Consider the following 57,671-nt stretch of genomic DNA (forward strand, 5'->3'; position numbering starts at 1 on the left):
ATGCCCGACGTGGAAAGTTTTTGGCATAGCCTTGAAGAAGCCTATCAAGCGATTTTGTCGGCGCCAAGTTTTGATGCTTGGATTAAAACCACACGCCCTTTGAAATTAGACAACAATCAATTGTGGCTAGAAGTCCCTTCTGCAGTTCATCGTGATTACTGGGAAAAAAATCTTTCGGCAAAAATTGTCGAAACTGGATTTAAATTGACCGGTGCAGAAGTGATGCCCCATTTTGTTGTTGCCGATGAAAAAGACGCAGCACTGGCACAAGAACTCGAAGAACCTGCCGAAGAAGAAGTTGTTTTTAGTGAACAAAGTAAAAAAGCGATGCTTAATCCTAAGTACACTTTCGACACCTTCGTTATTGGTAAAGGAAACCAAATGGCGCACGCTGCAGCGCTTGTTGTTGCCGAGGATCCAGGTTCGATTTACAATCCCCTTTTCTTCTATGGTGGTGTAGGGTTAGGGAAAACCCATTTGATGCATGCTATTGGTCATCAAATGTTAGTGAATCAACCAGATGCCAAAGTCAAATATGTTAGTAGCGAAACGTTTACGAATGAATTTATCAACTCAATTCAAACAAAGACATCCGAACAATTTCGGAAAGAATATCGCAATGTTGACTTATTATTAGTCGATGATATTCAATTTTTGGCGGAAAAAGAAGCAACATTGGAAGAATTTTTCCATACCTTCAACGATCTTTACAATGAAAATAAACAAATTGTTTTAACAAGTGATCGCCCGCCGAATGATATTCCAAAATTACCTGAACGATTAGTTTCTCGCTTTGCTTGGGGTTTGTCTGTCGATATCACCCCGCCTGATTTAGAAACACGGATTGCAATTTTGCGCAAAAAAGCAGATGCCGAGCGTTTAGAAATTCCGGATGATACACTAAGTTATATCGCTGGTCAAATTGATTCCAACATCCGTGAATTAGAGGGTGCTTTGGTCCGTGTTCAAGCCTTTGCAACTATTAATGGAGAAGATATTACCACTAGTTTAGCGGCGGACGCCTTGAAATCTCTAAAATCAGTTGGTAGTAAAAATCAATTGTCCATTTTACAAATTCAAGAAGAAGTATCCAAATATTATCATGTGCCTCTTAAAGATTTAAAAGGGAAAAAACGGGTGAAAACAATTGTGGTTCCTCGTCAAATCTCAATGTATCTTGCTAGAGAAATGACCGACAATTCCTTGCCAAAAATTGGTGCCGAATTTGGCGGCAAAGATCATACAACGGTGATTCATGCGCACGAAAAGATTCAGCAATTATTGGAAAAAGATCCAGCGATTCAAAAAGAAGTCAGTGAAATTAAAAATTTATTGAACTCTTAGGATGTGGAAAACTAAACAAAAAAGAACAAAGTTATCCACAACTTATACACAAGTGGATAACTTAGTAAAATCAATGCTCTTTTGACTTTTCCACAGAATCAACATGCCCTATTACTTTTATTATTTATTTATATATAATATACAAAACAGTGGCGTACAAAATTAGAACGTATTGAAAATACTTAAAAAGGAGTTTACATTATGAAATTAACGGTCAAACGAAGTGTCTTTTTACAAGAATTACAAACTGTTCAACGAGCAATTTCTTCTAAAACAACGATTCCAATCTTAACAGGTGTTAAAATTGTGTTATCAGAAGATGGCTTATCACTTACTGGGAGTAACGCGGATATTTCAATTGAAAGTTTTTTAAGTAAAGACGATGAAAAAGCTCAAATGACCATTGAACGCACAGGTAGCATCGTTTTACAATCTCGTTTCTTTGGCGAAATTATTCGTAAATTACCAGAAGATATGTTCACAATGGAAGTTCTAGATAACAATCAAGTTGCAATTACTTCAGGAAAAGCTGATTTTACGGTTAATGGATTAGATGCGGATAATTATCCGCACTTACCAGTAATTGATACTCAAAACCAAATGAAATTACCTGTTCATTTATTGACAAAAATTATTAGTGAAACAGGTTTTGCTGTATCGATGCACGAAAGTCGTCCAATTTTAACTGGGGTTCACTTTATTTTAGAAAATCAAAAATTACTTGCCGTTGCGACAGATTCACATCGTTTAAGTCAACGTGTGATCCCGACAGAACAAGCAGTAGAAGACTTTAACATTGTAATTCCAGGAAAAAGTTTAACTGAACTTTCTCGTTCATTAACCAATGAAGAAGAAATGGTTGAAATCAGCATTATGGAAAACCAAGTGCTATTTAAAACAGAAACAATGTACTTCTATTCTCGTTTGTTAGAAGGAAATTATCCTGATACCAACCGTTTAATTCCAACTAGCCATAACACGCAAATTGAATTTTATGTACCAGAATTGCTTTCAGCAATCGAACGTGCCTCTTTACTTTCTCATGAAGGACGTAACAATATTGTTCGCCTTTCAATTTCACCAGATTCTGTTGTTTTATATGGAAATTCACCTGAAATTGGAAAAGTCGAAGAAGCTTTAAACTATGAAAATGTTTCTGGTGAAGCGTTGGATATTTCTTTCAACCCAGATTATATGAAAGATGCGTTGCGAGCGTTTGGCGATATGAATATTACCGTGAAATTCCTTTCTCCAATTCGTCCGTTTACATTGGAGCCAACCGAAACAGAACTAGATTTCATTCAACTAATTACACCGGTTCGTACAAATTAATCATGTTTAAAAAAGACCTTCGGAAAATCAATATGATCGCCGAAGGTTCTTTTTTGTCGTCTGTTTAAAGCCGATAAACGCTGCTAGATAAGCTTTTTATAACTAGAATAGCTTTTACGCTAATATGATTGTGAATATTTGAACTATCGTTTGACGAATAAATTCTGCCTTTTTTTTCGTGGATAAAGAAAAAAGCCCTTTAATTTTTCGTTTAAGGGCTGTTCATTTTTTTATGAACATTTCCTAGTGAAAGAAGTTTACGTTGCTTAAAACGACGCTCAGACCTCTACAAGCTACTTTTCTTCATTGCGCGCCCTCTTCGTTTGTCTTTGAGTTACCCCTAATTGTTTTTTAGTTAAACGCTACTCGTCATTTCTGCCAAATCAGGTCCCTTTTTTCTCAAGAAAATATCAATTTCCGTTTTAAAATGCTTTTTAAGAGTTTTTTTATCCTAATAATATTTTCGGTCATTTAGAATTAAAATTGCTTAGAATGAAAATTAGACAGATAAATTTGTTTTCTCTTATGAAAAAGGGTATAATATATATGAGAACGTATTAGAAAAAAGAGGGATGCACATTGAAAAAAACGTTTGTTTTAGCAACTGAGTATATAACGCTTGGTCAGTTTCTTAAAGAAATCAACGTCATTGGTAGTGGCGGCCAAGCCAAATGGTATTTGGCAGATAATAGCGTGTTTGTTGATGGCGAGTTGGAAAATCGTCGCGGACGGAAACTTTATGCGGGCATGATGATTGAGATACCTGAAGAAGGTACTTTTTTTATGGTGAAAAACGGAAACGAGTCCGACGATGCGGCTGAATGAGCTGACACTTCAGCATTATCGTAATTATGAAACAGTCAGCTTAGATTTTCCAAAAACGTTAAATCTTTTTTTAGGCGAAAACGCCCAAGGAAAAACCAACTTGTTAGAAAGCATTTATGTTCTAGCAATGACACGAAGTCATCGAACCAGCAATGAAAAAGAATTAATTGGCTGGGAACAAGCAGCAGCTAAAATTAGCGGTGTGGTTGAAAAAAAGACAGGCACCGTGCCGTTGGAAATTTTAATTTCCAACAAAGGACGTAAAACCAAGGTTAACCACATTGAGCAAAAAAGGCTCAGTGCGTACATTGGGCAACTGAATGTTATTTTATTTGCCCCAGAAGATTTATCTTTGGTGAAAGGCTCACCGCAAGTCCGCCGGAAATTTATTGACATGGAACTCGGACAAGTGAGTCCTATTTATCTTTATGATCTTGTCCAATATCAGTCTGTTTTAAAGCAACGGAACCAATACCTAAAACAACTAGCTGAAAAGAAACAAACAGATACTGTTTATCTCGATATTTTGACAGAGCAGCTAGCTGAATTTGGCGGGAAAGTTCTATACGCTCGGTTAGGTTTTCTTAAAAAATTAGAACACTGGGCAAACTTACTCCATCAAAAAATTAGTCATGGACGCGAAACGCTCACCATTGACTACGCATCAAGCATCCCAATTGACAACACGGATCTTTCCTTAGAAGCACTTCAAAATCAATTGCTCCAACAATTAATGAACAATCGTAAGCGTGAATTGTTTAAAGCGAATACTTTTTTAGGCCCTCATCGTGACGATTTGCTATTTATTGTCAATGGTCAAAATGTTCAAACGTATGGCTCACAAGGTCAACAGCGAACGACAGCTTTAAGTATTAAATTGGCAGAGATTGATTTGATGCATTCAGAAACAGGAGAATATCCTGTGTTATTACTAGATGATGTCATGAGTGAATTAGATAATGAACGTCAAATTCACTTGTTAGAAACGATTGAAGGCAAAGTTCAAACGTTCTTAACGACAACTAGTTTAGATCACATAAAAGACAAGCTAACAGTTGAACCAGATATTTTTTATGTTCAACAAGGCAAGATAGAAAGGAATTCAGCGACATGACAGAAGAAGAAAAAAACATGAGAGAACGTGCGCAAGAATATGACGCTAGTCAGATTCAAGTTTTGGAGGGCTTAGAAGCTGTCCGGAAACGTCCTGGTATGTACATAGGTTCTACTAGTGGCGAAGGGTTACACCACTTAGTATGGGAAATCGTTGACAACTCTATCGACGAAGCCTTAGCAGGATTTGCTAAATCAATTCAAGTAATTATCGAACCAGACGATAGTATTACTGTTATCGATGATGGTCGTGGAATTCCAGTCGGGATTCAAGCTAAAACAGGTCGCCCAGCTGTGGAAACAGTGTTTACAGTGCTACATGCCGGCGGGAAATTTGGCGGTGGCGGCTATAAAGTATCAGGTGGCTTGCACGGTGTTGGTTCCTCTGTTGTTAATGCTTTATCGACCAGTTTAGATGTTCGTGTTTATAAAGATGGCAAAGTGTACTACCAAGAATATCGTCGTGGTGCGGTTGTTGATGACCTAAAAGTTATCGAAGAAACGGATCGTCACGGAACTACTGTTCACTTTATTCCAGATCCTGAAATTTTTACAGAAACAACCGTTTATGATTTTGATAAATTAGCAACACGGGTTCGTGAATTAGCCTTTTTAAATCGAGGCTTACACATTTCAATTGAAGACCGTCGTGAAGGACAAGAAGATAAAAAAGAGTATCACTATGAAGGCGGGATTAAGAGTTATGTTGAGCATTTAAATGCCAATAAAGACGTTATTTTCCCAGAGCCAATCTTCATTGAAGGAGAGCAACAAGATATTACAGTGGAAGTGTCAATGCAGTATACAGATGGCTACCACTCAAATATTTTAAGTTTTGCCAACAATATTCATACTTATGAAGGCGGAACGCATGAATCTGGTTTTAAAACTTCTTTAACACGTGTGATTAATGACTATGCACGTAAACAAAAATTGATGAAAGAAAACGATGAAAAATTAACTGGGGAAGATGTTCGTGAAGGTTTAACCGCAGTGGTTTCCATCAAACATCCAGATCCTCAATTTGAAGGACAAACGAAAACGAAATTAGGGAACTCAGAAGTACGGACCGTTACGGATCGTTTATTCTCAGAATACTTTACAAAATTCTTAATGGAAAATCCAACAGTCGGCAAACAAATTGTCGAAAAAGGTATGTTGGCCTCAAAAGCTCGTTTAGCCGCTAAAAGAGCCCGTGAAGTCACCCGTCGTAAAGGCGCGTTAGAAATTAGCAACTTGCCAGGGAAGCTGGCTGATTGCTCAAGTAAAGATCCGGAAAAATGCGAATTATTTATCGTCGAAGGAGACTCGGCCGGCGGTTCAGCAAAACAAGGCCGTAGCCGTGAATTCCAAGCCATTTTACCAATTCGTGGGAAAATCTTGAATGTCGAGAAAGCCAGCATGGATAAAATTTTAGCCAATGAAGAAATTCGGTCATTATTTACAGCTATGGGAACAGGCTTCGGCGAAGATTTCGATGTTTCTAAAGCACGTTATCACAAACTAGTGATTATGACCGATGCCGATGTCGATGGTGCGCATATTCGAACGTTGTTATTAACCTTGTTCTATCGCTTCATGCGTCCAATTGTTGAAGCTGGTTATGTGTATATTGCCCAACCACCACTATATGGTGTGAAACAAGGGAAAAACATCACCTACGTTCAACCGGGCAAACATGCTGAAGAGGAACTAGCAAAAGTGTTAGAAGAATTACCTGCTTCACCAAAACCAAGTGTTCAACGTTACAAAGGGTTGGGTGAAATGGATGATCACCAACTTTGGGAAACAACAATGGACCCAGAAAAACGATTAATGGCGCGAGTGAGTGTCGATGATGCCATTGAAGCTGACCAAATTTTTGAAATGCTAATGGGCGATCGTGTGGAACCACGTCGTGCGTTTATCGAAGAAAATGCCCATTACGTGAAAAACTTGGATATTTAATGTGTCGCAACGTTGTAAGAGACGCTAGAACATATATTTAGAGGGGAAAAAATTCATGAGTGAAGAAATTAAAGAAAACATTCAAGACGTCAATCTGACCAGCGAAATGAAAGAATCTTTCATTGACTACGCAATGAGTGTTATCGTAGCCCGCGCGTTACCTGACGTTCGTGACGGTTTAAAACCTGTTCATCGCCGAATCTTATATGGAATGAACGAATTAGGGGTAACCCCTGATAAACCACACAAAAAATCAGCCCGGATTGTTGGGGATGTTATGGGTAAATATCACCCCCATGGGGACAGTGCGATTTACGAATCAATGGTGCGGATGGCACAACCTTTTAGTTATCGGGCTATGTTAGTTGACGGCCACGGAAACTTCGGTTCTGTCGATGGTGACGGCGCTGCCGCTATGCGTTATACCGAAGCACGTATGAGTAAAATTGCTTTAGAAATGCTACGAGATATTAACAAAAATACAGTCGATTTCCAAGGAAACTATGATGATTCAGAACAAGAACCAGTAGTTTTACCTGCTCGTTTTCCAAACTTACTAGTTAACGGAACAACGGGGATTGCGGTGGGGATGGCAACAAATATTCCACCACATAATTTAAGTGAAGTGATTGATGCAACAAGTTTATTGATGGACAATCCTGATGTAACGACGAATGAATTGATGGAAGTGTTACCTGGACCAGATTTTCCAACAGGCGGTTTAGTGATGGGGAAATCAGGGATTCGCCGAGCATATGAAACAGGGAAAGGTTCGATTACTGTTCGTGCAAAAGTTGAATTGACTGAAATGCCGAATGGAAAAGAACGTATTTTAGTAACTGAATTGCCTTATATGGTGAATAAAGCCAAATTAATCGAACGAATTTCTGAATTACACAGAGATAAACGAATTGAAGGAATTACTGATTTGCGGGATGAATCTTCTCGTGAAGGCATGCGGATCGTCATCGATGTTCGTCGAGATGTGAGTGCCTCTGTTGTGTTAAACAACTTGTACAAAATGACTGCCTTACAAACATCTTTTGGTTTTAACATGTTAGCCATCGAAAAAGGCGTACCAAAAATTTTAAGCTTGAAACGTATTTTAGAAAACTACGTCGAGCACCAAAAAGAAGTCATTACTCGCCGGACGATTTTTGACAAAAACAAAGCAGAAGCACGGGCGCATATTTTAGAAGGTCTACGAATTGCCTTAGATCATATCGATGAAATCATTGCCATTATCCGTGGATCACAATCAGATGACGAAGCAAAAGCAACGTTAATTGAACGCTTTGAATTTTCAGATCGTCAAGCGCAAGCGATTTTAGATATGCGTTTACGCCGTTTAACAGGCTTAGAACGCGACAAAATTGAAAATGAATATCAAGAGCTATTGAAATTCATTGCGGACTTAGAGGACATTTTAGCCCGCCCAGAACGCGTCATTGAAATCATTAAAACAGAGTTAAATGACGTTCGCACAAAATTTGGTGATGCACGACGCACAGAATTATTAGTAGGTGAAGTCTTAAGTCTTGAAGATGAAGATTTAATCGAAGAAGAAGAAGTCGTGATTACATTAACCAATAACGGCTACATTAAGCGGATGGCAAACTCTGAATTCCGGGCGCAACGCCGTGGCGGACGTGGTGTCCAAGGCATGGGCGTTCATGATGATGATTTCGTGAAAAACCTAGTTTCTTGTTCAACACACGACACGTTATTATTCTTTACGAACACTGGGAAAGTTTACCGAGCAAAAGGTTACGAAATCCCTGAATACGGTAGAACAGCAAAAGGAATTCCAGTGATTAACTTACTGGGAATTGATTCTGCAGAAAAAATTCAAGCGATTATTTCTGTTGAGGGCAAAGCGGAAGCAGGTAAATACTTGTTCTTCACAACCTTAAAAGGAACCGTCAAACGGACAGCCGTAACAGCCTTTTCTAATATCCGTAGTAATGGATTAATCGCCATTAGCTTAAAAGAAGATGATGAGTTAGTTAACGTGGTAACGACTAATGGCAATCAGAAGATGATTATCGGAACACATGCAGGATACTCTGTCACATTTGATGAAAATACTGTACGTGATATGGGCCGGACAGCATCAGGTGTTCGGGGAATCCGTCTCCGCGAAAATGATTATGTGGTCGGTGCAGCGATTCTGGATGAAAACAAAGAAGTCCTAGTTATTACTGAAAATGGTTACGGTAAGCGTACAAAAGCTTCTGAATATCCAGTTAAAGGACGTGGCGGTAAAGGGATTAAGACAGCAAATATCACTGAGAAAAATGGTCCATTAGCTGGTTTAACCACGGTCAATGGTGATGAAGATATCTTATTGATTACGAACAAAGGCGTCATTATCCGCTTTAACGTTGATTCTGTTTCTCAAACAGGACGCGCAACATTAGGGGTTCGTTTAATGAGAATGGAAGATGGTGCCAAAGTGGTAACAATGGCTGTTGTAGAACCAGAAGAAGTGGAAGAAGAAATCGTTGAAGTTGTAGAAACAACAGAAAACGAAACAACATCAGAAACAGAAGAATAACATAAAAAAGTTTCGCCAGTTGGCGAAACTTTTTTATTGGGGCTTTTCAAAACTATTTCTTGCTTTTGTCCATCAATTAGCATATAATTAGAGATTGTGAACTACCTTTTTAGGTATGTTCTCCTTGCTCTTAGCCAACTAAGAGCCTTGAAGTCCATAGGGAGGTGAAAATCAATGAGTCAAGATACGAAGTACGAAATCATGTACATTATTCGTCCGAACATTGATGAAGAAGCAAAAACTGCTTTAGTAGAACGTTTCGACACAATCTTAAAAGATAACGGAGCAGAAGTTATCGAATCTAAAGATTGGGAAAAACGCCGCTTAGCATATGAAATGAACGGATTCCGTGAAGGCATCTATCATATCGTTAATGTTACTTCTCCATCAACAGCTGGCGCAATCAACGAGTTTGATCGTTTAGCAAAAATCAATGACGATATTATCCGTCATATGATCGTGAAGGTAGAAGCATAATTTGTTTCACATGAAACATTTATTGACGAAAGGAGATGTTTTGAATGATTAATAACGTTGTATTAGTCGGAAGATTGACAAAAGATCCTGACTTACGTTACACCGCTAGTGGTTCAGCTGTTGCGACCTTTACACTTGCTGTAAACCGTAACTTTACGAATCAAAATGGTGACCGTGAAGCAGACTTTATCAACTGTGTGATTTGGCGTAAACCCGCAGAAACAATGGCTAATTATGCCCGTAAAGGTACATTATTAGGTGTTGTCGGAAGAATTCAAACTCGTAACTACGAGAACCAACAAGGTCAACGTGTCTACGTAACTGAAGTGGTTTGTGAAAACTTCCAATTGTTAGAATCTCGTTCTGCTTCAGAACAAAGAGGAACTGGCGGCGGTAGCTTTAATAACAACGAAAATGGTTATCAATCACAAAATCGTAGCTTTGGTAATAACAATGCCGGTTCTGGATTTAATAACAACAACAATAGTTTCAATCCATCATCTTCTCAGTCGCAAAACAATAACGGTATGCCTGATTTCGATAAAGATTCTGATCCATTTGGTGGCTCAGGTTCATCTATCGACATTTCAGATGATGATTTACCATTCTAAACGAATTTGATAGGAGGGAACAAGAATGGCACAACAAAGAAGAGGCGGACGTAAACGTCGGAAAGTCGACTACATCGCAGCAAACCACATCGAATACATCGACTATAAAGATACTGAATTGTTAAAACGATTCATTTCAGAACGTGGCAAAATTTTACCACGTCGTGTTACAGGTACTGGCGCTAAAAACCAACGTAAATTAACGATTGCTATTAAACGCGCACGTATCATGGGATTATTACCATTCGTTAGTGACGAACAATAATTTTATGACAATTTCCAGAACCAAAGAGCTTGCTCTTTGGTTCTTTTTTATCTTGACTAGTGTTTCACGTGAAACATAACAAGGTTCGCAGAATGAAGTGTTTTGTGATAAAATAAGGGATGAAATAACTAGTGAATCACCAGAGCAATATGCTCGTTGGAACAAGTCGCCTCAAAGGTCTGCAGAAAGATTGGAGGCAAAAAAATGCAAAAGAAGAGAATTCAAAAAAACGGTTTCTTAATTGTTGTGGGTCTTCTCTTAGTAGAATTTCTCCTCTATTTCTTACTAACAAATAAATGGCTGCTATTGGCGGTAATTATCGCATTAGATATCTTTCTCTTAGTGGTTATTCGGCTGTTGATTAGAGATGTAGAAATTACGAACGTAGAAAAGATTCAAGAAGCAAGTTCCATTGCTGAACAATCGTTGGATTATGTTGTAAATGAAGTACCTGTGGGAATTATTACGTATAACGGGGAAACACGCGCGGTAGAATGGCTTAATCCTTATGCTGCTTCTATTTTTAATAAAGACAATCAGCTAACGTTAACCGCTAGCCAAGTGACGTCTTATTTAGAATTAGCAGAACGAAACCAAGATATTTTTACGATTGACGAAAATACCTATCGCTTTAGCGTCAATAAAGAACAACATACAATTACTTTTGAAGATATCACTAAAGAAAGTAATTTGTATCAAGAAAAAGTCGAAATGCAAACGGCTATTGGCATTGTGTCTGTCGATAATTATGATGATGTCACCGATACAATGGACGAGAAAGAAATTTCTTATTTGAATAGTTTCATTACGACGATGGTTTCTGATTGGATGGACCAATACAAAGTTTTTTATAAGCGAATCAACGCAGAACGTTATTTTTTCATTGCCCAATGGGAAGATATTCAAAAAATGATGGACGAAAAATTTTCTATTTTGGATACGATCCGTAAGGAATCAGCTAACCATGAAGTAGCCATTACGTTAAGTATGGGGATTGCTTATGGGGGGCCAACCTTAGATCAAACCGGGACCACGGCTCAAACAAACCTAGATACAGCTTTAGTACGTGGCGGCGATCAAGTGGTTGTAAAAGAAGCCAAAGATGAAGCGAAGCCGTTATTTTTTGGTGGAAAAACGGCAGTAACGACGAAACGTTCCCAAGTACGTTCTCGCGCAATGAGCATGGCAATTAAGGGAATTATTGCGGAATCAGCTGACATCTATATTATGGGCCATCGTTATCCAGATATGGATGCGTTAGGTTCAGCATTTGGTGTTGCTCGTTTAGCCTCGTTTAATAATCGAAAAGCGTGGATTGTTTTAGATGAAAATGAAATCATTCCCGATGTCAAAAGAGTGTTAGAGGCGATTAAAGAGTACCCAGAATTAGAAGAGCGCATTATTAGTCCTAAAGAGGCCATGAAGCGCAAGAAAGAAAGTAGCTTATTAGTTATGGTAGATTACCATAAACCGTCTCTATCGATCTCACAAGAGCTCTATGAGCGTTTTGATAAAGTGGTAATCATTGATCACCATCGACGAGGAGACGAATTTCCAGCAAAACCCTTGCTTTCTTATATTGAATCTTCTGCCTCTTCTGCTTCAGAATTAGTCACAGAATTGATCGAATACCAAAGTAATAGCGCAAATAAACTGCAGGCCTTTGAAGCAACCATGATGTTGGCGGGAATTGTGGTTGATACGAAAAGTTTCAATACACGAACGACGGCGCGAACATTTGATGTGGCTAGTTATTTACGAACTTGTGGAGCAGACTCATCTTTAGTACAATATCTATTAAGTTCTGATCTTACAAGCTATCTGGAAATGAACAACTTAATCTCTAAAAGCGAATATGTCACAAAAGATACCGTCGTTGTTGCAGGGAGTGAAGACAAAGAATATGATAGTGTCACAGCTGCCAAAACAGCGGACACATTACTTTCTATGGCAGGGATTAATGCAGCATTTGTCATTACCAAGCGGACGGATCAACAGATTGGCATTAGTGCTCGGAGTAATGGTTCAATTAATGTCCAAATTATTATGGAAAATTTAGGTGGTGGCGGTCACTTTACTAATGCGGCAGTACAATTATCAAACGTAACAGTAGCAGAAGTAAAAGAGCAACTACTTGATGTAATTCGTCAAAATATTAATGAAATGTATGAACAGGAGTGAAGAAAATGAAAGTCATTTTTTTACAAGACGTTAAAGGAAAAGGAAAAAAAGGGGACGTAAAAGAAGTGCCAACTGGTTACGCCCAAAACTTTTTAATTAAAAATGGTTATGCGAAAGAAGCCAATAAAGGGAGCATGAGTGCGTTAGCGGGTCAAAAGAAAGCCCAAGAAAAACATGAAGCAGAAGTTTTAGCACAAGCAAAAGAAATGCAAGCCTTTTTAGAAGATGAAAAGACTGTTGTAGAGATCAAGGCAAAAGCTGGAGAAGACAGCCGTTTATTTGGCTCAATTCCTTCAAAACAAATTGCAGAAGCCTTAAACAAACAATACAATGTAAAATTGGATAAACGCAAAATCGAATTAGCCAACCCAATTCGTTCTCTAGGCTACACTAACGTACCAGTCAAACTACATCATGAAGTTACAGCGAAAATTAAGGTTCATGTCGTAGCGGAATAATACAATCGATAAAAAAGAAGCCGATTTCTCCGGCTTCTTTTTTATACCAAATAAATTACTCGAATTATTTTTATAATATTTAAAAATCAAATATACAACACTTTAAATTAACGAAAGCATTATATTTTTATTATTTGTATATTTTTTGAAATTGAAAAGTGAACTAAAAATAGAGAAATCAGCAGAGAAAAAATGTACTTTTTTTAATGAAATTGTGTTAAAATGGATAGACTAAATGAACCAGAAAGTAAGACATCGTGGGAGAGAACAAAATGAATGAATTATTGCAAGATAGGGTACCGCCACAAAATATTGAAGCGGAACAAGCCGTTTTAGGTTCTATTTTCTTAGATGCAGATGTGCTAATAGAAGCGATGGAATATGTGGAACCTAAAGATTTCTATCGTCGTAGTCATCAGTTGATTTTCCAAACGATGATGACCTTAAGCGACCGAAATGAAGCGATTGATGTGGTAACAATCAAAGATCGCCTAGAACAAGAGAATTTGTTAGAAGATGTTGGCGGACTAAGTTATCTGTCAGATTTAGCTTTAGCTGTACCGACAGCTGCCAATGTCATTTATTATGCAAAAATTGTTGAACAAAAATCGTTGCTGCGCAACTTAATCCAAACCGCTACAGAGATTGTAACTAAAGGCTTTGAGCAAGGTGAAGATGTTGAATCTATTTTGGATGATGCAGAACGAAGCATTTTAGAAGTCTCCGAAAAGCGGAATCGCAGTGGCTTTTTATCAATTTCAGATGTTCTAAATACAACTATTGCGAATATTGACCAATTATACCAAAATGATGAAGAGATTACTGGTTTACCTACAGGCTATCAAGCATTGGATAAAATGACTGCTGGCTTGCAAGCGGAAGAGCTAATTATTCTAGCGGCCCGTCCAGCGGTAGGGAAAACCGCTTTTGCATTAAATATTGCCCAAAATGTCGGCACCAAAACAGATAAAGCTGTCGCTATTTTTAGTTTAGAAATGGGGGCAGAATCATTAGTGAACCGGATGCTTTGTGCAGAAGGATCCATTGAGGCTAGCCATTTAAGAACAGGGCAATTATCTGAAGAAGAATGGCAAAACTTAATTATTGCGATGGGTAGTTTGTCCCGTGCGAATATCTATATTGATGACACACCAGGGATTAAAATTACCGAAATTCGTGCGAAATGTCGTAAATTAGCACAAGAAAAAGGCAACTTAGGTCTAATTTTGATCGACTACCTACAATTGATTGAAGGAACTGGAAAAGAGAACCGCCAACAGGAGGTTTCTGATATTTCACGTCAATTAAAAAAATTAGCGAAAGAGTTAAAAGTCCCAGTTATCGCTTTGTCACAGCTTTCTCGTGGCGTGGAACAACGTCAAGATAAACGTCCTGTGTTAAGTGATATTCGTGAATCAGGTTCCATTGAGCAAGATGCCGATATCGTTGCCTTTCTTTATCGTGATGATTACTACGATCGTGGTGAAGGAGAAGACGGCGATCATGAGCCACCAGAAGTGGACAATGTTGTAGAAGTTATCATTGAGAAAAACCGTAGTGGTGCGCGTGGAACGGTCGAATTACTTTTCATTAAAGAATATAATAAATTTTCTTCGCTTTCGCCGAGGACAGAATTCTAAAAAAACGAACTCATTTTTTGAGTTCGTTTTTTTGCTTATTAAGGGATTAAAATCAGAGAGTAAAACACGAACAATATTCGTATATTTTATTATTTTACAAAAACATAACTAAAAATGTTCGTATTTTTGACAGAAACGCTTTTGATTGTGAAAGAATATTCGATTTTTACCCTTGAAAGGGACTGGTTTTACTGGTACAATGATTCAGGACAAAAAAATTATGAACGAGGTGTTCGAATGTCATCAGTAGTAGTTGTTGGAACGCAATGGGGCGACGAAGGTAAAGGAAAAATTACAGACTTTCTAAGTGAAAACGCAGAAGTGATCGCTCGTTACCAAGGCGGAGATAACGCCGGACATACCATTAAATTCGACGGCGTAACGTATAAATTACATTTAATTCCTTCAGGGATTTTCTATAAAGAAAAAATTAGTGTAATTGGTAACGGCGTAGTTGTGAATCCAAAATCTTTAGTAAAAGAATTAGCTTATTTAAAAGAAAATAATGTTGCCACTGATAATTTACGTATTTCAGATCGTGCCCATGTCATCTTGCCGTATCATATTAAATTGGATCAATTGCAAGAAGATGCGAAAGGTGAAAACAAGATTGGGACAACGATTAAAGGAATTGGCCCAGCCTACATGGATAAAGCAGCACGGGTGGGAATCCGTATCGCTGATTTATTGGATAAAGAAATTTTTGCGGAACGTTTGCAAATTAACTTAGAAGAAAAAAATCGTCAATTCGTTAAAATGTTTGATAGCGAAGCCATTGAATTTGATGATATTTTTGAAGAATACTATGAATACGGACAACAAATTAAACAATATGTTACAGATACTTCGGTTATTTTAAACGATGCATTAGATGCTGGAAAACGGGTTTTATTTGAAGGGGCACAAGGTGTCATGTTGGATATCGATCAAGGAACCTATCCATTTGTTACTTCCTCTAATCCAGTAGCTGGTGGCGTAACTATCGGTAGTGGCGTTGGTCCATCAAAAATTAATAAAGTGGTTGGTGTCTGCAAAGCGTACACTTCACGTGTCGGTGACGGCCCATTCCCAACAGAATTATTTGATGAAACAGGAGAAACCATTCGTCGTGTCGGTAAAGAATACGGAACAACAACAGGACGTCCGCGTCGTGTCGGCTGGTTTGATTCAGTAGTTATGCGTCATTCAAAACGTGTATCAGGGATTACAAACTTGTCATTAAACTCGATTGACGTGTTAAGTGGTTTAGAAACGGTGAAAATTTGTACAGCTTATGAACTTGATGGTGAATTAATTTATCATTATCCAGCAAGCTTGAAAGAATTAAGCCGCTGTAAACCAGTTTATGAAGAATTACCAGGTTGGTCTGAAGATATCACTGGTTGCAAAACTTTAGCTGATTTACCAGCTAATGCTCGTAACTATGTGCATCGGATTTCAGAATTAGTTGGTGTGCGCATTTCAACATTCTCTGTAGGTCCAGACCGTAACCAAACGAACGTTTTAGAAAGCGTTTGGGCACAAATTTAAGCAGATTTTTAAGGGAACGTAAAGGATGGCTTATGCCAGTTCAGCCTTTACGTTCTTTTTTAATTTTATATAAAAATGAAAAACTATGGTAAAATAAAAGAAAACATGAAGGGGGCAATTGTCCGTGAATTATCAATTAGTGACAGATTCTTGTTGTGACTTGCCGTATACATACTTAAAAGAAAACCAAGTACCTTTTATTAGCATGAATATTCAAATTGACGGGAAAGAATATCGCGATGATTTAGGTGAAACGTTTGATTATCAGAACTTCTTAACGGCTATTAAAAATGGAAGTATGCCCACTACCTCTCAAGTTAATGTAGGACGCTACAATGAATTTTTCCGTCCTTTTGTGGAGCAAGGGTTACCGGTGATTTATTTAGCTTTTTCATCTGGGTTAAGTGGCTCTTATCAAAGTGCGTTGCAATCAGTAGAGATGTTAAAAGAAGAGTACGATAATGTAGAAATTCATATTATTGATACAAAAGCAGCTAGCTTAGGTCAAGGGATGTTAGTCCGAGAAGCCATTCGATTACAAACAGATGGTCATTCATTAGGAGAAGTTGTTGCCTATCTTGAAGAGCAAAAAATGAAACTTCACTCGTGGGTAACGGTAGATGATTTAAAACATTTAGAACGTGGCGGACGGATTTCTAAAACAGCGGCAGCACTTGGTGGCTTAATGAACATTAAACCAATTATTCGCGTGGATGCGGCAGGCAAACTAGCATCCGTTGGTAAAACTCGTGGACGAAACAAGTCCTTGCAAAAGATTGCGCAAGAAACGATTCAAGGCATTGTAGAGCCAATGAAACAAACACTGTTGATTGCATATGCGGGAACGAAAGATGACGCGGAAAAAGTCAAAGAATTAATTGAAAAAGAAATAGAGGTTAATGAGATACTGATTTATCCTCTAGGACCCACCATTACTAGTCATACCGGAATAGGTTGTATTGCTGTGTTTTCTTTTGGTGAAAAAAGAAAATAAAAAATGAGCCTGGGACAAAAATCACTTTGGATTTTTGTCCCAGGCTTAAAAATTGATAAACGGCGGGAACAGAAGCAACACTACGCGTTGCTCCGATCTCAACAACTTCTAAGAGCTAAAGCTCTAAGAGTTGAAGGTCCTTCGGAAATAAGCCGAAATTGTTGAGAATCACGAAGAACGTAGTGATTCGATGATGAACAATACCTACTTGGTCTCCAAAAATTATAGAACAATTTTCGGAAATTCTTTCTTATTTCTCGGAGTTAAACGCTTCTGTCCCGACCTCATTTTTTTAATAATCTGAACTGAATAAAACGTCCATTTGTTTTTGAATTTCTGGGTTTTCCAAGAATTCATCATAGGTTGTTTCTGCCCGATCAATGACACCTTTATCAGAAACAGCAATAATTCGGTTCGCTAATGTTTGGATAAATTGGTGGTCATGTGAAGCAAAAAGAATTGAACCAGTGAAAGCCATCAACCCATCATTTAATGCAGTGATTGATTCTAAGTCTAAGTGGTTCGTTGGATCATCTAAAACCAAGACATTGGCTTTGGAAAGCATTAATTTTGAAAGCATGACACGCACTTTTTCGCCTCCGGAAAGAACATTGACTGGTTTTAGTACCTCTTCACCAGAGAATAACATCCGACCTAAGAAACTACGTAAGAACGTATTGTCATCTTCTTCTTTACCAGCAAATTGACGTAACCAATCTAAAATGGTTAATGGCTCTTCAAAGTCTTTGCTGTTGTCTTTTGGTAAATAAGCTTGGCTAGTTGTAACGCCCCAACGAACAGAACCTGTATCGGGAGTAATTTCGCCCATAATCACTTTGAATAACGTAGTCGTTGTAATATCTGAGTCAGCGATGAATGCCACTTTATCATCTTTTGTTAAGTTGAACGAGATATTATCTAAGATTTTTTTGCCATCAATCGTTACAGAGACATTTTCAACTTGTAATAAGTCATTGCCGATTTCACGTTCTGGTGTAAAACCAACGAATGGATAACGACGAGAGGAAGGTTGAATGTCATCTAAGGTAATTTTATCTAACATTTTTTTACGAGACGTTGCTTGTTTTGATTTTGAGGCATTGGCGCTAAAACGAGCGATAAAGTCTTGTAATTCTTTGATTTGTTCTTCTTTTTTGGCATTAGATTGTGCTTGCAATTTTGTCGCTAGTTGGCTTGATTCCAACCAGAAATCATAGTTACCCACGTAAAGTTTGATTTTACTAAAGTCTAAATCTGCCATGTGAGTGCAGACTTTGTTTAGGAAATGACGGTCATGGGAAACCACGATAACGGTATTTTCAAAGTTGATTAAAAATTCTTCTAACCAATTGATTGAGCGGGTGTCTAAACCATTTGTCGGCTCGTCTAATAGTAAGACATCTGGTTTACCAAAAAGAGATTGAGCTAATAATACTTTGACTTTTTGACCAGCTGTTAATTCGCTCATTTTTTGATCATGTAATTCTTCTGGAATGTTTAGCCCTTGGAGTAAAACAGCTGCTTCAGGTTCTGCTTCCCAACCGTCAAGTTCAGCAAATTCGCCTTCTAGTTCTGCGGCACGAATCCCATCTTCATCTGAAAAATCTTCTTTCATATAGATAGCATCTTTTTCTTTCATTACTTCGTAAAGACGTTTATGTCCCATAATTACAGTTTCTAAAACAGTGTAGTCTTCGTAGTCAAAGTGATTTTGTTTCAGCGTCGCTAGTCGCTCATTAGGACCCATTGAAACCACGCCAGTTGTCGGTTGAATCTCACCTGATAAAATTTTAAGAAACGTTGATTTTCCTGCACCGTTTGCGCCGATTAAGCCGTAACAGTTGCCAGGAGTAAATTTAATATTCACTTCTTCAAAAAGTTTACGATCTGGAAATTGTAAACTTACATCATTAACAGTAATCAATTGTTTTCCTCGCTTTTAATATATTCTTGAACCTCTCTGCATTATATCGGCTACAGAACCTTTTTTCAAGGAGTTTCAATCTTTTTACAGAAACGAATAAAAAGGTGGGTTTTTTATAGAAAAAAGGCGCTTTTTTAAAATGTTTCATGTGAAACAGAAATTTTTTTCATGAAAGGGTTTTTAGTGTATTTTTTTAATGATACACTGTATCATGTAAATTAATTAGTGTATCGATTAAAGGAGCCATCAAAAATGAAGCGGATTGAAAAAATCTATCAATATGTTAAAGAGCAAACGAAGAATTTAACGCCAATGACCTTAACAAGTGATGCGGGAGTCACGACACAAGAAATTTCAGAACGTTTAAACATTCAGCGGACCAATGCTAGTAAAGATTTGAATCAACTGGTTCGTGAAGGGCGCTTGAAAAAATTATCTGGTCGACCAGTAAAATATGTCGCGCAGGTGGCGTTTCAGCATCGACCATTAACCAAGCCAGTTAAAAGTTATCGGGAAAAATCAATGGATCACTCCACAAAAACTTTTATCGAACCATTGGTTGAACCAGTAGTCACGACAAGTAAAACCCCAGAAGTTGAAGATATTTTCAAAAAAATTATCGGTTCAGCTGGAAGCATGAAAACGCCGGTGGAACAAGCCAAAGCAGCGATTTTATATCCGCCAAAAGGCTTGAATTGTTTAATTACTGGACCAACAGGTTCTGGGAAAACTTATTTTGCTCATGCCATGTTTCAATTTGCGAAGCTGAACCAAATTGTGGCCAAAGAAAAAGAGTTTGTGGTGTTTAACTGTGCAGACTATGCGCATAATCCAGAACTTTTGATGTCGCATTTATTTGGGTATGTAGAAGGGGCCTTCACAGGCGCTACGAAAGCGAAAGAAGGGATTATTGATGAAGCAGATGGCAGCATTCTGTTTTTAGATGAAGTACATCGGTTACCACCCGAAGGACAAGAAATGATTTTTTATTTTATGGATCACGGCGTGTACGCGCGTTTAGGTGAAACAGTGAAATCACATCATGCGGATGTTCGGATTATTTGTGCTACGACGGAGAATCCTACTTCTTCTTTATTGAATACTTTTGTGCGACGCATTCCGATTATCATTCAATTACCGAACTTTAGTGACCGTCCTGCGAAAGAAAAAATTGACCTCCTAAAAGTGATGGTTTCAATGGAAGCAGCGCGGATTCAACGGCGAATCTCTTTGTCAGAAGATGTGGTCAAAGCGTTAATTGGAAGTGTTTCTTATGGAAATGTCGGTCAGCTAAAATCGAATGTGCAACTTGTGACTGCGCGAGGGTTCCTTAATCAGATGGAACAAGAGGAATTAATGATTACGATGGACGAATTAACGGACAATATTAAAGAAGGCATTATGCAACTTGCCAGTAATCGAGAAGTATTGTCGGAGTTATCGAAATATCTGGAACCGCAATTAGTGGTATCACCAAATGAATCTTTAGTAGCTATTCAGTCAGATGCCTATGAATTGCCTTACAATCTATATGAGATTATTGGAGATAAAGCGGCTCTCTTAAAAGCAGACGGCTTGGACCAAGAACTAATTAATAATTTTATTACAACGGATATCAATGTTCATTTAAAATCTTTCTACAAAGATTATGGATTCACCTTTGATACAGAAAATAAATTGGCCGAAATTGTTGACCAACGAATTATTGATGTCACTAAGAAAATTTATAATTTTGCAGCGAAGCGGTTATCGTATTCGTTTCAACCCAATTTTATTTATGCAATGAGTTTACACATTAGTTCTTTCTTGAAACGCATCCAATTAGGTAAAGATCCTAAGCATCCTTTAAATGAAAGTATTCGAAATATGGTTTTAGATTATCCAACAGAGTTTGAAACAGCAAAAGAAATTAAAAATATTATTGAAAGTAGTTATCAGATGGAGATTCCTGAATCTGAAAGTTACTATTTAGCTGTTTTGCTCATTTCTTTAAGAGAAAATCCTGAGGCTGGCCGGATTGGCATTGTCGTGGCTGCGCACGGAAATAGTACCGCTAGCAGTATGGTACAAGTGGTTTCTCAATTGTTAAATGTTGATAATTTGAAGGCTGTGGATATGCCGTTAGATATGCCACCGAAAGAAGCTTTGCGTAAAATCGTTGAAGCAGTTGGTGAAGTGAATGAAGAGAATGGCGTACTATTATTGGTGGATATGGGTTCATTAAGTACTTTTTCAGAAGAAATTGTACGCCAGACAGGCATTGATGTGCGGACAGTAGACATGGTGACCACGCCAATTGTTCTTGAAGCGGCCCGCAAAACCGCATTAATTGATACGCAATTGGAAACACTTCACGAGTCTTTAAAAAACTTTCATGGCTATGCCGATATTCGCCAAAGTGAAACGAAACAAATCATTGAAAATTGGAAAACAAGAGCAATTATTGCTATCTGCGCTTCTGGAGAAGGAACTGCGCGCCGAATGAAAGAGCTTATTGAGGAAGCTGTCTTGCCACAAATAGACTGGCATTTAGAAGTGATTCCTTTGTCCATTGTAAATATGAAAGAAGTCTTGCCTAAAATTCAAGAAGACTATGAAATTATTGCGACAACTGGGATTACCAATCCCAAAATTGGAGTTCCTTATATTTCCATGGAAAATTTCTTTTCCGGTGAAGCAGAAAAAATTATTCAGCAATTACTAGCAGAGCGGAAAGAAGAAGTAATGAATAAGCCGTTGGACGAAGCGGCAGCAAAAGAAATTTGTCTCAAATATATGGAGCAAAGTTTCACTTTTATTAATGGAAAAAAAATCATTGATCTGTTGTGGTCATTCGCTAAAAATATCCAAACCCAATTAGCGATGCCAGAAGAGTACACATTTTACATCAATTTGATTATGCACACATCGGGCATGTTGGAGCGTATTTTACGGAATGATACACTGACGGTTTCAGAAAAGGAACTTGGTCGATTGGTTCAAGAGCCAATTTATTCAGTGATTGTGGCCTCAATTGAGACTATGGAAGAAGCTCTTAATATGGATGTTCCAGCAGAAGAAGTTTATTTTATCGCACAGTTAGTCAAAAATGCCCAGTGTATCGAAGATAAAATCACCGAAATTGATACGCTAGATTAATACAGAAAAATCGATACACTATTTATTAGTGTATCGATTTTTTGATTTTCTTAAAAAAACCTATAATTTTCTAGGTTTCAAACCGATACACTAAAGTTGGCACGAAACTTGCTTATAATAAGGTGTCCCTTTTTACCTAAAATTTTTAGGTAAAAAGACAAAGGTCCTAACCTTTAAAAATGAATTTAAAGGAGCATTCCCGATGGTAATGGATATTCGTTTAGCTCGAATTGATGATCGATTAATTCATGGCCAAGTAGCAACTGTTTGGGCAAAATTGACGAACATTAATCGCATTTTAGTGGTTAGTGATTCCGTTGCTCATGACAATTTGAGAAAAGCCTTGTTGGTTCAAGCTGCTCCACCTGGTGTCAAAGTAAATGTCATCACTGTTCAAAAAATGATTGATGTTTACCCTGATCCTCGTTTTGATTCGTTTCGATCCATGTTGTTATTCACTAATCCTTTGGACGTGAAACGAGTGGTCGAAGGCGGTGTACAACTAACTTCTGTGAATATTGGCGGAATGAGTTTCAGTACAGGCAAGCGAATGATTACGAATGCAGTCGCAGTGGATGCCAACGATTTAAAAGCATTTCTGTTTTTAAATGAACAAGGTATTGAATTGGAAATTCGAAAAGTCGCAGCAGACAGCCAAGTGAATTTGATGGATTTACTGAAAAAAGAGCGTAGCAAAGAAAATAACGCCAGCTGACGTTAATTTTTACAGACGAAAGACATTGAAAGGATGTGGTGGCCTAGGACCAACATCATTGCTTCATGAACTGTATTGATAAAGGCAAGTGCTGATGTTGAAAAAAATCAAGAACTATTGAAATTTTTTCATTTATTTTTGTCAGAATCTGATTTATCTGATTTTTTTCAAAAAGTGAAAGCGTTTAGCAGTACAACCATGAAAAAAAACATCAATTATACAGGAGGTATAAAAATGGTAGGAATTATCCTAGCAAGTCACGGTGAATTTGCTGAAGGGATCTTGCAATCTGGTGCAATGATCTTTGGCGAACAAGAAAATGTAAAAGCAGTTACGTTAATGCCTAGCGAAGGTCCCGATGATGTAAAAGCAAAAATGCAAGAAGCCATTGCATCGTTTGACAATCAAGACGAAGTACTATTTTTAGTTGACCTATGGGGAGGAACACCATTTAACCAAGCGAACTCATTGTTAGAAGATCATAAAGACAAATGGGCAATCGTTGCAGGTATGAATTTACCAATGGTTATTGAAGCATATGCTTCTCGTTTCTCTATGGAATCAGCACAAGAAATTGCGACACACATTCTTGAAACAGCAAAAGATGGTGTCAAAGTTAAACCAGAAGAGTTACAACCAGCAGAAGCACCAAAAGCTGCTGCGACAGAAGATGCACAGCCAAAAGGTTCGTTACCACCAGGTACAGTTGTTGGCGATGGCAAAATTAAATTTGTGCTAGCACGTATTGATTCACGTTTGTTACATGGTCAAGTAGCAACAGCTTGGACAAAAGCAACACAACCAAACAGAATTATTGTTGTTTCTGATGCCGTTGCAAAAGATGACTTACGTAAGAAATTAATCGAACAAGCAGCTCCTCCAGGAGTAAAAGCCAATGTTATTCCAATCAGTAAAATGATTGAAGTAGCGAAAGATCCACGTTTTGGCAATACAAAAGCATTATTATTATTTGAAAATCCTGAAGACGTCTTAAAAGTGGTTGAAGGCGGCGTAGAAATCCCAGAAGTAAACGTTGGTTCAATGGCTCACTCTGTTGGAAAAGTCGTTGTAAGCAAAGTATTATCAATGGGTCAAGAAGACGTTGATACGTTTGATGAATTAAAAGCCAAAGGCATCAAATTTGATGTGCGTAAAGTGCCAAATGATTCAAAAGCGAATATGGACGAAATTTTGAAAAAAGCAAAAAATGAGTTAGCAAACGCGTAACTCGCCAAATACAAATCAAAATAGGAGGCTTATCATGTCTGTTATATCAATTATTTTAGTTTTACTCGTTGCCTTTCTAGCTGGTATGGAAGGGATTTTGGATGAGTTCCAATTCCACCAACCGTTAGTAGCATGTACATTAATCGGATTAGTTACTGGTAATTTAGAAGCCGGAATTGTTTTAGGTGGTACTTTACAAATGATCGCGTTAGGTTGGGCGAACATCGGGGCTGCCGTTGCACCGGATGCCGCTTTAGCATCTGTTGCCTCAGCAATTATTTTAGTTTTAGGTGGCCAAGGTGTTAAAGGTGTTCCTTCAGCGATTGCCATCGCAGTTCCTTTAGCGGTTGCAGGTTTGTTCTTAACAATGATCGTTCGGACAGTTGCGGTTCCAATCGTTCACATGATGGATGCGGCTGCTGAAAAAGGCAACATTAAACAAGTTGAAATGTTACACATTTTCGCTGTATGTTTACAAGGTATTCGTATTGCGATTCCAGCAGGTGCGTTACTATTCATTCCTGCTGACACTGTTCGTAATTTCTTAGAATCAATGCCAGCTTGGTTAACTGATGGTATGGCTATCGGTGGTGGTATGGTCGTTGCCGTAGGTTATGCATTAGTAATCAACATGATGGCAACAAAAGAAGTATGGCCATTCTTCATTATCGGTTTCGTAGTCGCAGCGATTTCTCAATTAACATTAATCGCATTAGGTGCTTTAGGTGTCGCTTTAGCTCTTATTTACTTGAACTTATCTAAAATGGGCGGTTCTTCTAACTCAAATGGCGGAGGCAACTCTGGCGACCCATTAGGCGATATTTTAAACGACTACTAATTCTGAAGGAGGAGCAAAGAAAATGGCAGAAAAAATTCAATTAACTAAAAAAGATCGTTTAGCTGTAGCTTGGCGTTCAACATTTATCCAAGGTTCTTGGAACTATGAACGTATGCAAAACGGCGGCTGGGCATTCTCAATGATTCCAGCAATCAAAAAATTATATAAAACGAAAGAAGAACGTTCAGCGGCGTTAAAACGTCACTTAGAGTTCTTTAATACACACCCATACATTGCCTCACCAATTCTTGGTGTAACATTAGCTTTGGAAGAAGAACGTGCCAATGGCGCACCAGTTGATGACGTAGCGATTCAAGGGGTTAAAGTTGGGATGATGGGTCCTTTAGCCGGTGTCGGTGACCCAGTTTTCTGGTTTACTGTTCGTCCAATGTTAGGCGCTTTAGGTGCTTCCTTAGCAATGGGTGGTAACATCTTAGGCCCAATCTTATTCTTCGTTGCTTGGAACTTAATTCGTTGGTCATTCATGTGGTATACACAAGAGTTTGGTTACAAAGCAGGTTCTAAAATTACTGATGACCTTTCAGGTGGTTTACTACAAGATATTACAAAAGGTGCTTCTATTTTAGGGATGTTCGTACTGGCCGCATTGGTTCAACGTTGGGTATCGATTAAGTTCTTACCAATTGTTTCACAAGTTAAGTTAGACAAAGGTGCTTATATCGAGTGGGATAAACTTCCTGCTGGCGGTGAAGGAATGCATAAAGCCTTTGAACAAGTGAACCAAGGCTTGGCGCTTTCACCAACGAAAGTTACTACTTTACAAGATAACTTAGATCAATTGATTCCAGGTCTAGCACCATTACTACTTACATTCTTATGTATGTGGTTATTGAAGAAAAAAGTTAGCCCAATCGTTATCATTCTTGGTTTATTCGTAGTCGGCGTAGTCGGCCACTTAATCGGCTTATTATAAGAATGACGAGGTAAGTTTATTACTTCTAATCAAAAAAAGCGGAAGAGAAGTCGAGAAACTTTTCTTCCGCTTTTTTAAACAAAGATGTAATTTTGTTTGTTTCGATCAGGAAAGAAACGTATAATAAAGAGGAATTAGTCGAATGAAATGGAGCAGATAACATGGTACAATCATTAAACACAAAAGTTGATTTAGTTATAGATGCGACGGCATTTACAGGATTAACAGATTATGGACAAATTATGATAGGTGACCGCGGGTTTGAATTTTACCATGCCAAAGATCCACGTAAGTTTATCCAAATTCCGTGGGAAGAAGTCGATTACGTGTTGGCTTCAGTAATGTTCAAAGGAAAATGGATTCCTCGTTATGCGATTCAAACCAAGAAAAATGGGACGTATACGTTTGCTTCAAAAGAGCCGAAGCGAGTATTACGAGCTATTCGTGAATATGTTGACCCAGATCATATGGTCCAATCTTTGAGTTTCTTTGATGTCATAAAAAGAGGGATTCTCTCGATTGGGAAAAAGAAAAAATAATTTATAACTGTTACTTTTTTATAAACTAGATGAAAAAGTAGCGGTTTTTTTGTGGGAAAACGAGGGACTTATTTATACAAAAAAGGCACAATTTTGCACCAAAAAAGAGACAATCAAGTGATACGTTGTTTTTAATGGAGTTATCATTGAAATGGTTTTCAGAAAGCACGATGAAAATATTTGACACCTTGTAAAATAGTAGTAACATAATAAGTGTAATAAATTATTTTATAGAGGAGTGAGTGTCATGGAACAACGACAACATCATGGAATGGACTGGGGTTCATTAGTATTAGGAATTCTATTTGTTCTGACTGCATTAATTTCTTTCCAAAATCCTGCCGGTAATTTAATTGCCATTGTGATGGTTTTTGCGATTTTTGCTATTATTAAAGGGATTTTCGAAATTTTTGTACGTAATCGTATGAAAGAATTGCTAGGCTACAAAGCTTATGCACCAATCATCTTAGGGATTATTGATATCCTAATTGGTGTTTACTTATTGTTTAACTTAAATATTGGTGTCGCTGTGTTACCATTTGTTTTTGCAATTTGGTTTTTATTCGACTCAATTTTCGGCTTATTTACTTTAGATTTTGCTAAACGAGTAAGCACAGGTTACTTCTGGTTCACATTAATTGTTGATGTTTTAGGGATTATCTTAGGTGTAATGTTATTATTTAATCCATTGTCTTCAGCATTAACTTTAAGCTTCTTAGTTGGCTTTTACTTTATGATGTTTGGTATTAGCAATATTGTATATGCTTTTAGATAAAAGAAGTAAAAAAACAGGTTTTCCGAAAAGGAAAACCTGTTTTTTTTTTAATAACGACGGTGGCAGTTGCCATTATTTCCCGAAATTGTTCGAACAAGCCACACGATAATCGCTACGGGAACTAAAATTTTTACTGCTAGCCACAATAAGCTTCCCACGATACCGACAACGGCACTAAAGAGTGAACCGACAACTAAAAATAAAAGGACCACTAAAAGAATATTTATAAACATTGGTCGTTGATTATTCATACGTACTACCTCCAAATTTTTCCTGTTTTCTATATACAGAGTATAGCAAGAAAGCGCAACAAACACCTCCATCGGAAGGCTGATTTTTTTCTCTGGCGAATGATGGAGCCGCTGTTGGTTATTTTGGACTTTCTTATTGAAATAATCAGAATATTCTGGTGTATAATTATAAAAAAGGATTTAAAGTGAGGGATTGGATGTCGACTGAGGGATTAATCGCTTTGTTAGAAAAGAAACGAAATCATTTAAGTAAAATTGAAAATCAAGTACTGGATTATATTTTGACGCATATGACGGAAATTAGTTCACAAACCATTTATGAGGTGGCGCAGGCGTTGTTTGTCTCAACAGCCACTATTTCTCGGACAGCAAAACACTTAGGTTATCGAGGCTTCCAAGAATTAAAATACGCAATCGTCCAATCGGTGCAGAGCGAGAGCACAGAAAGCGATAGTCGTAGTTTTCAAGCTATTACGCAACAGTTGATTGCCAATGTGCAAGATAGTTTTCAACAAATGGATGAAGCCAAAGTCGCGGAAATGCTTAAAATGATTGAGCGTGCGAATACGATTGAAGTGTTCGGTGTTGGTGGCAGTTTTCCTATTTGTACTGATTTTGCACGAAAGCTAACATTTTTAGGAAAAAAAGCCTATGCACGATCTGATTGGGATGAACAAGCGGCAGCAGTTAAGAATCTGGACGGACAGGATTTAGCCATTTTTGTCAGTTATACAGGAGAAACTAAAGGGATTTTAGCGTATGCACGTGTAGCGCAGGAACAGCAAGTGCCGATGATTAGTTTGATTTCGACTAAAGGAAGCACCTTGGAAAAATTGTCGACGACGACGTTATTTGCCAAAGGGACGACACGTTATCATCAGCGCGTAGATTTAAGTTCAAGAATTGCTGTCATTTGTTTGTTCGATACGGTTTTATTAATGTATGCAGAGGCAAAGCAGCCGCGGTAATTTTATGCAACACCATACTAAATGATGTAAGGGGATACAGAAAGAGTGTAGCCTCTTTTTTCTTTGTTTTGGGCTAGTTATAATGAGGGCAATGAATGTAAACGCAATCATTTTTAGCTTTGTAAAGAATGAATGGAGGAGTTAAGAAATGGCAGTAAAGAAAAAGAAAGCGACTTTCTGGGAGTTTTTCCAAGGATTAGGCAAAACGTTTATGTTGCCAGTGGCTTTATTAGCTTTTATGGGGATTTTGTTGGGATTAGGAAGTTCTTTTTCCAGTGAATCAATGATTGAAACGGTCCCGTTTTTAGGAAAGCCCGCAGTGAAAATTATTTTCCAATTTATGTCGACAATTGGTGGTTTTGCGTTTGCCTATTTACCTGTCATGTTTGCAATGGCCATTCCGTTGGGGTTAGTTCGGAAAGAAAAAGGAATTGCTGCGTTTTCAGGTTTCGTAGGCTATACGGTGATGAATTTAGCGATTAATTTCTATTTAGTGCAGACGAATCGCCTCGTGGATCCTGAGCAGTTGCGGGAAGCCGGCCAAGGAATGGTTTTTGGGATTCAAACGGTTGAAATGGGCGTTCTTGGTGGAATTATCGCTGGGCTTATTGTCTATAAGTTGCATAATCGATTTTATACGGTGCAACTACCAGATAGTTTTGCCTTTTTTTCTGGCGCACGGTTTGTACCAATTATTACTTCATTAGTGATGGCCTTCGTGGGCTTAGTAATTCCGTTAGTTTGGCCACTTTTCGCGCTAATGATTATGGCGATTGGCCAACTTATCCAACGTTCTGGTATTTTTGGGCCTTTTCTGTTTGGTTCAGGGGAACGTCTACTGTTACCGTTTGGGTTGCATCATATTTTGGTTTCCATGATTCGTTTTACTGAAGCAGGGGGTTCAGCGGTGGTGGCTGGCAAAGAAGTGTTTGGTGCGTTAAATATTTTCTATGCAGAATTGCAAAATAATTTACCGATTTCACCAAGCGCAACAGCTTTCTTGTCATAAGGGAAAATGCCGACCTTTATTTTTGGCTTACCAGCGGCGGCACTTGCGATGTATCATACTGCAGCTCCGGCGAATCGACATAAGATTAAAGGCTTACTCCTTTCGGGTGTAATTGCTACGGCTATCACTGGCATTACAGAACCAATTGAATTTTTATTCTTATTTATTAGTCCATTATTATGGCTGTTTCATGTCATTATGACTGGTCTAGGTTTCATGGTAATGGCTTTATTAGGTGTTGTGATTGGGAACACTGATGGCGGGCTACTGGACTTTGTTATTTTTGGCTTGTTACAAGGAACTTATACAAAATGGTGGTGGGTTCTCATTGTCGGCGCTATCTGGTTTGTTGTTTATTATTTCGTCTTTAAAACAGTCATTGTAACCTTTGATTTAAAAACACCTGGACGAGACAAGGTCTTAGATGAGACTGAATATACCGATCAAGAAGTTCAATATAAGAAAACGGGTGGCTATGATGCGCCTGGGATTTTAGCGGCTTTGGGTGGGCAAGAGAATATTCAAGCTATTGATAATTGCATTACGCGTTTACGTTTAGTGTTAGCAGATGCTAATAAAGTAGATGATGACAAATTAAAGCAATTAGGGGCTTTAGGCGTTGTACATTTAGATGCGCAGAATGTACAAGTGATTATCGGAACCAAAGTGACAACGGTCCGTAATCAATTAGAGATGATTTTAGGTTAGAAAAAAGACAGAAGGTGAAGAGTGTGTCGTTTGATAAAGCAATTGATCGACGAGGAACGTATTGTACACAGTGGGATTTTGTAGAAGACCGATTTGGGGAAGCGGACTTGCTTCCCTTCACTATTTCCGATACGGATTTTGCTGTGCCAGAGGCAGTTCTGGCAACATTACAAGAGCGTTTGAACCATCCAGTATTTGGCTATACGAGGTGGAACCATCCGCAATTAAAAGAAGCAATTCAAACGTGGTACCAGACAAGATTCCAGACGAAGATTGAAGAACACTGGATTATGTATACCCAGACCGTTATCTATGGTATTTCTGCTTTGATTCAATTATTGACTAACGAAGGGGAGGGCATTATTTTACAAACACCTGCCTATGATGCATTTTTTAAAGTTATTCAGGAAAATAAGCGGCAAGTAGTGGCGAATGAACTGCTTTATCAAGAGAAGCGCTACAGCATTGATTTTATTGATTTAGAAAAAAAACTAGCGCAACCAGAAAATCGCTGTTTGCTTTTATGTTCCCCGCATAATCCAACAGGACGTGTTTGGGAGCAATGGGAATTAGAGCGAATAGTTTCATTGTGCCAACAGTATGATGTGTTTTTACTTTCTGATGAAATTCATATGGATATCGTTAATAAAGGCCATGTTCATCGACCAATTACGCAATTTGATTATAAAAAATCTGCCATTATTACCAGTGGCACGAAAACCTTTAATTTTCCAGGGCTGATTTTTGCTTACGCCTTAATTCCAGATAACGAATTGCGTGACGCTTTTCAGCTCAAATTAAAAAACGCCGATGGTTTATCATCAACAAGTATTTTGGGAATGCTAGCAACCATGACGGCCTATCAAAAATGTGGTACTTGGGTTGACGAGTTGAATGATTATTTAGCGGAGAACCAACGTTACGTGAAAGATTTTTTACAGACATATTTGCCAAAAATTAAAGTGACGGAGCTGGAGGCAACTTACTTAATGTGGTTGGATGTATCAGCGGCAGTTCCAGATGTGGCCCGCTTACAAGAGGCTTTAGTTTCTGTGGGGAAAGTCGCCATTATGGACGGCTCGATTTATGGCGGTAATGGACAACGATTTTTACGGTTAAATATTGGCTGTTCGCAAACAAAACTACACGAAGGACTTGAAAGGATGCGTCAAGGTTTTGAAGCTGTTTTACAAAAGGATGGCACAGCATCAGCGCTTGGGAATAATTGAGAAAAGATAGCATTCCGAAAATGGTTGCAGTACAATGGAAAAATAGAAACAAATAAAATAACAAAAAGTAACAACTTGTCATTTACTGGGGGAAAAGAAATGAAAACAATTAAAACAAAGCAAGCACCACAAGCAATTGGGCCATATTCACAAGCAAAAATTGTGAATGGTTTATTGATTACTTCTGGTCAGATTCCACTGGATCCTGAAACAGGCAAGGTGGTTGGTACAACGATTAAAGAACAAACCAATCAAGTACTGAAAAATATTCAAGGGATTTTAACAGAAGCTGGTAGTGATTTTGCTCATGTAGTCAAAACGACATGCTATTTACAAAATATGGCAGATTTCACGGCATTCAATGAAGTCTATGCTGAGTATTTTAGTGCGGAATATCCTGCACGCACAACGATTGAAATCTCTAAATTACCGATGGATGTGTTGGTGGAGATTGAGATTATCGCAGAAGTAGTGGCGTAAAAAGAATAAAACAATGGTTCCATTAAGGTATAGTCACTTAGGGAACCATTGTTTTTTTTGTGGTTGCTTTTTTGCCGAAAGTAAGGAAAGATTTTGGTATATCGAAAACAACGTTTATTCGCTATAGTAAAAATACAAGTAAGCGCTAACTTGTGGAGGAATGACAAATGTTAACATTTAATGAACAAAGACTATTAGAACAATTGTTGAAGGAAGAGGAGTTTCAAACATTTGATGCACTAGCTAGTCACTTAGGCCTATCAGTTCGAACGGTTCGTAATTTATTGAATAAATTAGAACCGACTTTTCAGCAGAATCACCTTCGGCTGTCTAAAAAGTATGGGGTTGGTATTAAATTAATTTCAGAAAAACAGTCATTTAGAGAAATATCAGAAAATATTCATACATCCATTGTCGTACGTCGTGAAGTTTTGAAGTTAATGTTGTTATTTTATTATCGAAAAAAAGTTTCAATTAATCAATTAAGCCAAGTGTTTTTCCTAACAAAAAGTTCAGTATTAGCTGATTTAAAAATTGTTGAGAAGGAACTGGCTGTCTATAATTTGAAAATTGTAAGGAGTCATCAAGGGACTGAATTATTGGGACATCGAAAAGATATAAAATCAGCAATTATTGATTCGGTGCACTTAGTTGGTACGGCATTTATTTTTGAAAACCGTGCCTATCTGTCGAAAAATCAATTTTATTGCCAAAAAATTTTAGTGAGTGAGTTTAAGAATGTTATATTATCAGGAATTCGTTTAATATCGATAAAATATTCCTATTCTTTTAATGAGGATTTTATACAAACTTTAGTCATCCAATTAATGGTAGACATTTTATTATTTGGTAAACAGATGAATGAAAAACAATCAAAAGATGGTTCTGATCCGGCGACAGACTTTCAATTGTATCTAGAACAGACATTAGGATTTACTTTTTCTAATCAATATAATCCAAATCGAATTGGCGAATATCTAGCTGCGTGTGAATATAGAAAACCACAAAAATCATCGCCGTTACATGAAATTGCCAAGCAAGTGCTGACTAGTTATCAAGATTTACAACAGGTTAGAATGGATACTTCAAATTTAATCGATAAAATTGCAGATAACATTGGACAAATTAAACAACGAAACCACTATAGAATGAGTGTTTTTCATCCGTTATTGAATGATTTACAACTGAATTTTGGTAAAGAATTTATTGCTTTGCGGTTTTGCTTTTTAGCAATTGAAAAAAGAGTCGGTTATGTAAGTGATGATGAGCTATGTTTTCTGCTAGTTACTATTTTAAATACACCACAAAGGTATAAGCCTCAGTTAACTGCTCGTCTAGCTAGTAATGGAAGTTCGGAATATCGCCAGTTTATCAAAAGAGAACTACAACGAAATTTGTCAGATGTTCAGGTATTTTTAAATGAGGAAGTGAGTATAGCAGATTGGCAGTTTATTTTTTCAAAAAATAAGCAATTAAAAAAATTAGCAGACGATAATATAAAGTTTGATGTATTCAATAAAAGCCATTTAGCAATTGTTAAAAATGAAACCGCTTTATATAAACGATTTAAAGTAGAACGAGGTTGTAGTATACCATCTATTTTTGAAACAATTTCTATGTCCAATAAATTAAGTAAGGCAAAGGTCGTTGAGAAAATCACAGAACGACTGATTGAAGAAGAAGTTACTGACTTTGCTACCATTGAAGATGCTTTTAACAGAGACCAGCATCAACCTCTTATATGGCGAAAAATGGAATGTGCGATTTTATTTATGATAGATCCAAGACAATTACAGTCACAAATACGAGAATTCAGCTGGTCTGCATTAATCAATTGGTGTGAGAACAATCAAAATAATCAGGTGCGAAAAGTAGTTATTATTGTTGCTGGAAAAATAGAAGAAATTGATTTTTACGAAATTTTTAGAAGATTTGTGTCAAATGGATAAGGAAAATAGTTGGTTGGCGTTTTGTTTGAAAGAAGGAATAAGGGAGGTACAAAATGGAAAAAATCGTTCAATTTGTAAATGAAAAAATATCACCACCACTCATGAAAGTTGGAGAGAATCGTTATATGATAGCTGTTAAAAACGGCATGATTTTAACTGTTCCTTTTACTATTATTGGTTCAATTTTTATGATTTTAGCCCAGTTTCCGCTGACAAGTTATCAGAATTTTATTGAACCTTACAAGAATGTATTAATGGTGCCAACTTCTGTAACTTTTGGGATTATTGGTTTAATAGCAGTAGTTGGGATTAGTTATAGTTTATCTCAGTTTTACAAAATTGATACTATTCGGAATGTTTTAATGTCGTTAGTTTGTTATTTATTAGTACAATCTTCCATGGGAGAAGATGGGTCATATAGCATTAACACTGGAAATTTTGGTACTTTAGGTGTTTTTTCAGCAATTATTATTTCGTTTGTAGTTGTTGAAATTTATCGATTTTGTATGAACAAACAGTTAGCTATTAAAATGCCGAGTAGTGTACCTCCAGCAATAGCTAAATCTTTTAACATTTTAATTCCGTTACTAATTTCATTAACAGTATTTTGGGTTATTCGTGTGCTGTTAGGCTTTGATATCAACGCAAGTTTGAATATGCTCTTTAGCCCTCTAGTTCAAGGTTTAAGCACTCTTCCCGGAATTCTTGTTTTTATGCTTTTACGGTCGCTACTATGGTGTGTAGGGATTCATGGAGGGGCTGTGTTATCTGTTGCAGATCCAATTTTTTTAACTATGTTAGGTGCAAATACGGATGCCTTAGCTGCTGGTGAGCCATTACCGTATATTACCGCTGCGGGTTTTGTTAACTTTATTTTTATTGGTGGCGGTGGCGCAACGCTTATGCTAGTTATTTTTATGATTTTTTCAAAGGATCAAGGATTGCGTACTTTGGGAAAGCTTTCTCTGCCAGCAAGTATTTTTGAAATCAATGAACCAATTGTTTTTGGCGTACCAATGGTATTAAATCCTGTCTTGATGATTCCTTACACACTTTGTAATACATTGCTTGCTTTAATTGCATATCTGTTAATGTATTTTGATGTGATTGGACGGCCAGTTGTCGCTGTTCCATGGACTACACCACCAATTCTTATGCAATATTTAACTTCGGGTGGAGATTGGCGTGCAGCAGTGTATGGTGTATTTGCTTTGTTAGTAAGCGGGGCAATTTATTACCCATTTTTCAAAATGCTAGAGAAACAGCGGTTAGATATCACCATACAAGAAACAGCAGAAAATGAAGAGAATTTGGAAGGAGAAACTGTCCGTGAATCAAATGAATCAGTTTATTAATTCTCAGTGGCAACTATTGCCAACGCTTCTTCAAAATACCATCACAATGCCGTTTGAAGAAGAAAGTCCCAAACAAATTATTTTTGTTGGATCAGGAAGTTCGTTGAATGCTGCCAAAATGGCACAACGTTATTTTGAAACGTTCAGTCAACAATCATTGCTTTTTTTCAATGTTCAACAATATAAAAAGCAAGGAGCTTTGTTAGATCCGCATTATCTAGTAGCTATTTCTCAAACAGGCAATAGCTTGGCAACACTTGAGTGTCTTCATTTAGCAAGTGAGAACAAAAACACAACAATCTTTCTCAGTGCAACAAGGGATGAAGAAAAGCGACAGTATGCAGATTATTTTATAGACTTATGTTGTGCAGAAGAGCAAATTGGACCGAAAACAGTTGGTTTTACGGCTACGTTTATTCGATTAGTTCAATTAGCTTTAGCATTTAACAAAGATCAGGAAGACCGCATATCTGAGGAAATCTTTGTAAGTTTTAAAGAATGTATTCAAAAAATGCCTAAAATGAAGGAAATAACTCTTCAATGGCTAAAAGAAAATCCCCATTGGGCAAATGCACCTTATTTGACAATTACAGCAGATGATGCCCTTTTAGGGGTGATAGAAGAAGGTGCTTTAAAGGTGTTGGAAACATTGAGAATCCCAGTCATGGCCTATGAAATTGGGGAGTTTACACATGGACCGCATCGATTAATCAAAGAGGGCTCTTACCATATCTTTTTAAGTGGCGGGCCAACGACAGAGTTAACGGAAAGAGTAAATCTATATACCCAAAGTTTTACAAAAAATACTTTACTGATAACAGAAAAGGCAGGAGAGATAACTGTAGACCTTTCTTGCGAAACTCCCGGTGTGGAGTTACTGTATACTTTGATTTTTCAAGTATTGGCAAATGAGTGGGCATTACAAACAGGATTTAATCCAGACAAAAAAGTTCATGAAGCATTTTTTGCTTTTGTGGGTACAAAAGATTAGGAGTGGGAAAAGATATGTCATTAAAAATTGCTATTATTGGTGCAGGAAGTGTATATACACCAGAAATAATTGAAGGATTAGCGCAAAGTAAAGAGAAATTACCTGTAACAGAATTAACCTTGATGGATATTAATCCGGATCGTTTAGAAATTATGTATAATTTTTTAAATCGTTATAAAAAATTTCATCAATTATCGTTTGCTATTCGTAAAACAGAAAACTTAGAAGAAGCCGTTAAAGGTCAAGATTTTATTTTAACGCAAATTCGAGTAGGTGGGAATCAAGCAAGGATTCACGATGAAAAGATTCCTCTGAAATACGATGTGATTGGTCAAGAAACTACAGGGCCAGGGGGCTATATGAAGGCGTTGCGTACAATTCCAGCTATAGTAGAAATTGCGAAAGCTGTTGAAAAACATAATCCAGAAGCATGGCTAATTAACTATGCTAATCCTACAGGTATTTTAGCAGAAGCAGTCCGTAATTATACCAAAACAAAATTTATCGCTTTATGTGCAGGTGGTATGCGTCCAAGAACTTGGGTCGGGTGGGCACTTGATGCAAATTATAAAGAAGTAACGTATGATTTTGTCGGGTTAAACCATATGAATTTTGCTTATAATATTCGCGTAGATGGTCGTAAAATTACAAAAGAGGAATTTGATAAAGTAGCAGATATTCATGAAACCGTGGCCCCAGAATTAATCAAAAAATTGAATGCTCTACCTAGTCTATACTGTCAATATTACTTCCATCGCCGCCAAAAGTTAGCAGAACTTAAAGAGGCCCCTCTAACCAGAGGTGAGACAGTTTTAGGCTTGGAAAAGGAAATCTATACGGCATTAAAAAACCCTAGTCAGCATGATAAGCCAGAGATTTTAAAAAATCGTGGTGGTGGTTATAGTGAATTAGCTTTAGAAGCACTTTCTGCGATCTACAATGATGAAGATATGTGGATTGTTGCAAACGTTAAAAATGAACGTGCAATTGAATTTTTACCTTATGATACCTCTGTGGAAACACCTTGTATTTTAAATAAGAATGGGATCACCCCACTTGTTCAAAATAACATACCTGAAGGTGTATATGGCTTAGTTTCTGCTGTAAAAAACTATGAGAGCTTAGTGGTCCAAGCAGCTGTAGAAGGAAATTATGATAAAGCATTAGAGGCAATGGTAGCTCATCCATTAGTAGGAGATTTTGACATTGCTAAACCGATGTTGGATGAGATGTTAAAAGTTAACGCACCTTACATTCATCCAGATTTAGTCGCTGCAGTCACTGATTAAAAAGAAGCGAACAACAGTTGTTCTGTAATAACTGTTGTTCGCTTCTTTTTAATGTTAAAACAATACGATTCAGCCAAAATGTCTAGCCGTGCTGGAAAATTTTCAGCAAATAGGCTACCATGGAAGAAAATCGATAAAACGAAAGTTAAATGAATAGAAAAGAGATATGAAAGAGGCTATAAGATGAAAAAAAATATTAGCCAACTAGCGCAGTGGTTGAAAGAACACAGTTTATTATTGAAACTAATTTTTCTTGGTTCTGTATTAGTTTTCGTGGCTAACCAAGTGACACATATCGCTCAAGGCATGACCTGGGCGGATATTTTTTCCACGATGGAACAACAAAGTACGGGGCGTTTAATTGGTATGGTCTTGGCAGGACTATTAGGGGTTATTCCGATGCTCCTTTATGACTATGTAGTCGTTAAGTTATTGGAAAAAGAAGGTAAGCCACCAATGAAACGAATGGATTGGTTAACTTCGGCTTGGGTCACTAATACCATTAATAACTTAGCGGGTTTTGGCGGCGTGGTTGGGGCAACGCTACGGATTAATTTTTACGGAAAAGATGTACCGCGGGGCAAGGTTGTAGCAACGGTCTCAAAAGTTGCTCTGTTCTTGATTTCAGGGTTATCTATTTTATCTTTTGTGGCGTTTGTTGATTTATTTTTTATTCGAACCCAAAATGTTTTTCGTGAATATTGGGTTTGGTTATTATTGGGCAGCCTGATTGCGCCAGCGCTCTGGTTTTTCACGTATTTAAAACGGCGAACATTGTTTAAAACATTTTTTCCAAAAGCGGTGCTCCTTTTATTCGGCGCTTCATTAGGTCAATGGCTAGGTGGGATGTTTGCTTTCTTAATGATAGGTCGTTTGATGCAGGTGCCAGTTTCGATGGTTTCTGTTTATCCAATGTTTGTTATCGCCACGTTGATTGGGATGTTAACTATGGTTCCTGGTGGTATGGGAACGTTTGATGTCTTAATGATTTTGGGCTTGTCACAATTAGGGATTGATCGATCACAAGCGGTCGTCTGGTTGTTGTATTATCGTTTGTTCTATTATGTGACGCCTTTTATGACAGGAGTTATTTTGTTCTTGCAACAAGCAGGCATGAAAGTTAACCAATTTTTTGATAATTTACCTCGGTTATTTTCACAAAAAGTGGCGCATTTTATTTTGGTGGCGGCGTTATATTTTGCAGGGATTATGATGGTTCTATTGTCGACTGTGACGAATTTGTCGAATGTTAGTCGTTTATTCCAAGTGTTACTTCCCTTTTCTTTTAATTTTTTAGATCAAACATTGAATTTATTTGTAGGATTCTTGTTATTAGGTTTAGCTCGAGGCATTTCTATGAAAGTGAAAAAAGCTTATTGGCTTACAATTATTTTACTAGGATTTTGTATTGTAAATACGGTGGCACGAACGACTTCGTGGCAGTTAATTGCTGTTTATGCCGTTATTTTATTGGCGGTTATTTTGGCTCGTAAAGAATTTTATCGTGAAAAGTTCGTTTATTCATGGGGCGCTTTAACGGTAGATAGTATTTTGTTTGGCTGCTTGTTTATCGGTTATGCGGTTGCTGGCTATTACGCCGCACGACCAGCTGGTGGCAATCAAGTTATCAATCACTTTTTGTTGTTTCCGTCAGATGATGTTTGGTTTAACGGATTGATTGGTTTAAGTATTTCCTTGATTGGTTTATTCTTTTTGTATCAATATTTAGCCGAAACAACTGTTACTTTAGGTGAGGGGTTTGAGGAAGCGCGGTTGACACGCTTTTTGGAAAAATTTGGTGGCAACGAAGGCAGTCAATTTTTGTATTTAAAGGATTATGGTCATTTTTATTACCAAGAAGAAGGCGAAGATCAAGTACTTTTTGGGTTTCAAATGAAGTTTAATAAATGCTTTGTCTTGGCGGATCCAATTGGGCAACGAGAGAAATGGACAGCGGCGACACTGGCGTTTATGGATCAAGCTGATTTGTTAGGCTATCAATTAGTTTTTTATCGTATTTCGGAAGAATATGTTATGACTCTTCACGATTGCGGCTTTGAATTTATGAAAGTTGGGGAAGAAGGCTTGATTCAATTTGATGAGCCGTCAACAGTGAATCAAACAGCCTGGACGGAAACGGTGACTGAAAAAATAGCAGCAGATGCAGCGGATTTTCAGTTTGAATTTTATCCCGAAACGATTAGTGATGCCTTATATCAAGAGTTAGAACGAGTTTCTGCAGACTGGTCACGGAATCAAAAAGAGCGCTACTTTATTGGTGGACGGTTGGATCCCGAGTACTTGAAATGCAGTAGCGTGGGCTTGGTGAGACAGAAACAAACGGTCATCGGTTTCATTACTGGAAAAGAAATGGAAAAAGGCAAAAGTATTTCGTATGATTTGTTACGTATTCGTTCAGAAGCACCTGCTTTTACTAGAGAATATTTGTTCACTCATTTTATTGAAACTTATCAACAGCAGGGCTATCAATTAATTGATATTGGGATGGCGCCGTTGGCTAACGTAGGGGAGAGCAAGTACTCTTTCTTAAAAGAACGCTTTGTTAATATTTTTTACAAGTATAGTTATCAAATTTATGCGTTTCAAGATACACGCAAGCGCAAAGAACAATATGTCACTAGTTGGCAACCACGTTATTTTGCTTATCCTAAGCGGACCAGTGTGCTCTTTGCTTTTGTGCAACTTTCCTTGTTGATTACGAAAGGAAGACATCAAAGTGTTTCGCTTGTGGAAGAAGCAATGACTGAAATTTAACTCTAATATAAATAAAAAAGTTAGACTTTGGTCTAACTTTTTTATTTATCACAAATTATTAATCAAAGAATATATTTTTTTATTAAAGAATGGTTGACATTAAGTTTGCGTCTTATTAGAATTTAATTAGAGTGGCGGTTGTTTATCTTTTAATATGGAATCTCGTTATGTCGATATTTAACGTAAAATTTTGAGATTAGTAAGGCCGATAAACAGAAAGAACATAATTTTATAAGACCAGAAGTTAAGTATTCAAGTGAATAATTTGGCTAAGTATGTAATTGAATATTGTTTAGAACACTATCATAATGGCCTGTAATGTAAAAATGTCGAGCTGTTTTATTCAAATTCATGGACTAGGGTGAACTAAATCAAAATTAGAATTAATCAAGATGTTTTACAATGAGGATAAATAATTAGCCATTTTGGTAGAAAATGCCTCACTAGGAATGCGATTGGAAGCAGTAGGTGCATTTAATTATTTTAGTTTTACATAACGAATCAGAATATAACTATTTTGCTATAAACTTAGATGAGGTAGGTGAGCCAATTGAAAACGAAGAAGTGGAACTGGTCGATACTTGCATTTTTTATACCGTACCTTGTTTCAAATATTTTTTTATTTTTTACTCTTACAGAAAAAGATAATAAGCTATTAAAAATGATTGAAGAGTCGTCAAAACTATTAAATATTTCAAACGGAGAATTTAATTTTTTTATGATAGTTATTGTTATAATCGCTAATTTGTGTATCTTTTTTGTTACGTTCATAATTTTGAAAATTGTTTTACTTATTTTTGGGTTTAAAAAAAATTATAATCAAGATATATTTATAAGTCTGCTATTGTCAGTAAGCGTAGTTAATCTTCTTGTTCTTTTTATATCTGAAATAGTAACAATTGATAGATTACCGTTATCAATTAGTACTTCTTCTATTGAAGTGATAATCTTTTTATTGCTATTTTACAGTAATACCAAAGATGTAAAAGCAACTAAATTGTTGTTTTTTGGTAAATTATGGTTGCTTTTATTTAATATAGTGTCATTAGTAGTTTAAATGGAAATCATAGGAATTACATAAAAAAATCAAATTAATGTTTGTCTTGTTGGATAAAATTAGCAATTTGAAATTAAAAAGTTGAAAAAGCATAGATATTTCATAGAATAAACGAATATCTATTTTAACTGACTAAATCATTTATAACAAAAAAATCTGAGACAGAATGAATCCCATTCTGTCTCAGATTTTGTTTTTCACAACTCATCAGACCTTATTGATAAAGAGTCATTTTAATAATAACCCTTAGTTTTTTGTGAAAGATTTTTTATTTGTCTTCTTTTTTACGGTTTCGTCTAGCAGGAATCAAGGTTACGTAGGCAACGAAACCACCAGTACATAGAACGAATAACACGATGCCAGGAATCAATCCTTCTGGTAAATAAGAGAACTGAATAGTATGGGTTCCAGCGCTGACAGGAACGCTTAGAAAGGCATCTTTAAAGGCTTTTGGGGTAACTTTTTTGCCATCAATTTTGACACGCCAACCTTTGTCATAAGGAATTGTAGTGACGAGTACTTGATCTTTGTCGGCGGTAAAGGTACCTGAAGCAGAGCGTTTGCCAGTGGTTAAATCAACGCCTTTTTCTTGCACGGCGGAAATGGCTTTTTCAAATGCATTGGTATTTAAGCCAACTACTTGCGGCTGAACAAAACTTACTGCTTTGGTTCCATAAAAACTTACTTTGAAGTTAACAGTTGTATCTTTTGGATAGTAGCCTAAATTATAATATTGGCCAGTAATGCCAATTTGTGATTGCTGACTCGAGCCGTTCACGGTGACCGTCGCAGTGGAACTTTCCAATTGAGCAAAATCTGTTGGGAATAAACTCAAATAAGCTTGCGTATTGGCGGGCACATTGACTGTATAAGAAATCTCTTTGGCTACGTTATGTTGTTTCTCCGTAAAAGTTACGCCAGCTGTATTTTGCGTAATTGTCACGTTATTTTGAAGCGTCATCGTTGGTTGATAAAAGGTAAAATACCGTTCATTGGTATTGGCTAAAGCATTTAGTAAATTTGTTTGACTACCTAAATTATCATTGAGAGGTTGCCGAACATTGTAAATCTCTTTGTCTGCTAAAAATCCTAACGGCAAAGCATTTTCGTTACGATAAAGCTGATATTTACCAGCAGCAGCTTGTCGTTCAAAGCCGAATTTCATTGGATTATTTTCAGCAATATTGTATTTAATGCCCATCAAAGCATCCATTAACAAGGTATTATTTTGGTAACGAATATTTAAATTCGTGCCTCGTGAGCGGAAACCTAAGGCGTTTAGGTATGTTGAAGAATGTCGGTTCCGTACGGAAGAAAACATGCTAATGCCACTGTAGCCATAGTTAATGCCGTCATTGGCCGAAACACCATTTAAATTTTCCAAGCGGTAAAAGGTATCATTTTCTTTTTTTGTTTGATCGACTAGATTTTTTAAGTCAGGATAAGGTTCAGAATACAAGCTGCGTGATGCGTAGTTCCAATCATTTAAAATACCAGTGACCATCGCCCGTGTATTAATGATTGCTTCACCAGAAACGAGCAGCAACAACAAAATCACTAAGTATTGCATAGGCGCTTTTTTCAATTGATAAAAAGCAATTCCGAAAAAGTATAATAGTAAAAAAGTTGCCGTTAATACGAAAGAGGTTAAAGTCACATACGTATAACTAGTAGCACCTTTTGTGCCCATTGCAAGAGCAAAAATTGCTAAAAGAATCAAAATCAAGCCGCTTAAGACGCCGAGATCATCCTTTTCAAATTTTTCCCAACCATAACCAGCAAGCAAAATAACTAGGAATGAAAAGAGGAAACTATAGCGGAAAAGAAACATGTTCGGCGCATGCATACCGTGCCAGAATAAATTTAAGGGCATGATGTAAAAGCTAGCAATCAATAGGACAAACAAACTGCCAAAAAGTAGTTTGTTTTTCAATGGAACTTCTTTCGTAACGAAATAGAAGAGACAAAAAATCAAAGGCAACAACCCAATGTAAATAAAAGGAATGGACCCATATTTGGTTGTATCGTAAACGCCAATCATATTTTTCATAATAATATCTAAAAAGGCAGTCGCTTCTGTTTTAAAGGTTGTAATTTCAGAAAGAGTTTCACCATTGGTTCGTAAATCTAAGACAGCAGGTAAGACCATAATCATGGATGCTCCACCAGCTAAAAGAGAAGTAGTAAAATACGCAACGATTCGAGATTTATATCGTTGCCAGTCTGTAAACGTTCGTGCAAAATAGTACAGGAAGGAAAACAACCCAATCATAAAGCCAAAATAATAATTTGTAATGAAAAGCAAGAAATAACTGACAAACAATAATGTCGGTTTTCGTTGGTCCATTAAACGATGAATTCCTAAAATTACGAGTGGCAGATAAATAAAGGCATCCAGCCACATAATTAATTCTGAATGGGCCACAATGAAGGACATTAGCGCATAAGACACACTTAAAGTCACATGGGACCATTTAGGAATCTTAAAGGTTTGTTTTGCCAAGAACCAAAAACTCAAGCCAGCACTCCCAATTTTCAACAACGTTAGGAAATAGAGCGCATCAGGCATGTTTTGATTGTTAAAGAAAAAGACGAGCGGCGTAAATAAGCCACCAAGATAATAGGAAATTAAGGACAAGTAGTTTAGTCCCAAAGAAGCATTCCATGTATAGAAAAGACTTTGTTTTCCATGAAGAACATTGTTAAAGCTTGCGTGAAAATTTGAAAATTGAGAAAAGGCATCGCTGGCTAAAACACTGCGACTACTTCCTGGATAAATCCCAATACTCAAATAGATAATTGCCATAATTAAAAATGGAATGAAGAAACTGGCTAACATATAAGGCCAGTTGTTTTTTAAAAACTGCCTACTTTTATTTTTCATAAATAACCTCACCTGATTTTTCGAAAGTACCTATAGTTTATCATACTCTTTATTTGATGTACCAATAGAAGAAAAACTTTAAAATTTTATTAGGATCCTAAGGGTGGAGTGAAGAAGAATTAGGAGTAAGGGATTGACATTCAAATGCTAAATCACCACATCAAACAACGAATATTCTCCGAAAAATTGCTGAAAACTCCCTGTGGATAACTTTGTGCATAACTCTGTTGAAAACCACAAAAAAGCTTTTTATCTCGGTTTATCCACAAGGATAAGTTTTCGAGTTGCTAAAAAAAATAGACGCAAGTTCAGAAGGGCTGCTTGCTAAAAGTGAAGGAGCCCCTAAAGTTGAAAGAAGATGAAAACGTTATTAAAACAACGTTTTCATCTTCTTTTTTCTAGAATTTACAAAGATTTAATGTCGAACAAATAAGCATTGTGGAAAAGTTTTTTGGAAAAAATAAGAAATTTCATCCACAAAGTTTTCTGTGGAGAATTTAAAAATGCTTGTCAAGCTTTTTTTGAAAAAATGTGGATAACTTTTTAAAGACACACTTTTTTCCATTTGCGAATTTGCGTTCGGAAACTAGTAAAAGGGGCAACGCTATTAACGTGAATCCATTTCCAAAGAGGCCATTGTGCTTTGGTGGTCGCCCAAGCCCGTTGTTGAGGTAAAAATAATTCGTCTTCGGAAAGCGAGTCAATCCAATGAAGTAATTTTTCTAAGATGTCTTGCAACGCAATCAGCTGACTTTCTAAACTCATTTGTCCATAGGTTTGATAAAATGATTGATAGAGAGCGCCCAGTTGATTCCATTTATAGCCTTCAGCTGGCGTTTGAACGGTCAGACCACGTTGTTCTTGTTCTTCCCAAGAAAGCAGCAAGTTGAGCCAACCTAATTGATAGGCTAAGTTCTCTGAAGGTGTTTTAGCTACTGTTTCAATTCGGTGATCTTTAAGTGTTTCAGGAATTTCTGCAAATTCAGCTAAATATTTTTGTGAAGCTATTTGAATGGCCTCAATCAAGGCTTCTTTTGATTCATAGGTTCGCATTCTTCGGCTAACGTCCTTTCTTGGTAGGATCTGCTTGTTTTTCTTGAGTAATTTGAGTGACTAAACCAAAAGGATCTTTCACAATCGCATAAAATGTTGCAAATTCATTTTCAATTGGTTCTTGGATAATACAGGATTCGGGATGGCGCGTGAGTTTTTCAAAAATTGTTTTGGCAGAGTGACGGCTATTGACGGTTAAGCTGAGGGTCAATTGTTCTGTGGGCGTGGTATTCATTCCTGCAAACAAAGGATTATCAGCTAGTTGTAATTGAAAAGTGTCCATTTGTAAAATCGAGTGAGAAAGCCAGTGTTCTTCGCCAGCGGGAATGGTCAAAGAAGGATTTAAACGCTCTTTAAATTCTTGATTAGTAATTTTAAAAAGAATATCACCAGCAAAGGCTTCTTGGTAAAACGTCAAGGCTTCCGTTGCTCGTCCGTTTAAGACCATAAAAAGGGCAAATTGTGTGTTTTTCATTGTTTGAACCTCCTAAGATTGATAAGATAAGCATAACAATAAAAGGTGTCAAAAAGTGACACCGATGGAGGGAAAAATGAAAAAATCAGAACGTTTAAATCAGGAACTTTTTTTCTTGAGAACCCATCCTCAGTTTAATTTAAATCAGTTAATGAAAACTTTTGGGATTTCTAAAAGCACAGCTTTGCGGGATATTGAAGCTTTGGAAAATTTAGGCGTGCCGCTATATGTGGAGAATGGTCGTTATGGTGGCTATCGAGTTTTAAACAAACCGTTGTTGCCGCCGATTTATTTTAATGAAAACGAAGTGTTAGCGATCTTTTTTTCGTTACAATTACTGAAATTAGTCGCAGAGTCACCGTTTGGTCATTCCTATCAGCAAATTCAGCAAAAATTATTGCATTCTTTAGATGAACCAACCCAATTTAAAATCAGTCAAATGAGTAAGGTCGTCTATTACGAAGGAATTGAACAAGTAGAAGCACCAGGCAATTTAGAGCAGCTGTTTCATTGTATTTTGGCGCAACAAGTAATTCAGTTTAACTATACCAGATATGAAGCAACAACGAAAAAAATCTTACCAACCCGGTTAACTATTTTAGAAGGGTATTGGTATTGTTCAGGCTATGATGTGACTAAAAAGGCTTGGCGTACTTACCGCTGTGATTTTATGGAGGCTATTCAGCAGTTAAACCAAACACTGGATTTTACGACTGAAGAACTGAAAGAATCGTATCGCCATCAACAAACGACGGCACGTACGATTCCATTTAAAGCAATCATTACAGAAAAAGGCAAAGAATTTTTTTATAAACATCGCTTTGACAATATTCAGTTGGAAGAAACGCCCACGCAGTGTTTTTTAGTTGGACAGATTCATCCAACAGAAACACAATTTTTAGCCAACTATTTTATGGGCTTTGGTGAAGAAGTGACAATTTTAGAGCCAGTCCAAGTGAAACAAGCGTATGTAGAAAGTATAATGAGGATTCAAAAAAAATATCAAGAATAGATTGTGGAACTGTGAACAATCTCATGTGTAAAAATGCACATTGGAGAGGAGAAAGAAAAACCCTTGATTTAAAAATCAAGGGTTTTTCTTTCTAAGAACGTGCTTGCCCATTTCCATAAATAACATATTTTGTCGAAGTAAGCTCTGCTAGACCCATAGGTCCACGGGCATGTAATTTTTGCGTACTAATGCCGATTTCGGCGCCAAATCCAAATTCAAAACCGTCCGTGAAACGAGTTGAAGCATTCGCATAAACAGCGGCTGCATCCACTTGTTGTAAAAATTGTTGTGTGGCAAAGTAATTATCACTAATAATACTTTCAGAATGTTTTGTATTGTAGCGATTAATATGCTGGATGGCTTCGTCTAAAGAATCAACGACTTTCACTGCTAAGATAAAGTCGAGAAATTCCGTTTCCCAATCTTGTTCAGTCGCTGGAATGGCTTCTTCAAAAATTGCTAACGCACGTTCATCTGCCCGAAGTTCCACGTGAAACTCCTTCAAGGCTTTTTCAATTGTTGGTAAAAAGGCTTCAGCCACCTCTTGATGAATTAATAACGTTTCGGCGGCGTTACAGACAGAAGGACGTTGACATTTAGCATTGACAATAATTTCAGTTGCCATTGTTAACTGGGCATCTTTGTCCACGTAAATATGACAATTGCCTGTGCCCGTTTCAATAACAGGAACAGTGGCCGTCGTCAAAACAGTTTTGATTAAGTTGGCGCCGCCACGCGGAATGAGGACATCCAAGTAGTCATTTAAGCGCATAAGTTGTTGGGCTGTTTCTCTAGAAGTATCATCAACAAATTGAATGAGATGGGGAGAAACGGCTTCTTGTATTAGCGCTTCTTGTAAAATTGTCACCAATATCTGATTGGAGTGAAACGCTTCTTTTCCGCCTCGAAGAATAACAGCATTTCCCGATTTGAAACAAAGGCTAGCGGCATCTGTTGTCACGTTCGGCCGCGATTCATAAATGATTCCAATAACACCTAAAGGCACGCGTTGTTGCCCAATTAACAGCCCCGCTTCATTGCGCCACATTTTATCTACTTCCCCAATTGGATCGGGTAAAGTAGCGACTTGGCGTATGCCCTCGGCCATCGCTGTGATCCGTTCTTCTGTTAAACGTAAGCGGTCTTGCATTGTTTCAGAAATTCCGTGGGTAGCGGCTTGCTCTAAATCTAATGCGTTTGCTTGTAAAATGCGGGGCGCATTGGCTTCAATGGCTGCGGCCATTTTGTTTAACAAAGTATTTTTTTGACGAGTATCCATCAAGCCTAGCGTATAAGAGGCTTCTTTAGCTTGTTGCCCTAGTTGCTTTAAATCAGTCACTTTCATGCCCTCCTTTAATAAATAACGTACCGATATCTTTTCCTTCTAAAATTTCAAAAATGATTTTTGGCTGCTTTCCGTTTGCTAAAATCATCGCCTGTTGATTAGCTAACACACGTTCAGCAGCTTTTAATTTACTAGACATCCCACCAGTGCCAAAGCGGCTTCCCTTACCACCGGCTAATTGGAACAAGTCTTCATTAATTTCATTGATTTCAGAAAATAACGTGGCTTCTTTGTTGACAGTAGGGTTGTCTGAAAAGAAACCATCAATATCTGATAACATAACTAACAAGTCAGCTTGAACAATTTGGCAGACAATGGCAGACAATTGATCGTTATCCCCGAACTTGGTTAAGTGATCCAATTCTTCAATTGCGACAGTATCATTTTCATTGACGATAGGAATAATATTCATTTTTAACAGTTGTTCAAAAGTATTGGTAACATTATTGCGACTTTCAGGATATTCAATAACATCACGAGTTAATAAAACTTGTGCCATTTGTTGGCTATAGGTTGAAAACCGCTGATTATAAATGTTCATTAATTCTGCTTGGCCGACTGCAGCGACTGCCTGTTGTTCGGGAATTGTCGTTGGGCGCACAGATAGATTTAATTTATTCAGTCCGACACCAATTGCGCCAGAAGAAACTAAAATAATTTCTTTGCCTTGGTTGCTTAAATCACTCAAAGTAAAGGCTAATTGATCAATTGCTTTTAAGTTAATATTGCCATTGGGATAAATCAGAGAACTGGTTCCGACTTTGATCACAATTCGTTTGGCCTGTTGGAGTTTGTTTCTCATAAGTGCCTCGTTTCTTTTTACAGTAAAATTTGACACTCATTATAACAAAATCAGCGGCTACTAGAAAGTGCTAAATAATGAATAGTAAAGAAAGTTTAATGAAAGTGTGAACTTTTTGAGGGAATCTTGGGACTTTTTGGGATTTGGTCTGTTTATTTTAAGAGAAGATGATAGACTAAAAGAAGGAAAATAAACAAAAATTCTCCTCTTTTTTGCGTAGTCTAGATTAACTGGGCTTTTAGAAATGAGAAACTTACTAAAAACAACCAGAGTATCAGAGATTATGGTAAAATAGGAGTAGTTTAGACAGTAGGGGAGAATGGATATGAAACAACGTGGTTTTGAGATTATTTCTAAGTATCAAGAAGAGGGCTTGAGTGTCCCACAACGAGCAACAAAAGGTGCCGCGGGGTATGATTTTCAAGCAGCCGAAACGGTCGTTGTACCAAGTCTTTGGAAGTTACAACAAGCTGGAGAAAATCCCAAACCAATTTTAGTTAAAACAGGAATTAAGGCGTATATGCCTGATTCTGAATATTTAGAATTGGTAAGTCGTTCTTCGAACCCGCTAAAACGATTCCTACTTTTAGCGAATGGTGTCGGAGTCATTGACAGTGATTATTATAATAACGAGAATAACGAAGGACATATCATGTTCCAATTTTTAAACTTTGGATATGAAGATGTTGTCATTGAAAAAGGTGAACGAATTGGCCAAGGGATTTTTAAGCCGTTTTTATTAGCGGATGATGACCAAGTCGAGGCAGAAAGAACGGGCGGTTTTGGTTCGTCTGGACAAAAATAAAGCCCATTTTTTCAGTAGGCAACGTTATTCAAACCATTTAATAAATGTTAAAATAAACAACAGATAAGGAGATTCTACATGGCAAAAAAAGCAAAAGTTCAATTTGAATGTCAAAGCTGTGGGTATGTGTCTCCAAAATATCTCGGCCGCTGTCCTAATTGTGGACAATGGAATTCGATGGTGGAAGAGGTTATTCAAGATACTTCTGATCGTCGTGCTAGAGTAAGTTTGACTGGTAAAAAGACACAACCACAACGGCTATCTGAAGTCGTACCTAAAAAAGAGCCGCGTGTAAAAACTGAATTAGTGGAGCTGAATCGGGTTTTAGGTGGTGGCGTTGTTCCAGGTTCGTTAGTTTTAATCGGTGGCGATCCCGGAATAGGTAAGTCAACATTGCTCTTACAAGTATCGCAACAATTAGCAGCCACAGGTGGCACGGTTTTATATGTTTCTGGTGAAGAAAGTGCTGAGCAAATTAAATTACGAGCGGAGCGTCTAGGCACCGTCAACGAGACATTTTACTTATACGCAGAAACAGATATGCACGAAATATCACGAGCCATTGAAAAATTAGAACCAGACTATGTCATTATTGACTCGATTCAAACAATGACGCAGCCAGATGTTACCAGCGTTGCTGGTAGTGTCAGTCAAGTCCGAGAAACAACTGCCGAATTATTGAAACTGGCAAAAACGAATGGGATTGCCATTTTTATTGTCGGACACGTAACGAAGGAAGGGTCTATCGCAGGGCCACGGATGTTGGAACATATGGTAGACACGGTTCTTTATTTTGAAGGAGATAAGCATCACACCTTTAGAATCTTACGGGCTGTCAAAAATCGGTTTGGCTCAACGAATGAGATTGGTATTTTTGAAATGCAGACACATGGATTGGTTGAAGTTATGAATCCTTCTCAGGTCTTTTTAGAAGAACGTTTAGAAGGAGCCACCGGATCTTCGATTGTGGTAGCAATGGAAGGTTCACGCCCCATTTTGGTGGAAATCCAAGCGTTAGTTACCCCAACGATGTTTGGCAATGCCAAGCGAACGACCACCGGGTTGGACTTTAATCGCGTTTCTTTAATCATGGCGGTTTTAGAAAAACGGGCAGGCCTTTTATTACAAAACCAGGATGCGTATCTAAAAGCGGCTGGTGGAGTCAAAATTAATGAACCAGCTATTGATTTAGCGTTAGCAATCAGTATTACTTCTAGCTATAAAGAAAAAGGAACCTCATCTTCAGAATGTTTCATTGGTGAGATTGGTTTAACTGGTGAAATCCGCCGCGTGAATAGTATTGAACAACGAGTGCGTGAAGCGCAAAAACTAGGCTTTACAAAAGTCTATGTCCCTAAAAATAACCTTGGTGGCTGGGAAGCGCCTGAAGGGATTGAAATTATTGGCGTTTCAACAATTGGTGAAACGTTAAGAAAAGTTTTTAAATAATGAAAAAAGTAGAAATAATCCGTTTAGGTTGTTAGTGGCGTATGATTTTTGTACGCCCCACAACACTAGATGTCTTTATTAAATAAACGAGGAGGATGGCTATATGCAAAAACGAATCATCACGTTGCTGATGATCATTGCTGGTGCAAGTTTAGGAATTTCTCTTTTCCCAATGGCTTGGGAAATGGCTAAGCAAGGCAATAACAGTTGGTTAAACAATAACTTTACGAACGGATTAATCGGTGCAATTATTTTCTTTATTTTATCTTTAGGGTTAGCAAAGTATATTGTTTCCGCTGTCAAAAAAATCGAAGCAGCTTTAAATGAAATGAGTTTAACCTATTTATTATTTGGAAGTATTGGTGCCATCATTGGTTTAACAATTGGTGTCATTATTTCCATTCCAATGTACAACTTACAAATTCCTGTCGTGAATAGTTTACTGCCAATTCTAGTTATGATTATTCTGGGTTACTTAGGTTTCCGAATGGGAACAACACGGATTGAGGAGTGGAAAAAAGTTTTTACACCTCGCCAAAAGAAAGCAAATACGGAAGACACCGAAGGACAAATGTTGGAACGTAAAGTGGAAGACAACTTCCATAAATACAAAATTTTAGACACCAGTGTCATCATTGATGGCAGAATCTACGATATCGCGAAAACGGGCTTTTTAGAAGGTGTTTTGCTCATCCCTAACTTTGTTTTATATGAATTACAATACATTGCTGATTCTGGAGACAGTTTAAAACGGGTGAGAGGTCGTCGTGGCTTAGATATTTTAAATGCTTTACAAAAAGAAGAAGGTATCTCCGTTGAGATGTATGACGGAGATTTCGAGGATATCTCTGAAGTAGACAGTAAATTAATCAAATTAGCAAAATTATTAGATGGCGTGGTTGTGACCAATGACTACAACTTAAATAAAGTCTCTGAATTTCAAAATGTGCCTGTTTTAAACATTAATGCTTTAGCTAATGCTGTGAAACCAGTGGTGATTCCAGGTGAAACGATGAATGTGATGGTTGTAAAAGCCGGAACAGAGCGTCAACAAGGGGTCGCTTACTTAGATGATGGCACAATGGTTGTGGTAGAAGATGGCCAGCATTACATGAATGAGCAAATCGAAGTGGTCGTCACAAGTGCTTTACAAACCGCAGCTGGGCGTATGATTTTTGCCAAACCGGCGCACGCGGGTCGCGGGATTAATGATCGCAAGGATAACCATCCTAAAAACGATAAAAATTAAGCAAAGTGAGGACTTAGTATGATTCGAATCGGTCAAGGTTTTGATGTTCATCAATTAGTTCCGCAACGACCTTTAATTATTGGTGGGGTTACTCTTCCTTATGAAAAAGGTCTGTTAGGTCACTCAGATGCCGATGTTTTAACACATGCAATTATTGATGCAATCCTTGGTGCCGCTGGTCTGGGTGATATTGGGCAACTGTTTCCCGAAACCGATCCACAGTTCAAAAATGCGAATTCTGTAAACTTATTAAAAAAAGTAAATGAAAAAGTTGGGCGGTCGGGCTTTACTATTGGCAATATTGATTGTACAATTTTAGCGGAAGAGCCAAAGATGAGCCCATACTTGGCAGAGATGAAAAAGAATCTAGCCGCGAGTTGCCACTTAGCGGTCACACAAGTGAACATTAAGGCAACGACCATGGAAGCGATGGGCTTTGTTGGTAAAAAAGAAGGAATCGGCGCAATTGCCGTTGCTTTATTGGAAAAATAACTGAAAACGACGTTAAACCGTCTGTTTTTAAAAAATGGAAAGAGGAATGAACATGACGAAAGTTCGTGTGCGTTACGCACCAAGTCCAACTGGACACTTGCACATTGGGAATGCAAGAACAGCATTATTTAACTACTTATTTGCCCGCCACAATGACGGAGAATTTATCATTCGTATCGAGGATACCGACCAAAAACGGAACATCGAAGACGGCGAGAAAAGTCAGTTGGAAAACTTAGCATGGTTAGGGATGGAATGGGATGAATCACCTGCTCATCCGGGAGAATATGGTCCATATCGTCAATCAGAACGTAAAGAAATTTACCAACCATTGATTGATCAATTATTAAGTAGCAATCGTGCGTATAAGTGTTATTGTACGCCAGAAGAATTAGAAGCAGAACGTGAAGCACAACAAGCTCGTGGGGAAATGCCTCACTACGCAGGCACTTGTGCGAATTTAACACCTTCTGAACAAGCAGCCAAAGAAGCGGCTGGTCTAGAACCAGTGATTCGTTTCCGTGTGCCACGTAATACAGAATACAAATTTGATGACATCGTGAAAGGTGAAATTACTTTTGAGTCAGATAACATTGGTGGCGATTTTGTCATCCAAAAACGCGATGGGATGCCAACGTATAACTTTGCCGTTGCAGTAGATGATCACTTAATGAAAATTTCTCACGTTTTACGTGGCGATGATCACATTGCGAACACACCAAAACAATTAATGATTTACGAAGCGTTTGAATGGACACCACCTGTCTTTGGCCATATGACCTTAATCATTAATTCAGAAACTGGCAAAAAATTGAGCAAACGTGATGAAACAATTTTACAATTTATTGAACAATACCGTGAATTAGGTTACTTACCAGAAGCCATGTTCAACTTTATTGCTTTACTAGGATGGTCTCCTGTTGGCGAAGAAGAAATCTTCTCACAAGAAGACTTGATTAAATTGTTTGATGAACAACGCTTAAGCAAGTCACCAGCGGCCTTTGATGCGAAAAAATTAGAATGGATTAACAATCAATACATGAAACAAATGGACTTAAGTGAACTAACAGATATGTGTCTTCCTTATTTAGTCGCTGACGGTCGTGTTGAAGAAAATCCATCTCCTGAAAAAATCGAATGGTTAAAACAATTAGTTAGCTTGTATCAACCACAAATGAGTTATGCAGCTGAAATTGTGGAACTATCAAACTTGTTCTTTAATGAACATCCAGTTTTAGATGATGCTGCGAAAGAATTCTTGCAAGGAGAAACAGTGCCAACTGTGTTACATGCGTTTAAAGAACAATTAGAAGCCTTGGACGTTTTCGATGTACCAAGTATTAAAGCAGCGATTAAAGCCGTCCAAAAAGAAACTGGCGTTAAAGGCAAAAACTTGTTTATGCCAATTCGAATTGCTGTTTCTGGACAAATGCATGGCCCTGAATTAGGCGAAACCATCGAATTATTAGGCAAAGAAAAAGCATTAGATCATTTAAATAAAGTGTTATAAAAACACAAAGAATAGAAGAAGTAGACAATCAGATGGATTTCAGAGACGCTGTGGGTGGTGAGAACAGCGAGCATCTTTTGTCGAAATGCATCTATGAGTGGCTTTGGTGAAAAAAGTAACCGAAGACGTCGGCAGGCGTTAACTGTATCGAGGCAAGAGCTAGTTCTTGTGAAGAAAAGTGGAACCACGCATGGGCGTCTTTTAAGCAACGTTTTTTTGTTGCTTAAAAGACGTTTTTTATTTTTGTATAATAGAAAGGAGTTCACCATATGAGTTGGTTGAAACGTAGCGTCGCAGCTGTTAAAAGAAACGATCCTGCAGCGCGGACGACACTAGAAGTTCTTTTAACGTATCCTGGCTTGCACGCCCTGTTTTGGCATCGCTTGTCTCATTTCTTATATAGGCATCAGTTGTTTTTGTTGGCGAAGATTCATGCACAATTTTGGCGTTTCATAACGGGCGTAGAAATTCATCCCGGAGCCACAATTGGAGAGGGAGTTTTTATCGATCACGGCATGGGCATTGTGATTGGGGAAACCGCGGAAATAGAAGAAGATGTTGTTTTGTTTCACGGAGTGACGTTAGGTGGGACCGGTCGTGATACGGGTAAACGCCATCCAACAGTGAAAAAAGGAGCGATGATTTCGGCACGAGCTCAAATTTTAGGGCCAGTTGTGATTGGTGAACGTTCAAAAATTGGGGCGGGTGCTGTTGTTATTTCAGACATCCCAGCAGATGCCACAGCTGTGGGTGTTCCTGCGAAAGTCGTTCGTCTAAATGGAAGAAAGGTGGAAAAAGGGCATGATTAAAATTTATAATACATTGACCAGAGAAAAAGAAGTATTTACGCCAATTGAGGCGCATAAAGTTCGGATGTATGTCTGCGGACCAACCGTGTATAACTATATCCATATCGGTAATGCGCGCAGTGCGATCGCCTTTGATACGATTCGTCGTTATTTTGAATATCGTGGGTATGAAGTGAATTATGTCTCGAACTTTACAGATGTCGATGATAAAATTATCAAGGCAGCTAAAGAATTGAAAATTACTGCGCCGGAAGTGGCGGAGCGTTTTATCAAAGCCTTTGAAGAAGATACGCAAGCATTGAATGTCCAACCAGCAACGTTACATCCTCGGGTGATGGACCACATGCCTGATATCTTAGCTTTTATCGACGTTTTAATTGAAAAAGGTTTTGCTTATGAGGTCGCAGGTGATGTGTATTATCGCACCCGTAAATTCCCTAATTATGGTAAATTAAGCCATCAATCGATTGATGAATTAGAAGTGGGGGCAAGTCAACGAACTGGCGTTGAACAACAATTAAAAGAAGACCCATTGGATTTTGCTCTTTGGAAAAGTGCCAAAGAAGATGAAATTTCTTGGGATTCTCCTTGGGGGAAAGGACGTCCCGGCTGGCATATTGAATGCTCTGTCATGGCGACAAAACACTTGGGAGAGACGATTGATATTCATGGCGGTGGACAAGATTTAGAATTTCCACATCATGAGAATGAAATTGCACAGAGCGAAGCCAAAACAGGTCATACCTTTGCCAATTACTGGATGCATAACGGCTATGTCACAATTGGTGAAGACGATGAAAAAATGAGCAAATCCCTAGGTAACTTCATTACTGTTCATGAAATGATTCAAAAAGTGGATCCGCAAATTTTACGTTTCTTTATGTCCACCACCCAGTACCGTCGCCCGATTCGTTATAGCGAAAGCACTCTAAAAGAGGCAGCAGCCAATTATCAAAAATTGAAAAATGCGTTTGAAAATTTACGTTTTAGACAAGCAGATGCGGTCGCAAGTTTGCCAGAGGATGAACACTATTTGGCTCAATTAAACGAATTAGAACAACGTTTTATTACGGAAATGGACGATGATTTCAATGCAGCTAACGGGATTACGGTCGTTTATGAATTAGCGAAGATGATGAATCAGTACAGTGAACAAGCGACAGTTTCTGAACCAATTCTAGTGGCGATGGATAAGCTTTTCAGTGGCTGGTTAGCTATTTTTGGTTTATTCTTTAAAAACGAAGAATTAGTGGATGCACAAGTCGATGCGTTAATTGAAGAACGGAACCAAGCACGGAAAGACCGTGATTTTGCCCGAAGTGATGAAATCCGCGATTTATTAAAAGAACAAGGCATTGTTTTAGAAGATACTCCGCAAGGAACGAGATGGAGAAGAAGTGAATGAGAGATTACAAACAATTAAACGGTTTAGCTTTGGCCTATGTTGGCGATGCGATTTATGAAATTTACATTCGTGATTATTTAGTTTCCTTAGGACAAACGAAACCGAATGTTTTGCATCGCATGGCGACACACTACGTGTCAGCAAAAGCCCAAGCAAGCTTAATGCAAGCGATGTTAGCGGGAGAAATGCTAACGGAGGAAGAAGAAGTGATGTACAAACGCGGTCGGAATGCTAAAAGTCACACCTTTGCCAAAAATGCTGATGTGACGACCTATCGGGTAGCGACCGGTTTCGAATCCTTGATGGGTTATTTACATTTAACACAACAAAAAGAACGTTTAGAAGAATTAATTAACTGGTGTATCAAGAAAGTAGGTGAAACCAATGAAAAATGAAAAATCTCGTCCTTTTAAAAAAGGTAAGAAACGTCCAGAACGTTCAGATAAGCGTTCAAAAGAACGGAACCCACGACCAGCGACAGCAGGTGCTGATGGAACCTCAGAAGAGCTAGCAGATAACTTTGTCTTTGGTTTCCATGCCACTGTTGAGGCGTTGCAGCAAGGACGCGGGAATAAATTGTTTTTACAAGAAGATGCTCGTGGCGAGAAAATTGAGCAATTAAAACAAGCAGCGAAAGAACAGGCTGTTCCAGTCAAATGGGTGCCTAAAGCAAAATTAGATACGATGAGTGATCACGGCGTGCATCAAGGCATGGTTTTAGCAATCACAGCGTATCAATATTTAACTTTAGAAGAATTATTGGAACAAACAAAAGAAAAGACAGAAACACCATTTTTCCTAATTTTAGACAGTCTAGAGGACCCACATAACTTTGGCTCAATTTTGCGAACAGCTGATGCGACAGGCGTGGACGGTATTATCATTCCGAAACATCGTGCAGTGGGAATTACACCAACCGTAACCAAAGCGTCAACAGGGGCCGTGGAACATATTCC

General features: G+C 37.7%; 46 protein-coding genes, 1 pseudogene and 1 other annotated feature (1 of these 48 running past the window's edge). Of the genes and pseudogenes, 40 read left to right on the forward strand and 7 right to left on the reverse strand.

Annotated features, from left to right (window positions below):
- From dnaA to PYW42_RS00070, 14 genes are all read left to right on the forward strand, one after another.
- Positions 1-1,344: a chromosomal replication initiator protein DnaA gene (gene dnaA / locus PYW42_RS00005; protein ID WP_002356013.1), complete on the forward strand. Its 1,344-nt coding sequence runs from the start codon at positions 1-3 to the stop codon at positions 1,342-1,344.
- A gap of 201 nt (positions 1,345-1,545) precedes the next feature.
- The gene (gene dnaN, locus PYW42_RS00010; protein ID WP_002356014.1) at positions 1,546-2,676 is read left to right on the forward strand and encodes a DNA polymerase III subunit beta; all 1,131 of its coding nucleotides are present in this window, start codon (positions 1,546-1,548) and stop codon (positions 2,674-2,676) included.
- A 579-nt stretch (positions 2,677-3,255) separates the two neighbouring features.
- Positions 3,256-3,501 (forward strand): S4 domain-containing protein YaaA, encoded by a 246-nt coding sequence (gene yaaA, locus PYW42_RS00015; RefSeq protein WP_002356015.1) that lies wholly within the window; start codon positions 3,256-3,258, stop codon positions 3,499-3,501.
- Positions 3,488-4,615 carry a DNA replication/repair protein RecF gene (gene recF / locus PYW42_RS00020; protein WP_002356016.1) on the forward strand — a complete coding sequence of 376 codons (1,128 nt, stop codon included), beginning with the start codon at positions 3,488-3,490 and terminating at the stop codon, positions 4,613-4,615. The genes yaaA and recF overlap by 14 nt, the downstream gene beginning before the upstream one ends.
- Positions 4,612-6,561, forward strand: a complete 1,950-nt coding sequence (gene gyrB, locus PYW42_RS00025) for a DNA topoisomerase (ATP-hydrolyzing) subunit B (RefSeq protein WP_002359210.1) — start codon at positions 4,612-4,614, stop codon at positions 6,559-6,561. Before recF ends, gyrB begins: the two co-directional genes overlap by 4 nt.
- A gap of 55 nt (positions 6,562-6,616) precedes the next feature.
- Positions 6,617-9,118 (forward strand): DNA gyrase subunit A, encoded by a 2,502-nt coding sequence (gene gyrA / locus PYW42_RS00030; RefSeq protein ID WP_002361457.1) that lies wholly within the window; start codon positions 6,617-6,619, stop codon positions 9,116-9,118.
- Between the two features lie 174 nt (positions 9,119-9,292).
- Positions 9,293-9,595, forward strand: coding sequence for a 30S ribosomal protein S6 (rpsF, locus tag PYW42_RS00035; protein ID WP_002356019.1), 303 nt, complete (start codon positions 9,293-9,295; stop codon positions 9,593-9,595).
- Positions 9,596-9,639: 44 nt separating this feature from the next.
- A complete protein-coding gene (ssb, locus tag PYW42_RS00040) occupies positions 9,640-10,206 on the forward strand; it encodes a single-stranded DNA-binding protein (protein ID WP_002364599.1) in 567 nt (188 codons plus the stop codon).
- Between the two features lie 25 nt (positions 10,207-10,231).
- A complete protein-coding gene (gene rpsR, locus PYW42_RS00045) occupies positions 10,232-10,471 on the forward strand; it encodes a 30S ribosomal protein S18 (protein WP_002356021.1) in 240 nt (79 codons plus the stop codon).
- A 204-nt stretch (positions 10,472-10,675) separates the two neighbouring features.
- Positions 10,676-12,652, forward strand: a complete 1,977-nt coding sequence (locus PYW42_RS00050) for a DHH family phosphoesterase (protein ID WP_002356022.1) — start codon at positions 10,676-10,678, stop codon at positions 12,650-12,652.
- Positions 12,653-12,657: 5 nt separating this feature from the next.
- The gene (gene rplI / locus PYW42_RS00055) at positions 12,658-13,110 is read left to right on the forward strand and encodes a 50S ribosomal protein L9 (RefSeq protein WP_002356023.1); all 453 of its coding nucleotides are present in this window, start codon (positions 12,658-12,660) and stop codon (positions 13,108-13,110) included.
- Between the two features lie 272 nt (positions 13,111-13,382).
- A complete protein-coding gene (gene dnaB, locus PYW42_RS00060) occupies positions 13,383-14,750 on the forward strand; it encodes a replicative DNA helicase (protein ID WP_002381331.1) in 1,368 nt (455 codons plus the stop codon).
- A gap of 237 nt (positions 14,751-14,987) precedes the next feature.
- Complete coding sequence (locus PYW42_RS00065) at positions 14,988-16,280, forward strand: adenylosuccinate synthase (RefSeq protein ID WP_002359213.1); 1,293 nt, start codon at positions 14,988-14,990, stop codon at positions 16,278-16,280.
- Between the two features lie 124 nt (positions 16,281-16,404).
- Complete coding sequence (locus tag PYW42_RS00070; protein ID WP_002359214.1) at positions 16,405-17,274, forward strand: DegV family protein; 870 nt, start codon at positions 16,405-16,407, stop codon at positions 17,272-17,274.
- A gap of 292 nt (positions 17,275-17,566) precedes the next feature.
- Here PYW42_RS00070 and PYW42_RS00075 read toward each other — a convergent pair whose 3' ends face one another.
- Positions 17,567-19,198, reverse strand: a complete 1,632-nt coding sequence (locus PYW42_RS00075) for an ABC-F family ATP-binding cassette domain-containing protein (protein ID WP_002359215.1) — start codon at positions 19,196-19,198, stop codon at positions 17,567-17,569.
- Between the two features lie 252 nt (positions 19,199-19,450).
- Here PYW42_RS00075 and PYW42_RS00080 point away from each other — a divergent pair, with 252 nt between their 5' ends.
- The 7 genes from PYW42_RS00080 (at position 19,451) to PYW42_RS00110 (ending at position 27,364) form a co-directional block, all read left to right on the forward strand.
- Positions 19,451-22,336: a sigma 54-interacting transcriptional regulator gene (locus PYW42_RS00080; RefSeq protein ID WP_002411367.1), complete on the forward strand. Its 2,886-nt coding sequence runs from the start codon at positions 19,451-19,453 to the stop codon at positions 22,334-22,336.
- A gap of 202 nt (positions 22,337-22,538) precedes the next feature.
- Positions 22,539-23,051: a mannose/fructose/sorbose PTS transporter subunit IIB gene (locus PYW42_RS00085; protein WP_002389548.1), complete on the forward strand. Its 513-nt coding sequence runs from the start codon at positions 22,539-22,541 to the stop codon at positions 23,049-23,051.
- Positions 23,052-23,285: 234 nt separating this feature from the next.
- On the forward strand, positions 23,286-24,278 hold the full coding sequence (locus PYW42_RS00090) for a mannose/fructose/sorbose PTS transporter subunit IIA (protein ID WP_002356030.1): 993 nt from the start codon (positions 23,286-23,288) through the stop codon (positions 24,276-24,278).
- Between the two features lie 34 nt (positions 24,279-24,312).
- A complete protein-coding gene (locus PYW42_RS00095) occupies positions 24,313-25,116 on the forward strand; it encodes a PTS mannose/fructose/sorbose transporter subunit IIC (protein ID WP_002356031.1) in 804 nt (267 codons plus the stop codon).
- A 22-nt stretch (positions 25,117-25,138) separates the two neighbouring features.
- Positions 25,139-26,050: a PTS system mannose/fructose/sorbose family transporter subunit IID gene (locus PYW42_RS00100; RefSeq protein WP_002356032.1), complete on the forward strand. Its 912-nt coding sequence runs from the start codon at positions 25,139-25,141 to the stop codon at positions 26,048-26,050.
- 161 nt (positions 26,051-26,211) lie between these two features.
- Positions 26,212-26,589 carry a DUF956 family protein gene (locus PYW42_RS00105; protein WP_002356033.1) on the forward strand — a complete coding sequence of 126 codons (378 nt, stop codon included), beginning with the start codon at positions 26,212-26,214 and terminating at the stop codon, positions 26,587-26,589.
- Between the two features lie 247 nt (positions 26,590-26,836).
- Positions 26,837-27,364 carry an HdeD family acid-resistance protein gene (locus tag PYW42_RS00110; protein WP_002356034.1) on the forward strand — a complete coding sequence of 176 codons (528 nt, stop codon included), beginning with the start codon at positions 26,837-26,839 and terminating at the stop codon, positions 27,362-27,364.
- A 47-nt stretch (positions 27,365-27,411) separates the two neighbouring features.
- On the opposite strand, the gene PYW42_RS00115 is transcribed toward PYW42_RS00110, so the two are convergent.
- Positions 27,412-27,615, reverse strand: coding sequence for a hypothetical protein (locus PYW42_RS00115; protein ID WP_002383512.1), 204 nt, complete (start codon positions 27,613-27,615; stop codon positions 27,412-27,414).
- A gap of 197 nt (positions 27,616-27,812) precedes the next feature.
- On the opposite strand from PYW42_RS00115, the gene PYW42_RS00120 reads away from it, so the two are divergent.
- The 9 genes and pseudogenes from PYW42_RS00120 (at position 27,813) to mprF (ending at position 40,368) form a co-directional block, all read left to right on the forward strand.
- Entirely contained in the window at positions 27,813-28,583 is a 771-nt protein-coding gene (locus PYW42_RS00120) for a MurR/RpiR family transcriptional regulator (protein WP_002387434.1), read from the forward strand.
- 148 nt (positions 28,584-28,731) lie between these two features.
- A pseudogene (malX, locus tag PYW42_RS00125) lies at positions 28,732-30,300 on the forward strand (maltose/glucose-specific PTS transporter subunit IIBC).
- Positions 30,301-30,314: 14 nt separating this feature from the next.
- On the forward strand, positions 30,315-31,529 hold the full coding sequence (locus PYW42_RS00130) for a MalY/PatB family protein (RefSeq protein WP_025189126.1): 1,215 nt from the start codon (positions 30,315-30,317) through the stop codon (positions 31,527-31,529).
- A gap of 99 nt (positions 31,530-31,628) precedes the next feature.
- A complete protein-coding gene (locus PYW42_RS00135) occupies positions 31,629-32,009 on the forward strand; it encodes a RidA family protein (RefSeq protein WP_002356039.1) in 381 nt (126 codons plus the stop codon).
- Between the two features lie 167 nt (positions 32,010-32,176).
- Positions 32,177-33,958: a helix-turn-helix domain-containing protein gene (locus tag PYW42_RS00140; RefSeq protein ID WP_002389563.1), complete on the forward strand. Its 1,782-nt coding sequence runs from the start codon at positions 32,177-32,179 to the stop codon at positions 33,956-33,958.
- A 53-nt stretch (positions 33,959-34,011) separates the two neighbouring features.
- A complete protein-coding gene (locus PYW42_RS00145; RefSeq protein WP_002389704.1) occupies positions 34,012-35,313 on the forward strand; it encodes a PTS sugar transporter subunit IIC in 1,302 nt (433 codons plus the stop codon).
- The gene (locus PYW42_RS00150) at positions 35,297-36,304 is read left to right on the forward strand and encodes an SIS domain-containing protein (RefSeq protein ID WP_002411362.1); all 1,008 of its coding nucleotides are present in this window, start codon (positions 35,297-35,299) and stop codon (positions 36,302-36,304) included. Before PYW42_RS00145 ends, PYW42_RS00150 begins: the two co-directional genes overlap by 17 nt.
- A gap of 14 nt (positions 36,305-36,318) precedes the next feature.
- A complete protein-coding gene (locus tag PYW42_RS00155) occupies positions 36,319-37,593 on the forward strand; it encodes a 6-phospho-beta-glucosidase (protein ID WP_010816074.1) in 1,275 nt (424 codons plus the stop codon).
- A 183-nt stretch (positions 37,594-37,776) separates the two neighbouring features.
- Entirely contained in the window at positions 37,777-40,368 is a 2,592-nt protein-coding gene (mprF, locus tag PYW42_RS00160) for a bifunctional lysylphosphatidylglycerol flippase/synthetase MprF (RefSeq protein ID WP_002389639.1), read from the forward strand.
- A 1,325-nt stretch (positions 40,369-41,693) separates the two neighbouring features.
- Here the strand turns inward: mprF and PYW42_RS00165 are convergent.
- From PYW42_RS00165 to PYW42_RS00175, 3 genes are all read right to left on the reverse strand, one after another.
- Complete coding sequence (locus PYW42_RS00165; RefSeq protein ID WP_002389581.1) at positions 41,694-44,309, reverse strand: YfhO family protein; 2,616 nt, start codon at positions 44,307-44,309, stop codon at positions 41,694-41,696.
- 543 nt (positions 44,310-44,852) lie between these two features.
- Positions 44,853-45,362 (reverse strand): ClbS/DfsB family four-helix bundle protein, encoded by a 510-nt coding sequence (locus PYW42_RS00170; protein ID WP_002389628.1) that lies wholly within the window; start codon positions 45,360-45,362, stop codon positions 44,853-44,855.
- A gap of 7 nt (positions 45,363-45,369) precedes the next feature.
- On the reverse strand, positions 45,370-45,837 hold the full coding sequence (locus tag PYW42_RS00175) for a VOC family protein (RefSeq protein ID WP_002364587.1): 468 nt from the start codon (positions 45,835-45,837) through the stop codon (positions 45,370-45,372).
- A 64-nt stretch (positions 45,838-45,901) separates the two neighbouring features.
- Here PYW42_RS00175 and PYW42_RS00180 point away from each other — a divergent pair, with 64 nt between their 5' ends.
- Positions 45,902-46,849: a helix-turn-helix transcriptional regulator gene (locus PYW42_RS00180; RefSeq protein ID WP_002385468.1), complete on the forward strand. Its 948-nt coding sequence runs from the start codon at positions 45,902-45,904 to the stop codon at positions 46,847-46,849.
- Positions 46,850-46,940: 91 nt separating this feature from the next.
- Here PYW42_RS00180 and PYW42_RS00185 read toward each other — a convergent pair whose 3' ends face one another.
- Both PYW42_RS00185 and proB read right to left on the reverse strand, forming a co-directional pair.
- Positions 46,941-48,194: a glutamate-5-semialdehyde dehydrogenase gene (locus tag PYW42_RS00185; RefSeq protein WP_002385467.1), complete on the reverse strand. Its 1,254-nt coding sequence runs from the start codon at positions 48,192-48,194 to the stop codon at positions 46,941-46,943.
- Positions 48,181-48,996, reverse strand: coding sequence for a glutamate 5-kinase (gene proB / locus PYW42_RS00190; RefSeq protein ID WP_002389550.1), 816 nt, complete (start codon positions 48,994-48,996; stop codon positions 48,181-48,183). Before proB ends, PYW42_RS00185 begins: the two co-directional genes overlap by 14 nt.
- Before the next feature lie 319 nt (positions 48,997-49,315).
- Between proB and PYW42_RS00195 the strand changes: the two genes are divergently transcribed.
- The 9 genes from PYW42_RS00195 to rlmB form a co-directional block, all read left to right on the forward strand.
- Positions 49,316-49,801, forward strand: a complete 486-nt coding sequence (locus PYW42_RS00195) for a dCTP deaminase/dUTPase family protein (RefSeq protein WP_002359232.1) — start codon at positions 49,316-49,318, stop codon at positions 49,799-49,801.
- A gap of 78 nt (positions 49,802-49,879) precedes the next feature.
- Positions 49,880-51,250, forward strand: coding sequence for a DNA repair protein RadA (gene radA / locus PYW42_RS00200; protein ID WP_010816075.1), 1,371 nt, complete (start codon positions 49,880-49,882; stop codon positions 51,248-51,250).
- 103 nt (positions 51,251-51,353) lie between these two features.
- Complete coding sequence (locus PYW42_RS00205; protein ID WP_002368622.1) at positions 51,354-52,499, forward strand: PIN/TRAM domain-containing protein; 1,146 nt, start codon at positions 51,354-51,356, stop codon at positions 52,497-52,499.
- An 18-nt stretch (positions 52,500-52,517) separates the two neighbouring features.
- Positions 52,518-52,991 (forward strand): 2-C-methyl-D-erythritol 2,4-cyclodiphosphate synthase, encoded by a 474-nt coding sequence (gene ispF, locus PYW42_RS00210; RefSeq protein ID WP_002356052.1) that lies wholly within the window; start codon positions 52,518-52,520, stop codon positions 52,989-52,991.
- A gap of 52 nt (positions 52,992-53,043) precedes the next feature.
- Positions 53,044-54,501: a glutamate--tRNA ligase gene (gene gltX / locus PYW42_RS00215; protein WP_002389540.1), complete on the forward strand. Its 1,458-nt coding sequence runs from the start codon at positions 53,044-53,046 to the stop codon at positions 54,499-54,501.
- Positions 54,500-54,706 (forward strand) — a binding site (T-box leader). It overlaps the preceding gene by 2 nt.
- A gap of 64 nt (positions 54,707-54,770) precedes the next feature.
- Positions 54,771-55,310 carry a serine O-acetyltransferase EpsC gene (gene epsC / locus PYW42_RS00220; RefSeq protein ID WP_002389718.1) on the forward strand — a complete coding sequence of 180 codons (540 nt, stop codon included), beginning with the start codon at positions 54,771-54,773 and terminating at the stop codon, positions 55,308-55,310.
- A complete protein-coding gene (gene cysS, locus PYW42_RS00225) occupies positions 55,303-56,715 on the forward strand; it encodes a cysteine--tRNA ligase (RefSeq protein WP_002367571.1) in 1,413 nt (470 codons plus the stop codon). Before epsC ends, cysS begins: the two co-directional genes overlap by 8 nt.
- Positions 56,712-57,110, forward strand: a complete 399-nt coding sequence (locus tag PYW42_RS00230) for a Mini-ribonuclease 3 (RefSeq protein ID WP_002356056.1) — start codon at positions 56,712-56,714, stop codon at positions 57,108-57,110. The genes cysS and PYW42_RS00230 overlap by 4 nt, the downstream gene beginning before the upstream one ends.
- Positions 57,100-57,671, forward strand: partial view of a 23S rRNA (guanosine(2251)-2'-O)-methyltransferase RlmB gene (gene rlmB, locus PYW42_RS00235; RefSeq protein WP_002356057.1) — the 5' portion only. Its footprint extends 286 nt past the window's final position; 572 of the gene's 858 nt are visible here — the first part of the coding sequence; its start codon is at positions 57,100-57,102; the stop codon falls past the right edge of the window. Before PYW42_RS00230 ends, rlmB begins: the two co-directional genes overlap by 11 nt.

The sequence above is a fragment of the Enterococcus faecalis genome (assembly GCF_029024925.1).
Classification (GTDB): domain Bacteria; phylum Bacillota; class Bacilli; order Lactobacillales; family Enterococcaceae; genus Enterococcus; species Enterococcus faecalis.

Excerpts from the sequence above, each read along its gene's own strand:
- PYW42_RS00150 (WP_002411362.1), top strand. The coding sequence starts at position 35,297 with ATGAATCAGTTTATTAATTCTCAGTGGCAACTATTGCCAACGCTTCTT.
- PYW42_RS00110 (WP_002356034.1), top strand. The coding sequence starts at position 26,837 with ATGGAACAACGACAACATCATGGAATGGACTGGGGTTCATTAGTATTA.
- rplI (WP_002356023.1), top strand. The coding sequence starts at position 12,658 with ATGAAAGTCATTTTTTTACAAGACGTTAAAGGAAAAGGAAAAAAAGGG.
- PYW42_RS00135 (WP_002356039.1), top strand. The coding sequence starts at position 31,629 with ATGAAAACAATTAAAACAAAGCAAGCACCACAAGCAATTGGGCCATAT.
- PYW42_RS00185 (WP_002385467.1), bottom strand. The coding sequence starts at position 48,194 with ATGAAAGTGACTGATTTAAAGCAACTAGGGCAACAAGCTAAAGAAGCC.
- epsC (WP_002389718.1), top strand. The coding sequence starts at position 54,771 with ATGAGTTGGTTGAAACGTAGCGTCGCAGCTGTTAAAAGAAACGATCCT.
- PYW42_RS00140 (WP_002389563.1), top strand. The coding sequence starts at position 32,177 with ATGTTAACATTTAATGAACAAAGACTATTAGAACAATTGTTGAAGGAA.
- recF (WP_002356016.1), top strand. The coding sequence starts at position 3,488 with ATGCGGCTGAATGAGCTGACACTTCAGCATTATCGTAATTATGAAACA.
- PYW42_RS00170 (WP_002389628.1), bottom strand. The coding sequence starts at position 45,362 with ATGCGAACCTATGAATCAAAAGAAGCCTTGATTGAGGCCATTCAAATA.
- PYW42_RS00090 (WP_002356030.1), top strand. The coding sequence starts at position 23,286 with ATGGTAGGAATTATCCTAGCAAGTCACGGTGAATTTGCTGAAGGGATC.
- dnaN (WP_002356014.1), top strand. The coding sequence starts at position 1,546 with ATGAAATTAACGGTCAAACGAAGTGTCTTTTTACAAGAATTACAAACT.
- PYW42_RS00230 (WP_002356056.1), top strand. The coding sequence starts at position 56,712 with ATGAGAGATTACAAACAATTAAACGGTTTAGCTTTGGCCTATGTTGGC.
- PYW42_RS00180 (WP_002385468.1), top strand. The coding sequence starts at position 45,902 with ATGGAGGGAAAAATGAAAAAATCAGAACGTTTAAATCAGGAACTTTTT.
- ispF (WP_002356052.1), top strand. The coding sequence starts at position 52,518 with ATGATTCGAATCGGTCAAGGTTTTGATGTTCATCAATTAGTTCCGCAA.
- PYW42_RS00120 (WP_002387434.1), top strand. The coding sequence starts at position 27,813 with ATGTCGACTGAGGGATTAATCGCTTTGTTAGAAAAGAAACGAAATCAT.
- gltX (WP_002389540.1), top strand. The coding sequence starts at position 53,044 with ATGACGAAAGTTCGTGTGCGTTACGCACCAAGTCCAACTGGACACTTG.
- PYW42_RS00175 (WP_002364587.1), bottom strand. The coding sequence starts at position 45,837 with ATGAAAAACACACAATTTGCCCTTTTTATGGTCTTAAACGGACGAGCA.
- proB (WP_002389550.1), bottom strand. The coding sequence starts at position 48,996 with ATGAGAAACAAACTCCAACAGGCCAAACGAATTGTGATCAAAGTCGGA.
- PYW42_RS00065 (WP_002359213.1), top strand. The coding sequence starts at position 14,988 with ATGTCATCAGTAGTAGTTGTTGGAACGCAATGGGGCGACGAAGGTAAA.
- PYW42_RS00085 (WP_002389548.1), top strand. The coding sequence starts at position 22,539 with ATGGTAATGGATATTCGTTTAGCTCGAATTGATGATCGATTAATTCAT.
- gyrA (WP_002361457.1), top strand. The coding sequence starts at position 6,617 with ATGAGTGAAGAAATTAAAGAAAACATTCAAGACGTCAATCTGACCAGC.
- PYW42_RS00095 (WP_002356031.1), top strand. The coding sequence starts at position 24,313 with ATGTCTGTTATATCAATTATTTTAGTTTTACTCGTTGCCTTTCTAGCT.
- PYW42_RS00115 (WP_002383512.1), bottom strand. The coding sequence starts at position 27,615 with ATGAATAATCAACGACCAATGTTTATAAATATTCTTTTAGTGGTCCTT.
- PYW42_RS00080 (WP_002411367.1), top strand. The coding sequence starts at position 19,451 with ATGAAGCGGATTGAAAAAATCTATCAATATGTTAAAGAGCAAACGAAG.
- cysS (WP_002367571.1), top strand. The coding sequence starts at position 55,303 with ATGATTAAAATTTATAATACATTGACCAGAGAAAAAGAAGTATTTACG.
- PYW42_RS00165 (WP_002389581.1), bottom strand. The coding sequence starts at position 44,309 with ATGAAAAATAAAAGTAGGCAGTTTTTAAAAAACAACTGGCCTTATATG.
- PYW42_RS00145 (WP_002389704.1), top strand. The coding sequence starts at position 34,012 with ATGGAAAAAATCGTTCAATTTGTAAATGAAAAAATATCACCACCACTC.
- PYW42_RS00050 (WP_002356022.1), top strand. The coding sequence starts at position 10,676 with ATGCAAAAGAAGAGAATTCAAAAAAACGGTTTCTTAATTGTTGTGGGT.
- PYW42_RS00155 (WP_010816074.1), top strand. The coding sequence starts at position 36,319 with ATGTCATTAAAAATTGCTATTATTGGTGCAGGAAGTGTATATACACCA.
- PYW42_RS00205 (WP_002368622.1), top strand. The coding sequence starts at position 51,354 with ATGCAAAAACGAATCATCACGTTGCTGATGATCATTGCTGGTGCAAGT.
- radA (WP_010816075.1), top strand. The coding sequence starts at position 49,880 with ATGGCAAAAAAAGCAAAAGTTCAATTTGAATGTCAAAGCTGTGGGTAT.
- rpsF (WP_002356019.1), top strand. The coding sequence starts at position 9,293 with ATGAGTCAAGATACGAAGTACGAAATCATGTACATTATTCGTCCGAAC.
- dnaB (WP_002381331.1), top strand. The coding sequence starts at position 13,383 with ATGAATGAATTATTGCAAGATAGGGTACCGCCACAAAATATTGAAGCG.
- mprF (WP_002389639.1), top strand. The coding sequence starts at position 37,777 with ATGAAAAAAAATATTAGCCAACTAGCGCAGTGGTTGAAAGAACACAGT.
- PYW42_RS00195 (WP_002359232.1), top strand. The coding sequence starts at position 49,316 with ATGGATATGAAACAACGTGGTTTTGAGATTATTTCTAAGTATCAAGAA.
- rpsR (WP_002356021.1), top strand. The coding sequence starts at position 10,232 with ATGGCACAACAAAGAAGAGGCGGACGTAAACGTCGGAAAGTCGACTAC.
- PYW42_RS00100 (WP_002356032.1), top strand. The coding sequence starts at position 25,139 with ATGGCAGAAAAAATTCAATTAACTAAAAAAGATCGTTTAGCTGTAGCT.
- gyrB (WP_002359210.1), top strand. The coding sequence starts at position 4,612 with ATGACAGAAGAAGAAAAAAACATGAGAGAACGTGCGCAAGAATATGAC.
- dnaA (WP_002356013.1), top strand. The coding sequence starts at position 1 with ATGCCCGACGTGGAAAGTTTTTGGCATAGCCTTGAAGAAGCCTATCAA.
- PYW42_RS00105 (WP_002356033.1), top strand. The coding sequence starts at position 26,212 with ATGGTACAATCATTAAACACAAAAGTTGATTTAGTTATAGATGCGACG.
- ssb (WP_002364599.1), top strand. The coding sequence starts at position 9,640 with ATGATTAATAACGTTGTATTAGTCGGAAGATTGACAAAAGATCCTGAC.